Source organism: Aeromonas sp. s5, from assembly GCF_040907865.1.
GTDB classification, from domain to species: domain Bacteria; phylum Pseudomonadota; class Gammaproteobacteria; order Enterobacterales; family Aeromonadaceae; genus Aeromonas; species Aeromonas dhakensis.
This window is the reverse complement of the sequence record NZ_JBFOCO010000023.1, coordinates 170,905-228,377: the sequence shown is the minus strand read 5'-3', so window position 1 is coordinate 228,377 and position 57,473 is coordinate 170,905. Positions and strand designations below refer to the sequence as shown.

General features: G+C 64.5%; 48 protein-coding genes and 2 tRNA genes (1 of these 50 running past the window's edge). 30 read left to right on the top strand and 20 right to left on the bottom strand.

Annotated features, from left to right (window positions below; all coding sequences use genetic code 11):
• Positions 1-233: the 3' portion of a helix-turn-helix transcriptional regulator gene (locus tag AB5Y94_RS13840; protein WP_025201348.1), read on the top strand. Its footprint begins 634 nt before the window's first position; 233 of the gene's 867 nt are visible here — the last part of the coding sequence; its start codon lies off the left edge, out of view; it ends in the stop codon at positions 231-233.
• Positions 234-378: 145 nt separating this feature from the next.
• On the opposite strand, the gene AB5Y94_RS13835 is transcribed toward AB5Y94_RS13840, so the two are convergent.
• Both AB5Y94_RS13835 and AB5Y94_RS13830 read right to left on the bottom strand, forming a co-directional pair.
• Entirely contained in the window at positions 379-2,472 is a 2,094-nt protein-coding gene (locus AB5Y94_RS13835) for a cache domain-containing protein (protein ID WP_368205826.1), read from the bottom strand.
• Positions 2,473-2,503: 31 nt separating this feature from the next.
• Entirely contained in the window at positions 2,504-3,859 is a 1,356-nt protein-coding gene (locus AB5Y94_RS13830; RefSeq protein ID WP_113994745.1) for a sigma-54 dependent transcriptional regulator, read from the bottom strand.
• Positions 3,860-4,107: 248 nt separating this feature from the next.
• Here AB5Y94_RS13830 and AB5Y94_RS13825 point away from each other — a divergent pair, with 248 nt between their 5' ends.
• The 6 genes from AB5Y94_RS13825 (at position 4,108) to AB5Y94_RS13800 (ending at position 10,004) form a co-directional block, all read left to right on the top strand.
• Positions 4,108-4,950, top strand: coding sequence for a substrate-binding domain-containing protein (locus AB5Y94_RS13825; protein WP_171281360.1), 843 nt, complete (start codon positions 4,108-4,110; stop codon positions 4,948-4,950).
• 67 nt (positions 4,951-5,017) lie between these two features.
• Complete coding sequence (locus AB5Y94_RS13820) at positions 5,018-5,719, top strand: ABC transporter permease (RefSeq protein ID WP_005303218.1); 702 nt, start codon at positions 5,018-5,020, stop codon at positions 5,717-5,719.
• A 115-nt stretch (positions 5,720-5,834) separates the two neighbouring features.
• Positions 5,835-6,530, top strand: a complete 696-nt coding sequence (locus AB5Y94_RS13815) for an energy-coupling factor ABC transporter ATP-binding protein (protein ID WP_017765078.1) — start codon at positions 5,835-5,837, stop codon at positions 6,528-6,530.
• Positions 6,502-7,140 carry a molybdenum cofactor guanylyltransferase MobA gene (gene mobA, locus AB5Y94_RS13810; protein WP_368205823.1) on the top strand — a complete coding sequence of 213 codons (639 nt, stop codon included), beginning with the start codon at positions 6,502-6,504 and terminating at the stop codon, positions 7,138-7,140. The genes AB5Y94_RS13815 and mobA overlap by 29 nt, the downstream gene beginning before the upstream one ends.
• Positions 7,137-8,882, top strand: a complete 1,746-nt coding sequence (locus tag AB5Y94_RS13805) for a bifunctional molybdopterin-guanine dinucleotide biosynthesis adaptor protein MobB/molybdopterin molybdotransferase MoeA (RefSeq protein WP_368205821.1) — start codon at positions 7,137-7,139, stop codon at positions 8,880-8,882. The genes mobA and AB5Y94_RS13805 overlap by 4 nt, the downstream gene beginning before the upstream one ends.
• A 63-nt stretch (positions 8,883-8,945) precedes the next feature.
• Positions 8,946-10,004 carry an FUSC family protein gene (locus AB5Y94_RS13800; RefSeq protein WP_010633280.1) on the top strand — a complete coding sequence of 353 codons (1,059 nt, stop codon included), beginning with the start codon at positions 8,946-8,948 and terminating at the stop codon, positions 10,002-10,004.
• 45 nt (positions 10,005-10,049) lie between these two features.
• Here AB5Y94_RS13800 and AB5Y94_RS13795 read toward each other — a convergent pair whose 3' ends face one another.
• The 10 genes from AB5Y94_RS13795 to AB5Y94_RS13750 form a co-directional block, all read right to left on the bottom strand.
• Positions 10,050-10,670, bottom strand: a complete 621-nt coding sequence (locus AB5Y94_RS13795; RefSeq protein ID WP_017778428.1) for a DUF3332 domain-containing protein — start codon at positions 10,668-10,670, stop codon at positions 10,050-10,052.
• A 120-nt stretch (positions 10,671-10,790) separates the two neighbouring features.
• On the bottom strand, positions 10,791-12,086 hold the full coding sequence (locus AB5Y94_RS13790) for a methyl-accepting chemotaxis protein (RefSeq protein ID WP_368205819.1): 1,296 nt from the start codon (positions 12,084-12,086) through the stop codon (positions 10,791-10,793).
• A 209-nt stretch (positions 12,087-12,295) separates the two neighbouring features.
• A complete protein-coding gene (locus tag AB5Y94_RS13785; RefSeq protein WP_368205817.1) occupies positions 12,296-12,757 on the bottom strand; it encodes a GNAT family N-acetyltransferase in 462 nt (153 codons plus the stop codon).
• A gap of 72 nt (positions 12,758-12,829) precedes the next feature.
• Positions 12,830-13,273: a DoxX family protein gene (locus AB5Y94_RS13780; protein ID WP_017765071.1), complete on the bottom strand. Its 444-nt coding sequence runs from the start codon at positions 13,271-13,273 to the stop codon at positions 12,830-12,832.
• A gap of 5 nt (positions 13,274-13,278) precedes the next feature.
• A complete protein-coding gene (locus AB5Y94_RS13775) occupies positions 13,279-14,034 on the bottom strand; it encodes a putative DNA-binding domain-containing protein (protein WP_368205815.1) in 756 nt (251 codons plus the stop codon).
• Positions 14,027-14,875, bottom strand: a complete 849-nt coding sequence (locus AB5Y94_RS13770) for a DUF692 domain-containing protein (protein WP_368205813.1) — start codon at positions 14,873-14,875, stop codon at positions 14,027-14,029. The genes AB5Y94_RS13775 and AB5Y94_RS13770 overlap by 8 nt, the downstream gene beginning before the upstream one ends.
• Positions 14,876-14,938: 63 nt before the next feature.
• Positions 14,939-15,202: a DUF2282 domain-containing protein gene (locus AB5Y94_RS13765; protein WP_005303242.1), complete on the bottom strand. Its 264-nt coding sequence runs from the start codon at positions 15,200-15,202 to the stop codon at positions 14,939-14,941.
• A gap of 352 nt (positions 15,203-15,554) precedes the next feature.
• Positions 15,555-16,367: a helix-turn-helix domain-containing protein gene (locus AB5Y94_RS13760; protein ID WP_368205811.1), complete on the bottom strand. Its 813-nt coding sequence runs from the start codon at positions 16,365-16,367 to the stop codon at positions 15,555-15,557.
• 21 nt (positions 16,368-16,388) lie between these two features.
• On the bottom strand, positions 16,389-16,721 hold the full coding sequence (locus AB5Y94_RS13755; RefSeq protein ID WP_368205809.1) for a DUF6506 family protein: 333 nt from the start codon (positions 16,719-16,721) through the stop codon (positions 16,389-16,391).
• A gap of 219 nt (positions 16,722-16,940) precedes the next feature.
• On the bottom strand, positions 16,941-17,141 hold the full coding sequence (locus tag AB5Y94_RS13750) for a YbfA family protein (protein WP_005303249.1): 201 nt from the start codon (positions 17,139-17,141) through the stop codon (positions 16,941-16,943).
• 214 nt (positions 17,142-17,355) lie between these two features.
• On the opposite strand from AB5Y94_RS13750, the gene AB5Y94_RS13745 reads away from it, so the two are divergent.
• Entirely contained in the window at positions 17,356-17,649 is a 294-nt protein-coding gene (locus tag AB5Y94_RS13745) for a hypothetical protein (RefSeq protein ID WP_017765066.1), read from the top strand.
• Positions 17,650-17,705: 56 nt separating this feature from the next.
• Here AB5Y94_RS13745 and AB5Y94_RS13740 read toward each other — a convergent pair.
• Positions 17,706-17,779: transfer RNA gene (locus AB5Y94_RS13740), tRNA-Cys, on the bottom strand.
• A gap of 55 nt (positions 17,780-17,834) precedes the next feature.
• Positions 17,835-17,910 (bottom strand) — tRNA-Gly (locus tag AB5Y94_RS13735).
• A 249-nt stretch (positions 17,911-18,159) separates the two neighbouring features.
• Between AB5Y94_RS13735 and AB5Y94_RS13730 the strand changes: the two genes are divergently transcribed.
• The 11 genes from AB5Y94_RS13730 (at position 18,160) to AB5Y94_RS13680 (ending at position 34,606) form a co-directional block, all read left to right on the top strand.
• On the top strand, positions 18,160-21,597 hold the full coding sequence (locus AB5Y94_RS13730; RefSeq protein ID WP_010633269.1) for an ATP-binding protein: 3,438 nt from the start codon (positions 18,160-18,162) through the stop codon (positions 21,595-21,597).
• A gap of 416 nt (positions 21,598-22,013) precedes the next feature.
• Complete coding sequence (locus tag AB5Y94_RS13725; RefSeq protein WP_368205807.1) at positions 22,014-23,699, top strand: ABC transporter substrate-binding protein; 1,686 nt, start codon at positions 22,014-22,016, stop codon at positions 23,697-23,699.
• 119 nt (positions 23,700-23,818) lie between these two features.
• Complete coding sequence (locus AB5Y94_RS13720; RefSeq protein WP_005303257.1) at positions 23,819-24,802, top strand: ABC transporter permease; 984 nt, start codon at positions 23,819-23,821, stop codon at positions 24,800-24,802.
• A gap of 1 nt (position 24,803) precedes the next feature.
• Positions 24,804-25,724 (top strand): ABC transporter permease, encoded by a 921-nt coding sequence (locus tag AB5Y94_RS13715; protein ID WP_368205805.1) that lies wholly within the window; start codon positions 24,804-24,806, stop codon positions 25,722-25,724.
• Positions 25,721-26,743: an ABC transporter ATP-binding protein gene (locus AB5Y94_RS13710; protein ID WP_368205803.1), complete on the top strand. Its 1,023-nt coding sequence runs from the start codon at positions 25,721-25,723 to the stop codon at positions 26,741-26,743. The genes AB5Y94_RS13715 and AB5Y94_RS13710 overlap by 4 nt, the downstream gene beginning before the upstream one ends.
• 11 nt (positions 26,744-26,754) lie before the next feature.
• A complete protein-coding gene (locus tag AB5Y94_RS13705; protein WP_368205801.1) occupies positions 26,755-27,747 on the top strand; it encodes an ABC transporter ATP-binding protein in 993 nt (330 codons plus the stop codon).
• Positions 27,748-27,861: 114 nt separating this feature from the next.
• Positions 27,862-29,577, top strand: a complete 1,716-nt coding sequence (locus AB5Y94_RS13700; protein ID WP_368205800.1) for a glycoside hydrolase family 9 protein — start codon at positions 27,862-27,864, stop codon at positions 29,575-29,577.
• The gene (locus tag AB5Y94_RS13695) at positions 29,570-30,442 is read left to right on the top strand and encodes a BadF/BadG/BcrA/BcrD ATPase family protein (protein ID WP_368205798.1); all 873 of its coding nucleotides are present in this window, start codon (positions 29,570-29,572) and stop codon (positions 30,440-30,442) included. Before AB5Y94_RS13700 ends, AB5Y94_RS13695 begins: the two co-directional genes overlap by 8 nt.
• Positions 30,443-30,545: 103 nt before the next feature.
• Positions 30,546-32,414: a beta-N-acetylhexosaminidase gene (locus AB5Y94_RS13690; protein ID WP_368205797.1), complete on the top strand. Its 1,869-nt coding sequence runs from the start codon at positions 30,546-30,548 to the stop codon at positions 32,412-32,414.
• A 214-nt stretch (positions 32,415-32,628) separates the two neighbouring features.
• Complete coding sequence (locus AB5Y94_RS13685) at positions 32,629-34,182, top strand: methyl-accepting chemotaxis protein (RefSeq protein ID WP_368205795.1); 1,554 nt, start codon at positions 32,629-32,631, stop codon at positions 34,180-34,182.
• A 67-nt stretch (positions 34,183-34,249) separates the two neighbouring features.
• A complete protein-coding gene (locus AB5Y94_RS13680) occupies positions 34,250-34,606 on the top strand; it encodes an MGMT family protein (RefSeq protein ID WP_005303274.1) in 357 nt (118 codons plus the stop codon).
• 15 nt (positions 34,607-34,621) lie between these two features.
• Here AB5Y94_RS13680 and AB5Y94_RS13675 read toward each other — a convergent pair whose 3' ends face one another.
• Together AB5Y94_RS13675 and topA are read right to left on the bottom strand one after the other, a co-directional pair.
• The gene (locus AB5Y94_RS13675; RefSeq protein WP_005303277.1) at positions 34,622-34,789 is read right to left on the bottom strand and encodes a hypothetical protein; all 168 of its coding nucleotides are present in this window, start codon (positions 34,787-34,789) and stop codon (positions 34,622-34,624) included.
• Between the two features lie 114 nt (positions 34,790-34,903).
• Complete coding sequence (gene topA / locus AB5Y94_RS13670; protein WP_010633259.1) at positions 34,904-37,525, bottom strand: type I DNA topoisomerase; 2,622 nt, start codon at positions 37,523-37,525, stop codon at positions 34,904-34,906.
• Positions 37,526-37,886: 361 nt separating this feature from the next.
• Here topA and astB point away from each other — a divergent pair, with 361 nt between their 5' ends.
• Positions 37,887-39,224 (top strand): N-succinylarginine dihydrolase, encoded by a 1,338-nt coding sequence (gene astB, locus AB5Y94_RS13665; protein ID WP_005303281.1) that lies wholly within the window; start codon positions 37,887-37,889, stop codon positions 39,222-39,224.
• A gap of 226 nt (positions 39,225-39,450) precedes the next feature.
• Here astB and sohB read toward each other — a convergent pair whose 3' ends face one another.
• Complete coding sequence (gene sohB, locus AB5Y94_RS13660; RefSeq protein WP_368205793.1) at positions 39,451-40,458, bottom strand: protease SohB; 1,008 nt, start codon at positions 40,456-40,458, stop codon at positions 39,451-39,453.
• 233 nt (positions 40,459-40,691) lie between these two features.
• On the opposite strand from sohB, the gene AB5Y94_RS13655 reads away from it, so the two are divergent.
• Both AB5Y94_RS13655 and AB5Y94_RS13650 read left to right on the top strand, forming a co-directional pair.
• Entirely contained in the window at positions 40,692-41,447 is a 756-nt protein-coding gene (locus AB5Y94_RS13655; protein WP_042051058.1) for a YciK family oxidoreductase, read from the top strand.
• 117 nt (positions 41,448-41,564) lie between these two features.
• The gene (locus AB5Y94_RS13650; RefSeq protein WP_010633255.1) at positions 41,565-42,449 is read left to right on the top strand and encodes a LysR family transcriptional regulator; all 885 of its coding nucleotides are present in this window, start codon (positions 41,565-41,567) and stop codon (positions 42,447-42,449) included.
• Between the two features lie 47 nt (positions 42,450-42,496).
• On the opposite strand, the gene AB5Y94_RS13645 is transcribed toward AB5Y94_RS13650, so the two are convergent.
• Positions 42,497-43,669: an MFS transporter gene (locus AB5Y94_RS13645; protein WP_005303290.1), complete on the bottom strand. Its 1,173-nt coding sequence runs from the start codon at positions 43,667-43,669 to the stop codon at positions 42,497-42,499.
• Positions 43,670-43,830: 161 nt separating this feature from the next.
• Here AB5Y94_RS13645 and AB5Y94_RS13640 point away from each other — a divergent pair, with 161 nt between their 5' ends.
• Together AB5Y94_RS13640 and AB5Y94_RS13635 are read left to right on the top strand one after the other, a co-directional pair.
• On the top strand, positions 43,831-44,970 hold the full coding sequence (locus tag AB5Y94_RS13640; protein WP_368205791.1) for a MalY/PatB family protein: 1,140 nt from the start codon (positions 43,831-43,833) through the stop codon (positions 44,968-44,970).
• Positions 44,971-45,191: 221 nt separating this feature from the next.
• Positions 45,192-46,574 carry a TAXI family TRAP transporter solute-binding subunit gene (locus AB5Y94_RS13635; RefSeq protein ID WP_368205789.1) on the top strand — a complete coding sequence of 461 codons (1,383 nt, stop codon included), beginning with the start codon at positions 45,192-45,194 and terminating at the stop codon, positions 46,572-46,574.
• A 69-nt stretch (positions 46,575-46,643) separates the two neighbouring features.
• On the opposite strand, the gene AB5Y94_RS13630 is transcribed toward AB5Y94_RS13635, so the two are convergent.
• Positions 46,644-47,552 carry a LysR family transcriptional regulator gene (locus AB5Y94_RS13630; RefSeq protein ID WP_010633251.1) on the bottom strand — a complete coding sequence of 303 codons (909 nt, stop codon included), beginning with the start codon at positions 47,550-47,552 and terminating at the stop codon, positions 46,644-46,646.
• A gap of 191 nt (positions 47,553-47,743) precedes the next feature.
• On the opposite strand from AB5Y94_RS13630, the gene AB5Y94_RS13625 reads away from it, so the two are divergent.
• The 4 genes from AB5Y94_RS13625 (at position 47,744) to ygjK (ending at position 53,240) form a co-directional block, all read left to right on the top strand.
• Entirely contained in the window at positions 47,744-49,000 is a 1,257-nt protein-coding gene (locus AB5Y94_RS13625) for an adenylosuccinate synthetase (RefSeq protein WP_005303296.1), read from the top strand.
• 214 nt (positions 49,001-49,214) lie between these two features.
• Positions 49,215-49,751, top strand: coding sequence for a YbhB/YbcL family Raf kinase inhibitor-like protein (locus AB5Y94_RS13620; protein ID WP_368205787.1), 537 nt, complete (start codon positions 49,215-49,217; stop codon positions 49,749-49,751).
• A gap of 11 nt (positions 49,752-49,762) precedes the next feature.
• Entirely contained in the window at positions 49,763-50,560 is a 798-nt protein-coding gene (locus AB5Y94_RS13615) for a helix-turn-helix transcriptional regulator (RefSeq protein WP_368205785.1), read from the top strand.
• 199 nt (positions 50,561-50,759) lie between these two features.
• The gene (gene ygjK / locus AB5Y94_RS13610) at positions 50,760-53,240 is read left to right on the top strand and encodes an alpha-glucosidase (RefSeq protein WP_368205783.1); all 2,481 of its coding nucleotides are present in this window, start codon (positions 50,760-50,762) and stop codon (positions 53,238-53,240) included.
• Positions 53,241-53,319: 79 nt separating this feature from the next.
• Here the strand turns inward: ygjK and tyrS are convergent, their stop codons facing one another.
• Entirely contained in the window at positions 53,320-54,519 is a 1,200-nt protein-coding gene (tyrS, locus tag AB5Y94_RS13605) for a tyrosine--tRNA ligase (RefSeq protein ID WP_010633247.1), read from the bottom strand.
• A gap of 114 nt (positions 54,520-54,633) precedes the next feature.
• Here tyrS and AB5Y94_RS13600 point away from each other — a divergent pair, with 114 nt between their 5' ends.
• Positions 54,634-55,944: a peptidoglycan DD-metalloendopeptidase family protein gene (locus AB5Y94_RS13600; RefSeq protein ID WP_368205782.1), complete on the top strand. Its 1,311-nt coding sequence runs from the start codon at positions 54,634-54,636 to the stop codon at positions 55,942-55,944.
• A gap of 355 nt (positions 55,945-56,299) precedes the next feature.
• The gene (locus tag AB5Y94_RS13595; RefSeq protein ID WP_368205781.1) at positions 56,300-57,403 is read left to right on the top strand and encodes an anhydro-N-acetylmuramic acid kinase; all 1,104 of its coding nucleotides are present in this window, start codon (positions 56,300-56,302) and stop codon (positions 57,401-57,403) included.
• Positions 57,404-57,473: the final 70 nt, after the last annotated feature.

The window sequence follows — 57,473 nt, the reverse complement described above, 5'->3', positions numbered from 1 at the left end:
GCGATGCGGACGTCGGGCCCGGCGCCCAGAGCACCGCCACCGAGTTTGGCCTCGACTTCGTGCCGCTGTCGCAGGAGTGCTTCGATCTGGTGATGCCGCAGGGGGTCTTCTTTCGCACCCTGCTGCAGCAGCTGATCGGCTGGCTACAATCCCCCGAGGGGCGCGAGCTGGCGGCCCGCCTCGGCGGCTATGACCTGACCCAGAGCGGCAAGCTGGTGTGGAGTCCGCAGTAAGTATCCCCTCACTCGCCCGTAAAAAAGCCCGCCACTATTGGCGGGCTTTTTTGTGCCTCACTCTGAATTGCGACAGTCACATCCCTCCCCCTTGAGGACAATGCACGCCCTTCAAGTTCGGCGGGCTTTTTTGTGGCTGGCGTGGTTAAGACGGGTGGTCGCCACCGGCCTCACGCCCCTCGGCATTGAGGGCGATGCGCCACCCCTCCAGCTGGGCTGGCTCGCCACCGCTGGCCAGCCGGGCGTGGCTGCGCAAGCGGATGGTAAAGCAGCTGCCCTGCCCCGGAGTGGAGTCTACCAGCAGCTCCCCGCCCCAGCGGCTGATGATGCGGTGGCTCAGGGCCAGCCCCAGCCCGGTGCCGGTGGCGCGGGTGGTGAAGAAGGGGTCGAAGATCTTGTCGATGATGGCCGCCTCGATGCCGCTGCCGTTGTCAATGACCCGCACCTCGGCCCCCTGCAGGGCCCCGGCGTCATCCAGCCAGTCGCGGCTCTCGACCCGGATCTCCCCCTGCTCCCCCAGCGCATGGCTGGCGTTGACCAAGAGGTTGATCAGCACCTGCAGCAGCTGCTGGCGATCCGCCTCGATGGGCTGCTGTGCCTTGAGATCGGCCACCAGGTTCACCTGCTGCTGGCGCAGGGCGGAGCGCACCAGGGTCAGGCTCTCCTCGATGATGGGGGTGAGGTGCTGCCACACCGGCGCCGTCTCGTAGTCGCCGGGACGGGAATATTGCAGCAGGCTGCGGGTGATGGCGCGAATGCGCTCGATCTGGGCCAGCACCAGCGCCAGCTCCTCGCCCACCGGCGCGGCCGCCTCCCCCAGCTCCAGCTTCATCAGCTCCACGTTGCCGAGGATCACCGCGAGCGGGTTGTTGATCTCGTGGGCCACCCCGGCGCAGAGCTCGCCGAGGGCCGCCAGCTTCTCGCTGATGAGCAGCTGCTGACGGGCCTGGGTCAGCATATGGATGTGATGCTCGAGCTCGGCGGTCTTCTGCTCCAGGCTCTGGGTGCGCTCGGCCACCTTCTGCTCCAGCTCGTCGGCGCTGCGGGCCAGCTGCTGGCGGTGCGCCGCCTGCCTGTCCAGCATGGCGTCGAACTGGCGGCCGAGCTGGGCCAGCTCGTGATCGGGGTCGAGGTAGAGCTCGCCGATGCGGGCCGGCCTGCCCGCCTGCACCTGGCGCACCACCTTGTGCATCCGCTCGATGGGGGTGAACAAGTCCCGCGCGCCGCGATAGACCAGCAGGCCCGAGAGCAGTAACAGCAGCACCACGCCGGAGCCCAGCTCCAGCAGATTGGTGAGGTAGGTGCGAACGATGGGCCACTCGAGAAAGCCGACGTAGAGCATGCCGATGCGCTCGCCATTGGCGCCCAAGAGCGGCTCGTAACCCGACACATACCAGGCGTCGTGCACGAAGGCTCGATCAATCCATGGCTCACCGCGCCCCAGCACCTGTTCGTGCACCGGCGCCGAGGCCCGGGTGCCCACCGCCCGCCCCAGCTGCTGGCTGCTGCTGGCGGGCACGTTGGTGCTCACCCGCAGATCGCCGAGAAACAGGGTGACGCTGCCGATGCTGCCGGCCGGCAGGGTGTTCTTGGCGAACACCTGGCCCTTGAGCTCGTCCACCAGCCGGGTGCTGCCGTTGATAAGCTCGCCCCCCTCCAGCACGCCCCAGAGGCTGCCGTCCCGCCCCATCACCGGGGTCAGCGAGAGGCTGATCAGACCACGAGTCTCCTGCCCAGCGCCCGGCTCCAGCTCTTTGTCCAGCACGGCGCGGCTGGCTAGCGCTGGCGAGAGCGCCAGCAGCTGCTCCCGCGGCCAGACCATGAAGTGGCTGACGCTGCGCCCGGCGGCGAGGGCTGTGCGCTCCTGCGTCGTCAGCTGATCCAGCTCGCTGCCGCTGCGCAGGCGCAAAAAATCGAGGCCGTAGTTGGCGGCCAGCGGCATCACCCACTGGCGCAAGCGGGCGGGGGATTCGCGCAGTTGCAGCTGGAAGGCCCAGGCATCGCGCAGGTGCTCGAGGTGCTCGGCCTGGCGCTGCTGCTGCACGCTCACCGCGTGGTGGGCCACGCCAAGGTCGCTGCGCACCGTGGTGAGCAGGTTCTGCCAGCTGTAGGTGAGGGTCCAGTAGAGGGTGAGCCCTATCATGCCAGCAAGGGTCAGCATGATGGGCACCGAGGTGAGCAGCAGCAGACGCCAGCGTACCTTGGTTCTGAGCAACCCCGGGAGCTGCGCCAGCCTCATGACTCACTCCGGCGACAAGGGGCGAGCCGGCTCATTCGATGGCCCACTCCTTGAACTTGCGCTCCAGGGTCTTGCGCGCCACCCCGAGCACCCGGGAGGCGGCCGACTTGTTGCCATCATGGCTCGCCACCACCTGCAGGATGTGAGCCTTCTCCACCTCGGCCAGCGCCCACTCCAGCGGGTAGCCCTCCTCGCCCCGCGCCGACTCGGCCGGTTTGGCGCTCTGCCAGTACTCGGCGGGCGGCTTGCCCAGCAGCAGGCAGCGCTCGATGAGGTTGCGCAGCTCGCGCACGTTGCCAGGCCAGGGGTAGGCCTGCATGGCCACCACGTCCTCGTGGGTCCAGTGCAGGGCGCCCATGCCCATCTCGGCGGTGAGCTGGCGGGTGAAGTGGTGCACCAGGGCGGGGATGTCGTCGATCCGCTCGCGCAAGGGGGCCACCGGCAGCGCCACCACGTTGAGGCGATAAAAGAGGTCTTCACGAAACCGGCCCGCCTCCACCTCGGTTTTGAGGTTGCGGTTGGTGGCGGCGACGATGCGCACGTCCACCGAAAGCTCCCGCTCGGCGCCGACCGGACGGATGGCTTTCTGCTCCAGCGCCCGCAGCAGGGAAGCCTGCATGGCGAGCGGCATCTCGCCGATCTCGTCCAGAAACAGCGTGCCCTGGTGGGCGACCCGGAACAGGCCGTCGCGCCCCTTGCGGGCGCCGGTAAAGGCCCCCTGCACGTGGCCGAACAGCTCGCTTTCGAGCAGCTCGGGGGCGATGGAGGCGCAGTTGAGCGGCACGAAGGCCCCCATCCGGCCGGAGAGCTGGTGCAGGGCGCGGGCCACCAGCTCCTTGCCGGTGCCGGACTCCCCTTCCACCAACACGGCGGCGTTGGAGGGAGCGACCCGGGCGATCAGCGTCTTGAGCTCGCGGGTCTTGGCGCTGTCGCCGATCAGGGTGGGCGGGAACAGCTTGCTCACCTCCCGGCGCAGCAGCAGGTTTTCCCGCTCCATCTGGCGGCGCTCGATGACCCGGTCCACCGCCTGCACCATCTGATCCAGGTTGAAGGGTTTGAGAATGAAGTCGCTGGCACCGAGCCGCAGCGCCTTGAGGGCAGTCTCCATGTCGCCGAAACCGGTCATGAAGATGATGTCGCTGCGCCGGGTGGCGGGGTCGATGGCCTCGTGCCACTCGATACCGGAGCGCCCCGGCAGGCGGATGTCGGCGATGATGAGATCAAAATGCAGACGACAGCGCAGGGCTTCGGCCTCCTCCACGCTGGCGGCCGTCTCTATCTGGGCGAAGCGGCGGGCCAGCGCCTTGGCGAGGAAGCTGCGCATGCCGGGTTCGTCGTCGACGATGAGCAAAGAGAGGGCGGACCAGCGGCTGGCGGGTGCAGTCATGAAAAAAGTACCTCAGATTCGACAAGGTTCCGGGATTGTCCCACCGACCTTATAAACTGTGGGACATTTTGTCGCTAACCGGCCCCAAGTGCCAACTCCGTTTATTAAAAGCGACGCCGCCATCACGCAATTAGGGCGCTTAACCAACTGTTTTCACATTAAAAACCGTGCCGAACAAGGCATGTGGCCAGCTTGGCACCCTGCTTGCTTAGTCCTGCCCTCTCTCCATCACCGGGTACCCTGACATCATGATCACAGCCACAGTGCGCAAACGCCTCGCCCTTGCCCTCTCCTCCGCCCTGCTGCTGAGCCTGCCGCTCTGGAGCGCTGCCAGCCATGCCGAGACCAAGGCGCCCATCCGCCTCGCCACCACCACCAGCACCGAGCAGTCCGGCCTGCTGGGCTGGCTGCTGCCCCAGTTCACCAAGGAGACCGGCTACCCGGTGCAGGTGATGGCGGCCGGTACCGGCCAGAGCCTGAAGATGGGCGAGAACGGCGACGCGGATCTGGTGATGACCCACGCCCCCTCTGCCGAGAAGGCCTTCGTCGAGGCGGGCTTTGGCATCGAGCCTGAGCACCTGATGTACAACGACTTCGTCATCGTCGGCCCGGCGAAAGATCCGGCCGGTCTTGGCAAGCTGCACGATGCCGCCAAGGCGCTGGAGGCCATCAAAGACAAGGGGCAGACTTTTATTTCCCGCGGGGACGAGTCCGGCACCCACATCAAGGAGAAGACCCTGTGGCAGGCGGCCGACGTCAAGCCAGAGTTCGCTGGCTACAAGTCCATCGGCCAGGGCATGGGGCCGACCCTGACCATGGCTTCGGAGCTGGGGGCCTACACCCTGACCGACCGCGGCACCTGGCTCGCCTACCAGAGCAAGCTGGATCTCGCCGTGCTGCTGGAGGGGGACAAGCGGTTGTTCAACCCCTACCAGGTGATCCTGGTCAACCCCAAGCGCTACCCGGATCTCAACACCGAAGGGGCCCGCACCCTGAAGAACTGGCTGGTCTCCCAGCACGGCCAGCAGCTGATCGGTGACTTCAAGGTGGCCGGCCAGCCGCTGTTCGTGGCCGACGCCAAGCCGCAGTGATGCCACGGCCGACCCTGCTCGACCTGCCCCTGGTGCCCCTCGCCACCTTGAGTGACGGAGGCGCCCGGTGCCGACCCTGATCGAAACCACACTGGCGGCCCTTTCGCTGCTGTTCAGTGGTGACGCCGAGCTATGGCAGGTGGTGGGAGTCTCCTTCTCGGTATCGGGTCTCGCACTCGGGCTGGTGCTGCTGCCGGCCCTGCTGCTCGGCTTCGCGCTGGCCTATCTGCCGATCCCGGCCCGCTGGCTCTGGCTCTCCTGCATCAATACCCTGCAGTCGGTGCCGACCGTGGTGATTGGCCTCTTGCTCTACATGCTGCTGTCGCGAGCCGGCCCCTTCGGCGACTGGAAGATGCTGTTCACCCAGCAGGCCATGGTGGTGGGGCAGATGCTGATCGCCTTTCCGGTGATCGCCACCATGGCCCACGCCGCATTCGTGCAGAGCGACCGGCGCGCCTGGGAGACCGCCCGCACCCTGGGGCTCTCCTGGCCCAGGGCGCTGCTCGGGCTGATGCGCGAGTGCCGCTTCGGCCTGCTGGCGGCGGTGATCGGCGCCTTCAGCCGCATCGTCACCGAGGTGGGCTGCTCCATGATGGTGGGGGGCAACATTTTGCACTTCACCCGCAACATCCCCACCGCCATCGCGCTGGAGACCCAGAAAGGGGCCTTCACCCAGGGGGTGGCCCTTGGCATCGTCTTGCTGAGTCTGGCGCTGCTGCTCAACCTGTTGCTGACCGCGTGCCGTGGTCACAGCTATCTGAAGAACTAACCATGGAGCAACCCACTGTCATCCCTAGCCAAATACAGCTGACCCCACCGCTGTCGTGGTCACGGTTATGTGAAGAACCGACCATGCCCCCACCGTCCATCCACCGGAGTACGCCATGGCCCTGACCGCCCACCAGCTGATGATGCGCTTTGGCGAGCGCGACCTGTTCCAGATTGAGCAGCTCTCCATCGCGGCCGGCGACGCCGTCTGGCTGCGCGGCGCGAACGGGGTGGGCAAGACCACCTTGCTCAAGATCCTGGCCGGTCTGCTCACCCCGACCCGGGGCCACACCAACCTCCCCTCTGGCTGGCGCGGCAAGCTCGGCCAGTGGCTCAAGCGCGATCCGGGGCCGGGCCGGGTCACCTACCTGCACCAGACCCCCTACCTGTTTGATCGCAGCGTGCACGACAACGTGGCCTGGGCCCTCGGCCATCGCGCCGCCGACGAGGTGCGGGTGTTCGAGGCGCTGCGCCGGGTCGAACTGGAGAGCCTGGCGCGCGAGCACATCAGCATTTTGTCTGGCGGCGAACGCCAGCGGCTGGCCATGGCCCGCGCCTGGGCGCTGCAGCCCGCCTTTTTGCTGATGGACGAGCCCACCGCCAATCTGGATGCACATTCGGTTGCCCTGATGGCCGCCATGGCGCAAGATCTGCGGGAACAGGGCAGCGGCCTGGTCATCATCAGCCACCAGAGCAACGATCTGACCGACCTGTGCGAGCGGCAATGGACCCTCGCCCGAGGCCGGCTGCACGAACCCACTCCTTTGAAAATCATCGAGCGACATGACCTTAAACAGCGAACCTCGTACTAACCGCTTTCCCGTCTCCGCCGTGGTGCTGGCCGGCGGCCGTGCCACCCGCATGGGTGGCGCCGACAAGGGCTGGGTCGAGTTGGCGGGCCGCCCGCTCATCGACCACGTGCTTGACCGACTGAGGCCCCAGGTGAACGAGATCCTGATCAACGCCAACCGCAGCCAGGCCCGCTACCAGGCGCTGGCCCCGGTCATCGGCGACGACAACCCCGACTATCTCGGCCCGCTGGCGGGCATGCAGGCAGGCCTTGCCGCCGCCCGCCACGACTGGGTGCTGTTCGTGCCCTGCGACGGCCCCGCCCTGCCCCGCGATCTGATGGCGCGCTTTCGCGCCGCCCTCACCCCGGCGACCGAGCTGGTAGTGGCCCATGACGGCGACTGGCTGCAACCCGTGGTGGCCCTGCTGCACAAATCCCTGCTCCCTTCCCTCTGCGCCGCGCTGGCCGAGGGAGAGCGCAAAATCGATATCTGGTTTGCCCGCCACCAGATGGCGGTGGTGAGCTTTGCCGACCAGCCGGATGCCTTCATCAATCTCAACAGCCCGGACGAGCTGGCCGCCTACGAGGCGCGCCTGCCAGACGCCGCGACCGGACAAGGAGCCACCTCATGACCCCGGCCCCCACCCTGCCCCTGCTCGGCTTTGCCGCCTGGAGCGGCACCGGCAAGACCACCCTGCTCGAGCAGCTCATCCCCCTGCTGGTGAGCCGCGGCCTGCGCCTCGGGGTGCTCAAGCACGCCCACCACGACTTTGACATCGACCAGCCGGGCAAAGACAGCCACCGCCTGCGCCAGGCCGGCGCCAGCCAGATGATGGTTGCCTCCCGCCGCCGTCACGCCCGCATCATCGAGACCGATCTGGGTGAGGCCGATTTTCGCGAGCTGCTGGCCAGCTTCGATCAGCGCAGCCTCGACCTGCTGCTGGTGGAAGGGTTCAAGCACGAGCACTTCCCGAAAATCGAGCTGCACCGCGCCGCCATCGGCAAGCCGCTGCTATTCCCGATTGATCGCGACATCATCGCCCTGGCCAGCGATCAGCCCCAGCAGACCGCCCTGCCCCGGCTCGATATCAATGATCTGGAGGCCATCGCCGACTTCGTCTGCCACTGGCTCAAGGAGAGCCAGACGCGGGAGCAGGAGGCTGGCAACGGCTTTCTGTCGGTCGAGGCTGCCCGCAACGCCATTCTCGATGCCCTCACCCCAGCCACCGCCTGCCGTGACCTGCCGCTCGCCCGCTGCCACGGCGCCGTGCTGGCAAGCGACCTGGTGAGCCCCATCAATGTGCCGCCCCATGCCAACTCGGCGATGGACGGCATTGGCCTGCGCAGCGACGATCTCGCCGCCGGCCGCTGGCAGCTGGTAGGGGAGGTGCTGGCGGGTCAGCCGCGCAGCGAGCCGGTGCTGGCCGGGCAGGCGGTGCAGATCATGACCGGCGCCCCGCTGCCCCCCAGTGTCGATACCGTGGTGATGCGCGAAGAGACCCGGCTTGACGGTGAATGGGTCAGCGTCAGCGCCCCTGTCAAGGCGGGGCAGAACGTGCGTCAGGCTGGCGAAGATCTCGCCAAAGGTGCGGTCGCCATCCCGGCCGGCACCCGCCTCGGTGCCCCTCAGCTCGGGTTGGCGGCTTCTCTGGGGCAGGCAACCCTGACGGTACGCGCGCCGCTCAAGGTGGCGCTGTTCAGCACCGGCGACGAGGTGCAGGCACCGGGCGAGACGCTCGCCCCCGGCCACATCTTCGACAGCAACCGCTTCACCCTGATGGCGCTCATCGCCGGGGCCGGCTGCGAGGTGATGGACCTTGGCATCATCCCCGATGATCCCGCCATCCTGCGCCAGCAGCTGGCACAGGCCGCGGCCGACGCCGACCTGGTGCTGAGCTCGGGCGGGGTATCGGTGGGCAATGCCGACTTCATCAAGCAGGTGCTGGCCGAGCTTGGCCAGATCGCCTTCTGGCGCATCCAGATGCGGCCGGGTCGCCCGCTCGCCTTCGGCAAGCTGGGGCAGACCCCCTTCTTCGGCCTGCCCGGCAACCCGGTGGCCGCCATGATCTGCTTCCTGCAATTCGTCGAGCCCGCCATCGCCCGCCTGCAGGGCCGGGTGTGGCAGCCGCTGCGCCTATCGGCGCTGGCCGAGCAGCAGATGAAGAGCCGACCGGGACGCACCGAGTTCCTGCGCGGCATCTTCCATCAGGACGCCAGCGGCGTGCTGCGGGTACGCACCACAGGGCCGCAGGGCTCCGGCATTCTCAGCTCCATGAGTGATGCCAACTGCCTGATTGAAATCGTCCCCGCCCAGCCGGCCATCGCGGTCGGCGAGCGGGTTTGGATCCACCCACTCCAGGGACGAGTGGCCTGATACCGGTCTCCACCCTGCCGGGCGTGGCGGGGTGGCTGCCCCCATGAATCCGAGGCTTGTCCCTTGCGCCTGAATGCCCCCCTCTCCCGACTCGATCTGCTGATCTACGGTCACTACCGCATCGTCCACGGCCTGCGCATCGCGCTCGCCTTCATGCTCACCTTTCTGCTGACCCGCGAGCTCAAGCTGCCGGAAAGCACCTGGCCCCTCATCACCCTAGTGGTGGTGATGGGCCCCATCTCGTTCTGGGGCAATGTGCTGTCGCGTGCCCTGCAGCGGGTGGTCGGCACCATCTTCGGCGCCAGCTGCGGGGTGGTGGCACTCTATCTCGAGCTCTACTCCCTGCCGCTGATGCTGCTGTGGTGCGGCTGCATCATGTTTCTGTGCGGCTATCTGGCGCTCGGCAAGCGCCCCTACGTGGGGCTGCTCATCGGCATCACCCTCGGCGTCACCATGGGGGCCATGCCCGGTGACATCGAGACCGCCCTGTGGCGCAGCGCCGACGTGATCCTGGGCTCATTGCTGGCGCTGCTGTTTTGCAGCATCTATCCCCAGCGCGCCTACAGCCACTGGCGACTGCAGATGCACGACACCCTGCAGCAGGCCCAGCGGCTCTATCACACCCACCTCTCCCCCAACGTGCTGGAGCGACCGCGGCTCGCCCACAGCCACGCCAGACTGCTCTCCAAGATGGTGAGTCTGCGTCCCCTGCTGACCCCGGCGGTCAAGGAGACCCGCCTTGGCAGCGCCCTGTTCGAGGCGATCCAGACCACCATGCGCAACACCCTCTGCACCCTGGAGATGCTGGCCAACACCTACTGGCGCGATCGCCAGAGCCACTTTCTGATGCAGAGCACCCCGGAACTGCGCGCCTGCCAGCAGGCGACCGAGGCGCTGATGAGCGAGCTGGCGCTGATGCTCAAGAGCGGCGAGCTGCAGGGCTCGGAGCTGGCCATCAGCCGTCTGCAGGAGGCGGCCGGCAGGGTGCGGATCGACGCCGGCGGCGAGGCCGCCATCAGCGGCTATCTGTGGCTCAACCTGCAGCTCACCGAACAGCTCACCCATCTGCGCCGGCTGCTGGGCCTGGTGATGCACCCGCCCCGCAGCCAGAGCCGCCCATAGCAAAACGCCCCGCAAAGCGGGGCGTTGTCGTCTCAGGCCACGGCCTCAGGCCATGGCGGGGTGGCGGCTTGCCAGCTCCTCCAGCTGGGCCGGCGTCAGGGTCGACACCAGCCGGCCGTCGAAGTAGATGTCCAGCAGCTCGCCGCGCTTCTCGCCGCGCATCAGGCTGCTGCGCCCGTCCAGGTAGTGCACCTCCATCTGGGCGGTGCGCTCGTCCGGGTAGCTCACCTCCACCTCGCGTACCCCTTGCGGCAGCAGGGCCAGCGGCACCTTGTTGAGGGAGGGGTCAAGGTGCTGGTTGACCTTGATCAGGGCGTCGAGCTTCTGATCCACCAGCGCCGGCGACTTGCCGGTGATGGGGTTCTTGCCCGACCAGAATTCGATGGTATTGAACACGAAGAGATCCGCGGTGGCCGCCAGACCGTAGACCGGCGAGAGCAGGATGAAGACCCCGGCCCGGCCGTAACGGTTGTCCACCACGCTGAGGTTGCCCTTGGTCACCATGGAGGAGAGCCCCATCTGCCCCATGCAGCCGCTCAGTCCCACGCTTGCCACCACACCTGCCAGCAGCGCCAGCGCCCTACCCTCTCTTCTCGTTGCCATCGTCTTTATCTGCTCCAGAAATAATGAGGCGGCAAGCCTAAACAGGCTGCCGCCGACGGGCAATTCACAAGCAGGGAGCGATACAGCAGGGGTTCAGATTGGGATTTCGACTGCTCATATTGCGTGCAGGTCGCTGAAATAGTGGTCAAGGCGGCCCGCATCCTAAGAGGGGCCGCCAGCAGACTAGATGGAGAGGCTGGAGACGGTTGCCGAGACGTTGTTGGCCTCCTGCCGGATCTCCACCATCACCTCGTTGACCTTGTCGATCTGCTGCTTGCCGAGCTCGGCACTGCCGGCCACCCTGGCCATGTCGTCGGTCACCCTGGCGGTCAGCTCGCGGTTCTTCTGCACCACCTTGGCTATCTCGTCGGTGGAGAGCGACGTGCGAGCCGCCAGCTGGCGCACCTCGTCGGCCACCACCGCAAAACCGCGCCCCTGATCGCCGGCGCGGGCCGCCTCGATGGCCGCATTGAGGGCCAGCAGATTGGTCTGATCGGCGATGCTGCTGATGGTGGAGACGATGGCCTCTATGCTTCTGGACTGCTCGTTGAGCTGGTTGATGAGCAGGATGGTCTTGTCCACCTGCTCGCTGATGAGCGACGAGGTCTCCACCACGGAGCGCAGCAATTCTGCCCCCTGTTCGGCACAGCGCAGGGTCTCCTGCGCCGTGGCGTGAGCCACCTGGGTGGCATCGCGCACCGCATGGCTCTTGGTGACACGATCAGTAATGTCGCTGGCAAACTTGATGACCCGGCTCACCTTGCCGCTCTCGTCGCGAATGGGGTTGTAGGTGGCCTCCAGCCAGATCGCCTCGCCATGGCTGTTGCGCCGCAGGAAGAGCCCGGACTTGAATTGCCCCTGGCCCAGCTCTTCCCAGAAGCGGGGGTTCTCCTCATAGAAGGCGTCATCGCACAGGATGCGGTGATTGCGCCCCTTGAGCTCGTTCAGGGTGTAGCCGACGCAACTCAGGAAGTTGGCGTTGGCCGAGAGGATATCGCCGCTCGGGGTGAACTCGATCATCGCAAGCGACCGTTCGAGCGCCTTGGAGACCGCCTCTTGGTTAAGCAGCTGCTGATGCTCGGCGGTGACGTCGCTGGCAATCTTGATCACCTGGGTCACCCTGCCCTGCGACTTTACCGGGAAGTAGCTGGCCTCCAGCCAGACCACCTCGCCCCGCTTGTTGCGGCGCGAGAAGATGCCGGACTTGACCCGGCCCTGCTTGAGCTGGGCCCAGAACTGCTGGTACTCGGCGGAGCGGGCCAGCTCCTGGCTGCAAAACATCCGGTGGTGCTGACCCTGCAGCTCGATGGCGCTGTAACCCATCAGGCTCAAAAATGGCTGATTGGCCTCTAGGATCTCGCCATCCGGGGTGAAGATGATGGTCGCGATCCCGGCCTTGACCGCCTCCACGAACCCCTGTGATTCGGCGAGCTGTGCCTGGCAGGCCTGCAGTTGCGCCTTCAGCTTGTTGTTGAACATGGGTGTCATACCTCTGTAATGACCTGACAAGGTGGGAACGGGCACAAGACTCGGCGTCAAGGTGAACCGGCACGAGCCTGTTGAGGCTGATCATAGTTGAGCATGGTGACTCGATCAGAATTTGGCCGAGATTTTGCCACAGCCAGGGAGAGGTTCGCAGCGCCCGTATCCCGTTGGCAGGCGTGATACGGGCAGAGCGGCAGGCGGGATCACCCGGGTTGCCACTCCAGATAGGCGGGGTTGCTCACAAACCCCATCCGTTCGTAGAGGGGACGCCCCTCTTCACTGGCATGGAGCCAGACCAGACCCAGCTGCTGCACCCTCGCATAGTCCGCCATCTGGTCCAGCAGGGCACCGGCCAGTCCCTGCCGGCGATAGTCAGGCAGGGTATACATGTTGAGCAGATAGCCCTCCCTCCCCGTCAGATTGCCGGGATAGGGCGGGCGCACGAAGAGCGCCAGGGTTGCGCTCGCCACCACCTCGCCATCCACCTCCGCCACCCAGGAGCGGGCACTCTCCTCGGCCTGCGCCGTGCTGAAATAGGTGGTGGTGGCCTGCCACAGCGGCAGATCGGCCAACGGCTCGCTCAGCTCCCCCTCCTCGCAAAACAGCGCCATGCGCAGGGTCACCAGCGCGGGAATGTCTGCCTGTGTTGCCTGCCGGATGATCATCGCCTCTCCTCCTTGTGATGAAATGAACAGGCACCCCGCAGGGTGCCTGATGAGAGTGCCAGTGTGGCGGCTTCATGCCCGTCTGACAAGGCGCCACTGATCCAGGGCCAGCGGCCCCGCCCCCCACACCGCCAGGGTCAGCAACATCCAGCCCCACAACTGGTGATCGTAAAAGCCGCCGGCCCAGAGGGCGGGATAGGAGAGCACCGCCATGATGTTGAAGGCAAACAACAGGGCGGCGACCGGCCGGGTGAAGAGCCCAAGCAGCAGCAGCACCGGCAGCAGCAACTCGGTGGCCGTCCCCAGCCAGGCTGCCCACTGCCAGGGCAGCAGGGGCACCCGATACTCGAACTCGAACAGGTAGAGGGTGCTGTCCCAGGCGCTCAGCTTGAGCCAGCCGGAGCGCAGGAAGACCGCCGCCACCCAGCATCTGGCCAGCAGCAACAGGGCGCCGCTCAGCCACCAGGGGGCGGCTGGCCCCAGTTGCTGCATCAGGGGGAACTTGTGGTTTGTCATCGAATTTACTCCAGCGTTGAGGTCACATCGACCAGCAGGCCCAGGGTGACGAGGCGGGTCAGATACTCTGCAGCCTGCGGATCCCGCGCCAGCAGGGTCGACAGGGCGATGCCCTGGCGGCAGCCATCCAGCAGGCACCACTCCCCCTCGCTCAGGCGCAGCGGCAATACCCGGCAATCGGGCTGCTTCTTGAGGGCAAGCCAGGCGGGGGTCGCCAGATCGTGCACCACCTCCCCCTGGTGCAGAGCCATCTGCCAGAGGGCATCCACCGGGCGAAGGCTGTCAAACAGAAGCAGATCACAGGCCGGGATCAGCACCAGCGTCTGCCAGGCCGCTGGCGGCAGGGCCGCCACCCGCTCGGCCGGCCAGTGGCGCACCTCGGGGGCCAGCAGGCTGGTACGTTCCAGTGCCCACTCGAAACGGGCAAGCTCCCCCAGCCAGGGCAGTTCGGATGTGGTGGGCAGCCCGGCGAGCCAGTCGCCAAAGCCGGCGCCGTAGTGCATCACGCTCCCTTCGCAGAGGGGCTCCGCCAGCACGAAGCCGCGCGCCGCGGCGTCGAAAAACGCCTCCCCCACCATGGCCTTGACCGCCGGGTAGCTGCCCGCCAGCACCTCGCCAAGGCTCAGGATGAAGTGGTTGCGATAGACCTGCAGCACGGCATCGGCCGGGAAGAGGCGGGAGTGGACGTGGGGCAGAATGGCCTCGCTCTGGCCAAGCAGCCCCTCGGCAAACTGCTGCTGCCGGTGGGCCAGCTCAGACATGGGCGGCCTCCGACTCTGGATGGGCAGCCATGGCGGCATCCAGCAGGGTGCTCGCACGCTCAGCCTCCGCCAACAGCACGGGGAGCGGCGCTATCTCGAGATCCCACTCGATCAGGGTGGGGATGGCGCGCTGGCGGCAGATCTCGGCATAGAGGGCCCAGACCGGCTCGCTCACCGGCGCGCTGTGGGTATCGATATAGAGGTGCCCCTGCGGCAGGGACTTGTCAGTAAAACCGGCCAGGTGGATTTCACCCACGGTGGCGATGTCGATGGCAGCCAGATAGTCACGGCACGCAAAGCCGTGGTTGAAGGCACTGACGTAGAGGTTGTTGAGATCGAGCAGGATGCCGCACTCGCTGCACCGTTGCAGCTCGGCCAGAAACTCCCACTCCGGCATCTCTCCCGCCAGTTGCAGGTAAGAAGAGGGGTTCTCGATCAGCAGCTGGCAGCCGAGTGCATCCTGCACCTGCATGATCTTGTCGCTCATGGTGAGCAGGGCCTCCCGGGTATAGGGCACCGGCAGCAGATCGTTGAAGTGACGCCCCCCGATGCTGCCCCAGCTGAGGTGCTCCGAGATGCGCACCGGCTTGATGGCGCCGGCCAGGGCCGAGAGGCTGGCAAGGTGAACAAGGTCGAGTCCATCGGCCGACCCCAGGGACATGCCGACCCCGTGCAGGCTGACCGGATAGTGCCGGGCCAGCTCGCTCAATACCTGAAAACCCCGGCTGTGCCGTTCGAAGTAATTCTCGCTGTGCACCTCCAGCCAGCCGACGGCCGGCAGGGTACGCAGCATCTCGTCGTAATGGGGGGTTCGCAATCCAATACCAATCAAGGGGTTCATCGCAAAGACTCGCGGTTGGCCATCAAAAGAGGGCCACGGTGCACAACACCGTGGCGCCCAGCCTTACTTGGGTTGCAGCGAACCGCCGGCCAGCTTCTCGCACAGCCCCTTGGGCACCACCACGAAGGCGTCGCCCTGGGCATCCATCTTGGCGGTGCCGGCGCAGGAGTTAGTCTTGGTCGCACAGTCGTTCTTGCTCGCCTTCACCACGCCGTAGCACTTCTCCTTCTCGTCGGCAGCCATGGCCGGGGCGGCAATGAACTGGGCGCCGAGGGCCAGCAGACCGGTCATGGCGGAGGCGATGGCAGTGCTCTTTTTAACGTTCATTCTCTGTTCCTTCTGATTGTGTGTGGTGTGCCCGATCATTCGCGACCGGATGCCTTCCATAGAACCGGCGCTGCGACGAAATGATTTCAAAAAAAATGCAAAATCGGCACAGCTATAAAAAACACAATTAGTAGAATGTTGTTTTAAAAGGAGTTTTCAGGATGTTCTCGGCCCCTTGGCATTGACATCAAGTCGGCGACAGAGACGATGGCATGGCGGTGACGGGGTAACCGGTTCGCCTCCCCGACCATCCCGACGCGGGTTTGCCGGCATATTTTCACCAGCGCGCGGCGGCGAGAGGCGAGCTGGTCGCAAGACAAGATGAATGGAAAGCGCCGAGCGGGCTGGGTCGTCAAAGCGATCCGGCCAGCCGGTTTATCTGCGGGCTGTAGTGGTTGAGGCGCTGGTGCTCAGGGGTAAGCAGTTGCCCGGGCGAGCGCCCGGTAAAGAAGTGGCAGCTCTTGATGAAGTGGGGCTGATCGCAATAGCCCTGTTCCAGCAGGGCATCGAGCGACGGGGCGCCCGACAGCAGCTGGCGCAGCGCCCTTTGAAAGCGGGCGGTACGCAGAAAATAGCGGGCATCTACCCCGAGATGGCTGCGCAATCGCCGCTGAAAGGTGCGCGGGCTCATCCCCAGTTGCAGCTGCAACTCAGTCGCCGGCGTGCCGTAATAGAGCCGCTCTATCCCCCGCACCAGCGCAAGATCCCGCGGCGGACGACTCGCCACCTGCCGGCGCAACCAGGCGCCCAGCGCCCCTGCCCCCTCCTGCATCAACCACTGCGGGTCGGGGCAGACAATCCCCAGCTCATCGAGGGACAGCACCCGATCGCTCAACTGCTCGAGCGGCACGCCAAACAGATCGAAACAGGCCGAAGAGCGCAGCCGCAGCCCCAGCAGATGAGTCTGGCCATGGGCGGCAAAGCGCAGGCGAGCATGGCGCGGGCAGAGCAACACGGCCGCCCCCGTGGCCACGGTGACGCTGCGGGGCGCGTCTGCTGACGAGAGGATCGTGATGGTGAGGGAAGCCCCCAGATTGAACAGGATCTCGGCCCCGGTGCCGGGGAAGATCTCAGGCATCGGCAGGGAGTGACAAAGGCGCCACTCCCAACCTTGCGCCAGCCAGGGCGCCAGATCGGGAGCGGGCTGAAATTTACGGCACTGCATCATGATGGGAGGCGATATTGCTCACTGGCTCGGTTCGGAGGCGGGCAGGAAGAGGGTATCACCGCTGACATGGTCGAGACAGGGATGGCGATCGAAGCGCACCACGCCTATCTCCATGCGCCCCAAAGCCGCCTCCACCATGGCGGCGACCCCCAGGTGACCAAATCCGGCACACAGCTCCACCGCCCTGATCCCCTCCCGATATAGCTCGTCGAGCAGTTCACGGCCTCCCTGGTAGTCGGGCACGGCGATCGTCTTCACATGAACTTTCTCCGTCTTGACCCAGCTAGCGTGGCGGGCGGGATCCGCCCCCGGTGCGACGAAGATGAAGGCGGCCTTGAAAATATCGGACATATAAAAAGCTCCTCGGTTCAATGAGTCGCCACTCTACCCGGGATCCCGCGGGCCGGATTGTACCGCGGCGCCACCCGCCCTCATCATACAGGACAAAACCTGGCGCAAAGGGCGCCATACAGGCCTCATTTCTCCCTGTTGAATGCAATTTGCGCGGCCAGGAGCCATAAATGCAAAAGAGACAGCCGAAGCTGTCTCTTTTGTCATCAAGCCGGGACCTCAGTAGAAGATCCGCTCGCCGCGCTCGCTCATCTTGAGCCATACCGGTTTGGTGCTGGTTTTGCTCCAGATCCGGTGCAGATAGCTGTAGAAACGGGCCCGGTCGCTGCGAAACAGCATCACGGGGAAGGCCAGCATACCCACCAGCAGCACATAGAGGCGACGAAGAATTATCTGAGTAAGGGAATAGGGATGAAACATGATAGCACTCCTCACTGGTAAGACCACTGAGCAAAGATTACTCCACAATTTGTAGGATTACTACACCAGGAATCCCATTTTTTCGCAAAAAACGCCCTAAAAAGCCACAAAGTGAAATTGGGTTACATCCATTAACTTACAGGCAACAAAAGCTGGCAAAGCGGCCACGTTTGACCAGATTTAATGAGTTGGTAGTCAACATGGAGTCAAGGCGATGAAACCCGCAGAAATGGCGATCATTGGGATCCTGGGCCTGCTGATCTGGTCGGAATGGCAGGACTGGCAGCTCAACCGGGCCGACAGCATCACCCTGGCCTACAAGGGGGCCCCCACCGTCAGCCTGTGGCAGTGCGGTCAGTTGAAACAGAAGATGATGGATGTGACCGAACACTCGGCCGAAGTGCAGTTTCAGTACCGGGGACAGGACCTGACACAGGTAAACCGCTATCTGGAGCGGGAGTGGCAACAGCAGGGTTGTGAACAGCTGTTGCTGCAGCAGGGATACTGATACGACAAAACGCCGCACGAAACGGTCGATATCGGAAAATTCAGACAGGGAGAAGATGGAGGCACGTTCCGGAGTCGAACCGGACTAAACGGATTTGCAATCCGCTGCATAACCGCTTTGCTAACGCGCCATGCTGACAAGGCATTGCCTTGAAAGTGATATCCATGATTGGTGCCATGGAAAATTGGAGCGGGAAACGAGACTCGAACTCGCGACCCCGACCTTGGCAAGGTCGTGCTCTACCAACTGAGCTATTCCCGCATTACTGCTTGTGTGCCAGTTGCCTGACAACGAGGCGCATTATACGTACCCCGAGCAGAGGCACAACCCTTTTTTCTCACTTTTAGCCCTTTCTCGTGCTGTTTGCTCAGGGTTTAGACTGCTTGCCCAAAAAAAACGCGCCAGGCTGTGACCCAGCAGGCGAATTCAAGATAAAGTCATTGAAATGATTAGCCTTTAATCAGAGACTTGCGGCGGTTAGTAACCGGATTCTCAATTGAAAATCTCCCGATGAAATGGATCTTCAAGCCTCGTGGACTCAGGCCGCAGCTGATGCTGGCATTTTTTATGCTGGCCATGGTGCCCTTCCTGGTTGTCACCCTGTTTTTCCTCTATAGCCACGGCAAGGATCTCACCACCCAGACCTCCAACCATCTGGTTTCCGTTCGCAACATCAAGAAGAGCCAGCTGGAAGATTACTTCGGCAACCTCAAACAGCAGATCATCAACTTTTCCCAGCAGGATTTTGCCGGCAACAGTATCGGTCGCTTCTACGGCTTCACCGGCGCCTTCGAGAAACTCGGCACCACACCGCAGGAGGCCCGCGCCCGCGCCCAGGCCCGCTATGTGCCGGGCTCCTGGGATCAGTTGCAAAAGCCCGACAACACCCCCGACATCGAGCCCTCCATCAGTGCCCTGATCCTGGCGGACGAGATGTATGGCCGGGTGCATCAGCGCTTTCATCGCGGCTACGCCGACATGGTGCGCAAGTCCAACTACAGCGACATCTTCCTGATCGACCTCAACGGCGACGTGGTCTATTCGGTCACCAAGCGCGCCAACTTCGCCACCAATCTGCTCTCCGGCCCCTACCAATCGAGTGGTCTGGGCCAGACCTTCGCCAAGATCAAACGGCGCCTCGACGGCGGCCAGAAGCCGCAACAGATCTTCGAGTTCACCGATTTTGGCCGCAACGAACTGACCGGCCAGGTGGTCGCCTACATGGCCGCCCCCGTGATGCAGTACGACTATGTGCGCGGCGTGGTGATCTTCGAGCTGCTGCCGGACAAGCTCAACCAGATCATGGCGGAGCGGGAGGGGCTTGGTGCAACCGGCGAGACCATCCTCATCGGCCCGGACAAGCGGATGCGCGCCAACGCCTGGCTGGCGCCCGAGTTCAGCGTGGAGAACAGCTTCAGCCCCAACTTCCGGCCGCTGCAGACGCCGCTGGTGGTCAAGGCGCTCTCCGGCGAGCAGGGGGTCGGGCTGTTTCGCTCCTACCACGAGGACGAGGTGCTGGCCGCCTACACCCAGGTGAAGGTGTTCGACACCGAGTGGGCCTTCATCGCCGAGATCTCCACCAGCGAGGCCTATCGCCCCATCCGCCAGCTGGAAACCCTGGTGATCCTGCTGGGGGCCGGCTCATTGCTGCTGCTGATCCTCTTCTCCCGCTGGCTCTCCCACTCCATCACGGCGCCGCTGCGCTCTCTCACCGCCGCCGCCGAGCAGGTGGCCGACGGCGCCCTGGATCACCCCATCGCCATCGCCCGCACCGATGACGACATCGACCGGCTTGCCCAGGCGTTTCGCCACATGCAGCGCTCGGTGAAGGACAAGATCGAACTCATCGAGCGCCAGACCCAGGAGCTGCAGCAGCAGGTCAAGCTGACCCACAAGCAGAACCTCAGCCTGCAGCAGGCGGACAAGCTCAAGGATGAACTGCTGGCCAACACCTCCCACGAGCTGCGCACCCCCATCCACGGCATCAAGGGGATGGCCGAGTCCATGCTCGCCAGCCAGCAGGACTTGACCGAAGGGCAGCAGAAACAGCTGGGGCTCATCATCAAGAGTGCCGACGGCCTGGCGCGGCTGGTGGACGATCTGCTCGACTACCACCAGATGCGCTACGGCCAGCTGGAGATCCACCCCCAGCCGGTCTCCTCCAAGGGGGTCATCCGGCTGGTGCTGGATCTCTGCCAGCACCTGGTGCAGGCCAAACCCCTCACCCTGGTGGACAAAACCCCGGCCGAGCTGCCGCCTGTGCTGGCGGACGAGCAGCGGCTCGAACAGGTGCTCTACAACCTGGTGGGCAACGCCATCAAGTACACGCCACAGGGCAAGGTGGTGCTAAGCGCCCTGGTGGAGGGCAACTTCCTGCACATCCGGGTGACCGACACCGGCATCGGCATCGCCAGGGATCACCTGGAGCACATCTTCGAGCCGCTGGTTCAGATGAGCCCGGAGGTGAGCAAGCAGGGGGCCGGCCTCGGCCTCTCCATCACCCGCCAGCTGGTGCACCTGATGGGGGGCGAGCTGTTCGTGGAGAGCGAGCCGAGCGTCGGCTCCACCTTCGCCTTCACCCTGCCGCTCGCCAGCGGCAAGGCCGGCAGTCTGACCCTAGACAGCCGCCAGATAGAGCATCAGCTGGTGCGCCAGCAGCCGCTCGCCCTGCCGGAGTGGGAGAGCGATGACCTCCCCCCACCGCCCGAGGATGCGCCCCTCATCCTGGTGGTGGACGACGAGCCCATCAATTTGCACATACTGCGCCACCTGCTTCAGCCCTGCGGTTATCGCATCCTGCCCAGCAGCGACGGCCACGACGCGCTGGCCAAGCTGGCCCAGGAGCCGGTCGACCTCATCCTGCTGGACGTCATGATGCCGACCCTCTCCGGCTTCGACGTCTGCCGCCGGCTGCGGGAGCAGCATCCCAAGGAGAAGCTGCCGGTGCTGCTGCTCACCGCCCTCAACCAGCCCAAGGATATCGAGGAGGGTTTCAACGCCGGCGCCAACGACTATCTGGTGAAACCCTTCTGCAAGGAGGAGCTGTTCGCCCGGGTCAGGGCCCTGCTGGAGGCGAGCGCCGGGCGCGCCTCTCTGGTGGAGAACCGCTTGCTCAAGCAGGAGATAGAGCACCGGCTGGTGCTGCAGGAGCAGTTGCATCAGGATCAGCAGCGGCTGCTGGCCCTGCTCGGCGAGGGGGCCGACCCCATGGTGTTCATCGATGATCAGGGCACGGTGCTGTTCGCCTCCCGGGTGCTGGCCCGCCTGCTGGGTCAGGAGCCGGAAGCCATGGAGGGGCAGCCGCTGGACGACTGGCTGGCCAGCCCGCTGGCCAGCCAGTGGCCCGGGCTGCAGGCCGGCCAAGAGCAGTCGCTGGCGTTTCTGGTGGCGGGCCAGAGAGACGAGCTCAACGCCCGCGCCCTACCCATCAGTCTGGGGGGCCAGGCCGCCTATGCACTGGCCCTCAGCACAGAGTCGCGGCCCGACGAAAACCGGGTGATGGCGCTGGAGAATGCCCTCAAGAGCCTGTCGCGCCAGGCCATCATCGAGGATGGCCAGCTGCTGGGCGAGCTGAGCCGGCTGGGCGGGGAGTTCCGTTCGCTCGCCGACGACCTCATCCGCCAGCAGGATGACGAGCCATTGCGCCGCGCCCTGGTGGACACCATGCGGCTCACCCTGGATGCCTGGCAGCAGAGCACCGGCAAGGGCAAGATAGTGCTGGCCGAGAAAAGCAAGCTGTGGCGGGTCTACATGGACCGCTCCAGCCCGCAGACCCGCACCCTCGACAAGTACCTGAGCCTGGACACCCTGCCCAAGGCGCCGCGCTGGAAAACGGTGGTCGCCACCGCCGAATACGTGCTCAGCCACGGCCCGCTCAACGACACCCAGCGCCAGCAGCTGCACCACAGCGCCCAGACCCTGCGTCAGCTCGCCACCCGCAAGAGCTAGCGCATCCCCGCCCCGCCCTCATGTCCAATCTGAGCCCTGGCTCACACTTGGCGGGGCGGTTTTTTTTTGTGCAGAATTAAGCCCGCTCACCACGTCAAAACGAGAGCCGATCCAATTCACACAATTGTCATGAGGGGCAGATTGACGGGGACTTATTACGTCAGAGCAATTAACATAACTTCATGATTTAAATCGAGTTAAAAGCCATTTTGACGAAATTGACGTGATAGCGCCGATTTTTACGATATCGACGATCTGAGCAGTTGTTGTTTTCCTGTTAACTCTGCTTTGCTAGGGACGTTGGATGACACAACTACAAGGGTGAAAAACCTGACCAACATTGAGGGCCGACCTCCCCAGCATGCGAAGTCGGTGCTCAAATCCAAACAAGGAATATAAATAAGAAAGGAAATAATATGCTTGCCAAAGTATCCAAAATCTCTACTGCTGTAATGCTGGGCACCATGATGCTTGCCGGCGCAGCCGGCAACGCCATGGCGGCGGACAACAAGACGGTGCTGACCCTGGTCGCACAACAGGAAACCGCGTGGGTCAAGAACTTCAACCCCTTCCTGCAGGCGGGCCTGCTGCACACCACCCGTCACTTCATCTATGAACCCCTGGTGATCTTCAACGATATGCAGGGCGGCAAGCCCGTCTATCGTCTGGCCACCCACTTCGAGTTCAGCAAGGACCTCAAGTCCGTCACCTTCGATCTGCGTGACGGGGTGAAGTGGTCGGACGGTCAGCCCTTTACCGCCGATGACGTCCTCTTCTCCTTCAACCTGGTCAAGGCCAACAAGGCGCTGGACGAGCGCTCAATCTGGACCCAGATCAAGAGCGTCGAGAAGCTGGCTCCCAACAAGATCAAGTTCGACCTGACCGACGTCAACACCAACGTGGTGAACGATCTGGTACTGGTACCCATCGTGCCCGAGCACCAGTGGAAATCGGTGAAAGACCCAGTCGCCTTCACCAACGACAAGCCGGTCGGCACCGGTCCCTTCACCGAAGTGGACAACTTCTCCGCCCAGCTCTACACCCAGTGCCGCAACCCGCACTACTGGGACAACGCCAACCTCTCCATCGACTGCCTGCGCATGCCGCAGATGGCCACCAACGACCAGGTACTGGCCGCTGTGATGAAGGGTGACGTGGACTGGTTCGGCTCCTTCGTGCCGGACATCGAGCGTCTCTACGTCGGCAATGATCCGAAGAACAACAAGTACTGGTTCCCGGCCTCCGGCACGGTGGCGTTCAACGTCAACTTCCAGGCCAAGAAACCGGGCAACCACGAAGCCTTCAACGACATCAACTTCCGTCGCGCCTTCTCCATGGCGATGGATCGCCAGTCCATGGTGGATATCGCGGGCTACGGCTACCCGACCGTCAACGAGTACCCGTCAGGTCTGGGCAAAGCCTTTGACTCCTGGAACAACCCGGAAGTGGACAAGAAGTACGGCAAGTACAACAAGTTCGATCTGGAAGGCGCCAAGGCCCTGCTGAAACAGGCCGGCTACAAGGATTGTGACGGCGACAAGTTCCTCGACACCCCCACCTGCCAGAAGATCGAGTTCAAGGTGCTGGTACCGAACGGCTGGACCGACTGGGTCAACACCGCCCAGATCGGCGTGGAAGGGCTGCAGGCACTGGGCCTGAACGCCAAGACCGCCACCCCGGAAGCCACCGTCTGGACCGAAAACCTGATCACCGGTGACTTCGACGTCGCCCTGCAGGGTTACTTTGCCGGTGCCAACCCGCACAAGTACTTCGAGACGGCTTTCCACTCCCGCAACATGGGTGAGCGCGGCAACCGCTTTGCGGCGCCCCGCTACAAGGATCCGGCGCTGGACAAGCTGATCGACGACTTTACCCAGACCGCCGATGCCGCCAAGCAGAAGGAGATCATGTTCGAGATCCAGGACAGGGTCGGTGCCAACCAGACCATCATCCCGGTATTCAACAACCCGACCTGGTACGAATACAGCACCAAGCGTTTCCACGGCTGGTTCAGTGCCGACAACCCGGTCGCCAAGCCGCAGGTTCACCCGGATACCCCGGAGCGTCTGCTGCACGTGTTGTCACTCAAGCCGAACAGCTAATCAATCCCGGCCCCCTGCGGGGGGCCCTCTTCCCCGCCCATTCCCCTTATCTCCCGGCTCTGCCGGGGTTGGGGTAACTATGCCCGGTGCGGGGCGGACCAGCAGTAAAAGGTATCATCATGGGATTCATACTGAGACGCTTTTCCTTCTATCTGGTCGCCTTTCTGGTGGCCGCCACCATCAATTTCCTGCTGCCCAGAGCCATGCCGGGGGACCCCGTCTCCGTCATGTTTGCCCGGGCCGGCGCCATGATGGAACCCGCCGCGCTGGAGGCCCTCAAGGCCACCTTCGGTTTCGTGGACGGCCCCATCGGCACCCAGTTTCTCACCTATGTGAAGAGCGTCTTCACCTGGGATCTCGGCACCTCGGTGCGCTACTACCCCCAACCGGTCGCCGACGTGCTCGGCCGCGCCATCGGCTGGACCCTGTTTCTGGTGGGCACTTCCACCATTCTGAGCTTCTCCATCGGTTCCATCGTCGGCATCTTCGCCGCCTGGCACCGGGGCGGTCGCCTCGACAGCATCCTCTCCCCGCTCACCCTGGTGATGCAGGCCATTCCGCCTGTGGTCATCTCGCTGCTGGCGCTCTTCCTGTTCGGGGTGAGCCTGGAGTGGCTGCCCATCGGCTACGCCTACAGCCCGGAGATCACCCCCGACTGGGGCTGGGAGCACATCAAGAGCATCCTGACCCACGCCATCATGCCGGTGGGCACCCTGGCCATGGTGCAGGTGGGGGGCTTTCTCATCACCATGCGCAACAACATGATCAACCTGCTGGGCGAGGACTACATCACCATGGCCAAGGCCAAGGGGCTCTCCAGCAACCGGGTGATCTTCAACTACGGCGCCCGCAACGCCATCCTGCCGAGCGTCACCGCCCTCTCCATGGCGCTCGGTTTCGTCATCGGCGGATCCCTCATCACCGAGGTGATCTTCAACTATCCCGGTCTGGGCCTGACCCTCTATCAGGGCATTCTGGCCCGCGACTACCCGCTCATTCAGGGGCAGCTGCTCATCATGACCATCACCATGCTCAGCTTCAACTTCCTGGCCGACGTGCTCTACGTCTTCCTGGATCCCCGTCTGCGTACCGGAGGCAAATAAGATGCGCATGCCGACTATTCTGAAAATCCTGCTGGGCAACAAGAAGGCCGCCTGCGGCCTCTTCATCGTGGTCAGCTTCGTGCTGATGGCCCTGTTCGCCCCCATTCTGGCCGGCAACGAACCGACCAAGCGGGTGGCCCGCCCCCACCAGCCCCCCAGCACCGAGTTCGTGATGGGCACCACCCGCATGGGCCACGACATCTGGGCCCAGTTCACCAACGGCGCCCGCATCTCCCTGATGGTGGGCTTCAGCGCGGGCCTGCTGGTGTGCGCCCTCGCCGTCGCCATCGGCATCACCGCCGGCTACTTCGGCGGCCTGGTGGACGAGTGCCTCACCTTCCTGATGAACGTGGTGCTGGTGATCCCCAACCTCCCTCTACTGCTGGTGCTGGCCAGCTTCATCGGGGAGGCGTCACCGGCGGTGATCGCCCTCATCATAGGCTTTACCTCCTGGGCCTATGGCGCGCGGGTCATCCGCGCCCAGACCCTGGCCCTGCGCGAGAAAGAGTTCGTCATCGCCGCCGAGGTGCTGGGGGAGCCGGCCTGGCGCATCATCCTGGTGGAGATATTGCCGAACCTCATCTCCATCATAGGGGTGAGCTTCATCGGCTCCATCATCTACGCCATCGTCACCGAGGCGACCCTGGAGTTCCTGGGCCTTGGCGACCCCACAGTCGTGAGCTGGGGCATCATGCTCTACAACGCCCAGACCTCGAGCGCCATCCTGGTCGGCGCCTGGTGGGAGATCCTGGCCCCCTGCTTCGCCATCGCAACGCTCGGTGCCGGTCTGGCCCTGCTCAACTTTGCCATCGACGAAATCGCCAACCCGCAGCTGCGCTCCCACAAGAGGCTCAATCGCTGGAAGAAACTCGCCGCCCCCGTCACCACGCCGGTACCGGCCGTACAGGAGAAGACAGCATGAGATCGCAACAACCCCTGCTGTCGGTACGCAACCTCTGCGTCGACTACATCACCGAGAACGGCGACGTGCGCGCCGTCAACTCGGTCAGCTTCGACATCGCCCCCGGTGAAGTGTTCGGCCTGGCCGGCGAGTCGGGCTGCGGCAAATCCACCGTCGCCTTCTCGGTGGCGCGGCTGCACAAGCCGCCCGCCTACATCAGCGGCGGCGAGATCCTGTTCAAGGGGGAGAACATCCTCCACTACGGCGATGAGCGGCTGCGCAGCTACCGCTGGCAGCAGGTGTCGGTGGTGTTCCAGTCCGCCATGAATGCGCTCAACCCGGTGCTGCGCATGGAGGAGCAGTTCTGCGACGTGCTGCTGGCCCACAACCCGGGGCTGACCCGCTATGAGGCGATCAAGCGCGCCCAGGAGCTGCTCACCATCGTCGACATCCACCCGAGCCGGCTCAAGGACTACCCGCACCAGTTCTCCGGCGGCATGCGCCAACGGCTGGTGATCGCCATCGCCATGGCGCTCAATCCCGAGCTGCTCATCATGGACGAGCCGACCACGGCGCTCGACGTGGTGGTGCAAAGGGAGATCCTGCAGAAGGTCTATGCGCTGAAAGAGAAGTTCAACTTCTCCATCCTCTTCATCACCCACGACCTCTCCTTGATGGTCGAGTTCTGCGATCGCATCGGCATCATGTACGCCGGTGAACTGGTGGAGGTGGCGCCGGCCAAGGCGATCCTGACCGCGCCGCTGCACCCCTATACCAGGGGGCTCGGCAACTCCTTCCCGCCCCTGCACGGGCCGAAGAAGGTGCTGGAGGGGATCCCGGGCACCCCGCTCAACCTGCTGGAGGTGCCGGTGGGCTGCCGCTTTCAGGCCCGCTGCGCCAGGGTGCACGAGCGCTGCCGCCAGCAGTACACCCGGCTGGCCGAGATCCGCCCCGGCCAACAAACTGCCTGTCACCTCTATGAGGCGCAGGATGAGCAACAAGATCCCCTGATCTATCTGGACAAGGCCGCTGGCTGTTAAGGATGTCTGTCATGCAAATCGCCCAAACCGACGCCCCCATCATCGAAGTCCAGCACCTCTACAAGGACTTCCCCGTCAACTCCAACGCCATCAAGAGCGGAAAGATGCGGGCCCTCTCGGACATCACCTTCAACCTGCACCGGGGCCGCGCCCTGGCGGTGGTGGGAGAGTCCGGCTCAGGCAAGAGCACCATCGCCAAGATCATCGCCAAGATGTACAAGCTCTCTGGCGGCCGCATCCTCTATCGCGGCCGCGACCTGGAGGAGTTCAACAAGGGCACCGCCCTGCTCGACTACCGTCAGAGCGTGCAGATGGTGTGGCAAGATCCGTTCGGTTCGCTGAACCCGACCCACACCATCTACCACCACATCGCCCGCCCCCTGCTGCTGCACAGCAAGGTGATCGACAAGCGTGACCTGCCCGACATGGTCTATGGCCTGCTGGAGAAGGTGGGGCTCACCCCCGCCAAGGCGACCGCGGCCAAGTACCCGCACCAGCTCTCCGGCGGCCAGCGCCAGCGGGTCAACATCGCCCGCAACCTGGCGGTGGAGGCCGAAGTGGTGCTGGCGGACGAGCCCACCTCCATGCTCGACGTCTCCATTCGTATCGGCATCCTCAACCTGATGGAGCAGATGAAGGATGAGCTCGGCGTCTCCATGCTCTACATCACCCACGACATCGCCACCGCCCGCTACGTGGCCGAGGATCTGGCGGTGATGTACGTCGGGCACATGGTGGAGTGGGGCAAGGTGGACGAGATCCTGCACCACCCCCAGCACCCCTACACCCAGTTGCTCATCTCGGCGGTACCCGACCCCGAGAAGAGCATCCACGCCGAGCTGGAGGGGGGGCGCAAGGGGGAGATCCCGCTCTGGACGCCGGAATCCTGCGGTTGCCCCTTCGCCGGGCGCTGCAATCAGGTGATGCCGCGCTGCAAGGAGACCCTGCCCCCCGTCAGCAAGCTTGCCGACAACCACTTTGTGCGCTGCTACCTCTACGAGTGAGGGTGAGCCTTGAACCGGCCGGACAGCACTGTCCGGCCATGCCTCGATACGGGGCGGCCATGGCCCCGTGATGTGCCTCACCGCCTGTCGGTGAACCACAGGAGTAATACCTCGATGGAACTCTTGATCAATCAGGTGGGTTACCCGTGCGACGGGGAGAAGATCGCCCTGCTGCAAGCCACCCCCGCCCATGATCTCGGCGGCTATGTCAGGCTGCAACGCCAGGGTGATGGCCAGATCCTGTTTGAAACCCCGCTGCAAGCGGCCGGCAGCGTCCCCGGCTGGCAGGGCCGTGCTTACTGGCGCGCCGACTTCTCGGCATTCCAAGAGCCCGGCCACTATCGGCTGGAGGCGATCACCGCCCAAGGCATTGTCCGCTCTACCCGCTTTGCCATCGGCCCCGATCTGCTGGCGAGCCGCTGCCTCTCCGACGTCATCCACTACTTCAAGGGACAGCGCGCCAGCGGCGCCTTCGATCGGGCCGACCGCAGCGCCCGTCTGTTTGGCAGCGACCGGCGCCGGGACGTGCACGGCGGCTGGTTCGATGCCAGCGGCGACATGAGCAAATACCTGAGCCACCTCTCTTACGCCAACTACCTCAACCCCCAGCAGACCCCCATGGTGGTCTGGGCCCTGCTCAAGTGCCGGGAGCTCTTGGCCCCGCGCCGCGACATCGACGGGGTCAACCTCTGCAAGCGGCTCAACGACGAGGCGCTGCACGGCGCGGATTTTCTCTGCCGGATGCAGGATGAGTCGGGCTTCTTCTATATGACCCTGTTCGACAAGTGGAGCAAGGATCCCGAGCAGCGCGAGCTGTGCGCCTACGCCACCCAGCAGGGGCTCAAGTCCGCCAACTGGCAGGCGGGTTTTCGGCAAGGGGGCGGCATGGCCATCGCCGCCCTGGCCCGCGCCGCCCGCGAGAGCGTCAGCGGCGACTTCGATGCAAGCGGCTATACCGAGGCGGCCAGACGCGGCTACCTGCACCTGCGTGAGCACAACCTGACCTATCTGGACGATGGGGTCGAGAACATCATCGACGACTACTGCGCCCTGCTGGCGGCGGTCGAGCTGACCCGCACCCTGGGCCCAGAGTGGCTGACAGAGGCCAGAGTGCGGGCCGACAAGCTCTGCGCCCGCCAGCACCCTCACCCTGAGCTCGGCCACTATTGGGCCGCCAACGAGGATGGCGCGCGCCCCTACTACCACGCCGCCGAGGCGGGCCTGCCGGTGCTGGCCCTGCTGGAATACGTGGGGATCGAGCCGGACTGGGAGCGCAAGAGCGCGGTGCAGCGGGTGATCGAGCAGGCGCTGGCCGCCGAGCTGGCGCTCTGTGCCCGCCCCGGCAACCCGTTTGCCCTCGCCCGCCAGTATGTGAAAGGGGTTGGCGAAGCCCCCCGCGTCAGCTTCTTTATGCCCCACCACAACGAGTCGGGCTACTGGTGGCAGGGGGAGAACGCTCGCCTCGCCTCGCTGGCGGCCATGGCGTTTGCCGCCGCGGCCCAGCTGCCGCACCAGAGCCGCTTGCTGCGCACCTTCGGCCAGCACCAGCTCGACTGGATCCTGGGGCAAAATCCCTTCAACGCCTGCATGCTGGCGGGTCATGGCAGCAACAACCCCGCCTACACCGCCGGCTATCCCAATGCGCTGGGGGGGATCTGCAACGGCATTACCTCAGGGTTTGATGACGAAAACGAGGTGGCCTTTATCCCCGAGGCCTACAAGGATCGGCTGGATCAGAACTGGCGCTGGGGTGAGCAGTGGATCCCGCACGCCGCCTGGTTTGCCCTGGCCATCACCTGGCAAAGCGCGCAGGGAGGCCACCATGATTGAGTACTGGGTCGGGGTGGATGGCGGCGGCACCCATACTCGCGCCCGCATTCGGGATCGGGCCGGCAAGCTGCTCGGCGAGGGGCGCGCCGCCGGCTCCAATCTGGAGCTCGGCATCGCACTCGCCCACAGCAACGTGCTGGCCGCCATCGAGCAGGCCCGTCTCGAGGCCGAGCTGGCTGAGGATGCCCAGCAACGGATGGGGGTCGGGCTGGCGCTCGCCTCCGCCGAGCTGGCCGACTGCTATCACGCCATGTTGACCATGCCCTTCCCCTTTGCGAGCGTGCGGCTCACCTCCGACGCCTTCGGGGCCTGCCTGGGCGCCTTTGGCGGCGAAGAGGGGGCCATCCTCATCGCCGGCACCGGCTCGGCCGGGCTCATCTATCGCCACGGCCAGCTGCACACCTGCTCCGGTCGCGGTTTTCCGATCTCGGATCTGGGCAGCGGCGCCTGGCTGGGGCTGCGCGCCATCCAGCAATCCCTGCTCTGCCACGACGGCATCCTGCCCCCCAGCACCCTGGCCATCCGCTTGCTCGATCACTTCAAGCGGGATCAGGCCGAGGTGGTACGCTGGGCCGCCCGCGCCATCCCCGCTGACTACGGCCGCTTCGCCCCCTGGGTGTTCGATGCCGCCAGCGACGGCGACGAGCTCGCCTGCCAGCTGCTGGAGGAGACCTGCCAGCAGCTGGCCATCCTGCTGGAGGGAATGCGCCAGCTGGGCGCCGACCGGATTGCCCTGCTCGGCGGCATCGGCATGCGCCTCGCCCCCCGTCTGGCGCACCTGCCGCTGGTCAGCCCCGCTGCCGACGCGCTGGAGGGGGCCATCCTGTTTGCCAAGACGGAGGCGCTGCCATGCCTGCACTCCTGAACCGGGTGTACCGGGCCAGCACCGGCACGCCCTCCCCTCAACCATCGCCAGCCGCCTTCACCAGGGCGGCCGGCCCCCTGCTCGTGCAACCGAAGGAGTTTTCATGTCCGCACCCCTGATCCACACCGAGGTCGACCGACGCGATGGTGACGACGTCTGGTTTCGTTTCAGCCTGAGCCAGCTGCCAGATGCCCCCTGGAAGCTCCACTTCTGCCTGGCCCGTCACATCGACCCAGGCTCGGTAGAGGGAGGGGAGCTGGAGCGCCAGAGCGGCAGCTACAAGGTCTTGATCCCGCAAACGGGGGCCAGTGAGCTGCGCTTCTGCTGTCGCAGCACCCCCATCAAGCGCCTCTCCGACATGCCGCGCGGCTTCTTCCTGAGCCTGCCCCGGGCCAGCAGCGGCCCCCAGCTGATGCCGGTGGAGCTGACCGGCGAGGAGCTGGGCCTGCCACAATCCGCCACTGCGGCGCCGGATCTGCCCGAGGTGGAGCCCCTCGCCGGCATAGTGCCCCAGCCGGATCGGCTGTTGCTGCTGGAGGGCAACTTCCGGCTGGCGGAGCGCGCCCACGTCAGCGGCCCGAGCCCCCTGCTCGGCCCGCTGCTGGCCCACTTCAACGAGCTGACCGGGCTCGCGCTGGCGCAGGATCACGACGCCGAGATCCGGCTGGTTGAAAGCGGCCTGGGCCCGGAGGCTTACCGGCTCACCATCACCCCGGAGGAGATAGTGATTGCCGCCGGCGGCGAGGCAGGTTGGCGCCATGGCCTCGTCAGCCTGGCCCAGTGGTATCTGCAGCACGGCGAGAGCCTACCCTGCATCGAGCTCAGCGACGCGCCGCGCTTTGGCTTTCGCGGCATCTTTCTGGACTGTGCCCGCCACTTTCACTCCCTCGCCACCCTCAAGCGCCTGCTCAAGCTGATGAGCCTCTACAAGTTCAATCGCTTCCACTGGCACCTGACCGATGACGAGGGGTGGCGCCTCGAGATCAAGGCCTTCCCCCAGCTGACCGAGCTGGCCGCCTGGCGCGGCCACGGCCTGGCCGTCGGGCCCCAGCTGAGCGGCGGCCCGGAGCCCTATGGCGGCTACTACACCCAGAGCGAGGTGCGCGAGCTGGTGGCCTATGCTGCCGGGCTTGGCATCACCATCATCCCGGAAATAGACATTCCCGGTCACTGCCACGCCGCCATCAAGGCGCTGCCCGAACTGCTGGTGGAGGAGGCCGACCGCTCCCGCTACCTGTCGGTGCAATATTTTGACGACAACGTGCTCAACCCGGCCCTGCCCGGCACCTATCAATTCCTGGAAGCCGTGATGGACGAGGTGTGCGAGCTGTTCCCGGGGCCACTGGTACACATGGGGGGGGATGAGGTGCCCAGCGGGGTCTGGACCGACAGCCCCGCCTGCCAGCAACTGATGAAGCAGCAGGGCTATCAGGATTGTCGCGAGCTGCAGGGCCACCTGCTGCGCCACTGCCAGCAGTACCTGGCCGGCAAGAGCAAGCGGATGCTGGGTTGGGAGGAGATCCTGCACGGCGACAAGGTGAGCCGGGACGCCACCATCTTCGCCTGGACCAGCTTCCAGGCCGGGCTCGACGCGGCCGCTGCGGGTTATCCGGTGGTGATGGCGCCGGCCCAGCACCTCTATCTGGACCTTGCCTGGAGTCAGGACATCCATGAACCTGGCCTCTACTGGGCGGGCACCCTCAATCTGGCGCAGGTCTACGCGTGCGACCCGGCCCCAGCCGATTTCCATGCCAACGATAACATCCTGGGGGTGCTGAGCCCCTTATGGTCGGAACTGATCACCTCTCGCGATCGTCTCGACTATATGTTGTTCCCGCGCATGCTGGCGACCGCCGAGGTGGCCTGGAGTGCTCCCGCCCGCAAGGGGTGGGAGCACTTCGCCGCCCGTCTGCCGGGCCAGCTGCAGATCCTCGACCAGCTCCAGGTGCGTTACCGGGTACCACAGAGGTAGTGTTATCTTTTTTCCTTGGCGGCCCGATGGCCGCCTTTTTTACGATTAACCAACAAAACATCAACTTGCCCCTACCATTCATCCGCCATTGTTGGCAAAATTCAGCCCCCTATGAAGCCGATCTGCCGCCCGCTGGCGCGAGCCTGCGGCCATCTCCAGATCTGCCACAATAACAACGACAAAGTTATCAACTAGAACATCGGAGCGTATTCCTATGGCCCGCAGAGACGTCCATACCCTGGACAGCGAAGTGGAGTTTCCTGCCGACGAACAACTGGTCTCCACCACGGATCTGCGCGGGGTGATCACCTACGCCAACCCCGCCTTCTGCCGCATCGCCGGCTACTCGGTCGACGAGCTGGTCGGCCACAACCACAACCTGGTGCGCCATCCCGACATGCCCAAGGCCGCCTTCGCCGATCTCTGGGCCCGCCTCAAGGAGGGCAAGCCCTGGCGCGGCATGGTGAAGAACCGCTGCAAGGATGGCCGCTACTACTGGGTCGATGCCTATGTGACCCCCATCTACGAGGGCAACCGGATCAGCGGCTACCAGTCGGTGCGCTGCAAGCCCGATCCCCAGCTCAAGCGCATCGCCGGCCAGGCCTACCAGGCCCTGCTCAAGGCCGAGCGCGGCACCGGCAGCCGCCTCCCCTCCCTTGCCCGGGTGCGCGCACCGTCCATCGCCCTGCTGCTGCTCGGCCTGGTAGGCTGGGCCTTCGCCAGCCAGGGGGCCATGACCGCCCTGCTGATGCTGCTGCCCCTGCTGCTCATCGGCGGCGCCTACTGGCGCGAGCTCTTCGCCCTGCCGCTCTATCTGCAGCAGCTCGGCCGCGAATACGACAGCCTGACCCGGCTGGTCTACTCAGGTGACGGCCCCGGCGCCATCGCCGATTTTCACATCAAGATGCTGCAGGCCCGCATCCGCACCGTGCTGGGCCGGGTCAACGATGCGACCAACCCGCTGCAGACCCTGGCCACCAACCTGAAACAGGCCTCCCATCAGGCCTGCCTCGACATCAACGAGCAGGATGCCCAGACCCAGCAGATGGCCGCCGCCATGACCCAGATGGCCAGCACGGCCCACGAGATTGCCCGCAACATCCAGGACTCCAACGGTCAGGTGAGCGAGGCACGCAGCCGCTGCCAGCACACGGACAAGCAGTTGGCCCAGACCGAGCAGCGCATCGAGCAGCTCGCCAGACAGGCGGAGCTCGCCTTCAACTCGGCGGTGGAGCTCGCCAGCGAGTCGGAGCGGATCGGCAGCGTGATGGGAGAGATCCAGGGCATCGCCGACCAGACCAACCTGCTGGCGCTGAACGCCGCCATCGAGGCGGCCCGGGCTGGTGAACAGGGGCGCGGCTTTGCGGTGGTGGCCGACGAGGTGCGCACCCTGTCGACCCGCACCCACAAGGCGACCGAGCAGATCCAGGGCAGCATCCAGCAGATCCAGCACACCCTGGGCCGCTGGAAGGGGATGATGCAGGAGAACCTGCAGCAGACCCGCGAGTGCGCCGAGATGACCCGTCAGGGCTCCAGCAGCCTGCATACCGTGCTGCAGGAGATCGAGCTGGTGACCGAGTTCTCCACCCAGATCGCCGCCGCCGCCGAGCAGCAGCAGACGGTGGTGGAGGACATCAGCCGCAGCATCCACCAGATCTCCGAGTACTCCCATGCCAACAGCCAGAAGATGCAGGAGGTCGACGACTCCAGTCAGGAGCTGCTGGAGCGGGCCAGGCAGCTCAAGGGGCTCAGCCAGACCTTCGGCTGACACATTTGCCAGTCACCCGACAGAAGCGCCACAATGGCGCTTCTGTTGTTTTTGACGAGTCAACTTCATGAGAACGGAATCGACCCCAGCCCCGCTGAACAAGGTGGCCCGCATCGAGGCGATCCTGGCCCTGATCCCGGCCGGTCGCGTGGTGAGCTATGGCCAGGTGGCGGATCTGGCGGGGCTGCCAGGCCGGGCCAGGCTGGTAGGCAAGGTGCTGAGGGAGACCGACAAGGTGCTGCCCTGGCACAGGGTGCTGGGCGCGGCGGGCACCATATCGCTGCCCAAGGGGTCGGCCGGCTTTGACAGACAGGCGGGATTGCTGCAGGAAGAGGGGGTGCCCGTGATTGGCGGGCGGGTCAGGATGAAGGAGTGGCAGTGGCAGCCCGACCTCGCCGAGCTGCTGTTTCTCCTGCCCTTCTGACGATGGCGGCCCGCCTCACCGGGTGATGGGGGCCAGGATCTCGTCGCTGCGCACCTGCACCGGGATGGTTTCGTACTCCCGTTGCAGCAGCACCAGCAGACTCTGCTTGTCCACTTCCAGCACATAGGCGGTTCCTTCCCGGGTCAGACAGGTCATTCCCGGCCGGATCTCGTTAATCTCCATCACAACCTCCGTGTCCAGCGCTGCCATCCTTGCAGCGGTTTCAGTATACCGCCATCTGAAAACAAAAAGGCCCCTGCAAGGGGCCTCTTTCATCAGAGTGTGCGCGCTGCGCAATCACGCCTTCTTCGACTTGGCCAGGCTCTCCTGCCACTTGCCGTTGTCGTAGTGCGCCGTCCAGCCGGTCGCCTTGCCGTTGACCTCGGTCATCACGTACTGCTCCTTGGTCTTGCGACTGAAGCGCACGATGGAGGCGTTACCGTCAGGATCTGACGCCGGGGCATCGGCCAGGTACTGGTGCTTGGGCGACAGGCGCTCCTTGAAGCGTTTGAGCTCTTCCACCAGCGGCGCACGAGTCTCGCGGGATTTCGGGAAGTTGCTGGCAGCCAGGAACAGACCGGCGGCACCGTCACGCAGCACGAAGTGGGCGTCGGACTGGGTGCATTTCAGCTCCGGCAGCGGTACCGGATCCTCCTTCGGCGGCGCGATATCACCGTTTTTCAAGATCTTGCGGGTGTTCTTGCAGGTGTCGTTGGTGCAACCCATGTACTTGCCGAAGCGGCCGTTCTTGAGCTGCATCTCGCTGCCACAGCGGTCACACTCGATGCTCGGCCCTTCGTAGCCCTTGAGCTTGAACTGGCCTTTCTCGATCTCGTAGCCGTCGCAATCCGGGTTGCGACCGCAGACGTGCAGCTTGCGGCTGTCGTCGATGATGTAGGCATCCATGGCGGTGCCGCATACGCCGCAGCGGTGCTTGGCGCGCAGCGCCTCGGTCTCGGCCTCGTCACCGTCGGTGGCGGAGACGAACTCGTCGGCGGAGACCAGGTTGATGGTCTTCTTGCAGCGCTCTTTGGGCGGCAATGCGTAACCGGAACAGCCGAGGAAGACCCCGGTGGTGGCGGTACGAATGCCCATCTTGCGGCCGCAATCCGGGCAGTCGATGTCGGTCAGCACCATCTGGTTGGCACGCATGCCCCCCTCTTCCACCGGCAGATCCGCTTTTTCCAGCTCCTGGGTGAACTCGGCGTAGAAGGCATCCAGCACCTTCTTCCACTCCAGGCTCCCCTCGGCGATGCCGTCGAGCTTGTCTTCCATCTTGGCGGTGAACTCGTAGTTCATCAGCTCGACGAAGTTCTCCACCAGCCGGTCGGTGACGATCTCACCCATCTTCTCGGCGAAGAAACGGCGGCTCTCGACCCGCACATAACCACGGTCGACGATGGTGGAGATGATGGAGGCGTAGGTGGATGGGCGGCCGATGCCGCGCTTTTCCAGCTCGCGCACCAGCGCCGCTTCGGTGAAACGGGCGGGCGGCTTGGTGAAGTGCTGGCGCGGATCCAGCTTGACCAGTTTGAGCACCTCGCCGACGGTCACCGCCGGCAGCTGGCTGTCTTCACCCTTGCGGCCCATCGGCGGCAGCGCCTTGGTCCAACCGGCGAAGCGCAGGGTGCGGCCGCGCGCCTTGAGCTCGAACTCGCCCGCCTTGACGGTCAGAGTGGAGGAGTCGTACTGGGCCGGGGTCATCTGGCAGGCGACAAACTGACGCCAGATGAGGTCATAGAGCCGCATGGCGTCCGGCTCCATCCCTTCCAGCATCTCGGCCGTCACCAGCACGCTGGAGGGGCGGATCGCCTCGTGGGCCTCTTGGGCATTGGCCTTGGCACCGTACAGGTTCGGATCGCTCGGCAGATAGGCCGCGCCATACTGCTCGCCGATGTATTCCCGCACCGCCTCGACCGCCTCTTTGCTGAGGTTGGTGGAGTCGGTACGCATATAGGTGATGTAACCCGCTTCATAGAGGCGCTGGGCCATCATCATGGTCTTCTTGACCCCGAAGCTCAGCCGGGTGGAGGCCGCCTGCTGCAGGGTGGAGGTGATGAAGGGGGCGGACGGTTTGGAGCCGGTCGGCTTGTCTTCCCGGTTCACCACCTTGTAGTCGACCCCTTCCAGGGCAGCCACGGCGGCGAAGGTCTCGGCCTGGGTCACCGGCTTGAAGTCGGCACCGTTGCGACTGACCACTTCCATCCGCAGATCGGCGTTATCACCGGTCAGCAGGTCGGCGTTGAGATCCCAGAACTCCACCGGTACGAAGGCCTTGATTTCGCGCTCTTTGTCGACGATGAGACGCACCGCGACGGACTGCACCCGGCCGGCGGAGAGGCCGCGGGCCAGCTTCTTCCACAAGAGCGGGGAGACCATGTAACCCACCACCCGGTCGAGGAAACGACGGGCCTGCTGGGCGTTGACGCGGTGAATGTTCAGCTCGGACGGCTGGGCGAACGCCTCCTGGATGGCGGTCTTGGTGATCTCGTTGAACACCACGCGCTTGTAGCGGCTGTCGTCGCCGCCGATGATCTCGCGCAGGTGCCAGGCGATCGCTTCCCCCTCTCTATCCAAGTCGGTTGCGAGATAGATGGTGTCGGCCTTCTCGGCCAGACTCTGCAACTCGCTGACCACTTTTTCCTTGCCGGGCAAAATCTGGTAGTTGGCCTGCCAGCCTGCTGTCGGATTGATCCCCATCCGTGAGAACAGGGCATTGCGCTCCTTGGCAGCCTTTTCTGATTCGCTCAGCTTGATGCCGCGAATGACAGGTTTTTTGGGCTCGTTGCTGGCGCTGCCGCTGGTCGGCAGATCGCGCACGTGACCAACGCTGGATTTCACCACGTAGTCCTTGCCCAAATATTTGTTGATGGTCTTGGCCTTGGCCGGAGACTCCACTATGACCAGTGATTTGCCCATGCTGTAACTATTATCCTCATTGCACCCGACGGGGTTGGTGTGCGGTTTTGTGGGGCTGTATAAGAGATTTGACGGGAAAAAGCAATCTTGTGAGCAAATTTGCCCAGCAGCCCGAACCACCTTGCTTCTTTATTTATTAATGCGAAGCCGAGCCGCGGGAAGCAACCGCTTTTTTATTTTTATGCTATATCCACCCTCTTTTTATATTGGAAACGACATAACCAACCGCTCTTGTAACATAACAAACCAGTTTCGTTATCAGCTTGTTACAAAAGACAAAATCTCCTTATAATGGCTGCATCCCGCAGCATTGTGCGCGGAAGGAACCGCTACCCATATAAAAATCGAAAGGATGTACTCAATGAAGCACTTCGAGGTCAACTTCGACGGCCTGGTCGGCCCGACCCACAACTATGCCGGCTTGTCCTATGGCAACGTCGCCTCCCAGAACAATGCCAAGGAAGCGTCCAATCCAAAGGAGGCCGCCAAGCAGGGGCTGCGCAAGATGAAGGCCTTGACCGACCTCGGCATGGTGCAGGGGGTACTGGCCCCGCAGGAACGACCGGATCTCGCCACCCTGCGTCGCCTCGGCTTCACCGGCAACGATGCAAGCGTCTTGGCCCAGGCCGCCAAACAGGCGCCCGCCGTGCTGGCCGCCTGCTACTCGGCCTCCAGCATGTGGACCGCCAACGCCGCCACCGTCTCCCCCAGTGCCGATACCCAGGATGGCCGCATCCACTTTACCCCCGCCAACCTGACCAACAAGTTTCACCGCTCCCTCGAGCCCGAGGTGACCGGTCGCATCCTGCGCGCCGTGTTCAACAACGACCGCCACTTCTACCACCATCAGCACCTGCCGGAGAACGACCACTTCGGTGACGAAGGTGCCGCCAACCACACCCGGCTGTGCCGCGCCTATGGCGAGTCCGGGGTCGAACTGTTCGTCTACGGCCGCAGCGCCTTCGATGTCTCCCAGCCCGCCCCCAAACGCTACCCGGCCCGCCAGACCCTGGAAGCAAGCCAGGCCATCGCCCGCCTGCACGGCCTGGGGGACGAGAGCGCGGTCTTCATCCAGCAGAACCCGGACGTGATCGATCAGGGGGTCTTCCACAACGACGTGATCGCGGTGGGCAACCAGAACGTGCTGTTCTTCCACCAGCAGGCGTTTCTCAACACCGCATCGGCGCTGGCCGAGGTGCGCACCAAGTTCGGTGACGGCGAGCTGCACTTTATCGAGGTGCCCACTGCCGAGGTGTCGGTGCAGGATGCGGTGAAATCCTATCTGTTCAACACCCAGATCCTGACCCTGCCGTCCGGCGAGATGGCGATCATCGCCCCCACCGAGTGCCGCGACAACCCGGCGGTGTCAGCCTATCTGGCCAAGCTGGTGACCCTGGGGACCCCGATCAAGGGGGTGCACTACATGGACGTGAAGCAGAGCATGAAGAACGGCGGCGGCCCCGCCTGTCTGCGGCTGCGGGTCGCCATGAACGACACCGAGCTGGCCGCAGTCAACCCGGCCTGCCTCATCAACGACGGCCAGTTTGCCCGCCTGGACGCCTGGGTGGAGAAACACTACCGCGACAGCCTGGCGCTGGACGACCTGCGCGACCCGGCGCTGGTCATGGAGTCCCGCACCGCGCTGGACGAGCTGACCCAGATCCTGAAACTGGGCTCCGTCTACCCGTTCCAGCGCTAAGGCGCACCAACCCTATAAAAAAGAGAGCCGGGCAAGTGCCCGGCTTTTTGTTGCTCTTTGAACGGCTTCCTAGAACCTGTTTTCGAACTGTCGCGAGAGGTCGTCAGCAAGGTGAAGAGCAGCGCAGGAACCGGAGCGTATAGACATACGTGAGCCTCCTGATTACAAACAAGCGAGCAGCACATGAGCCTTGATCACGACCTCGCAGTAAGGTCGGAACAGGTTCTTAGCGCCACGGTCCCTGCTGCCACAGCCGACCAAGACCCGACTCCAGCGCCACGGCAGCCTGCTGGCCGAGCTTCTGGGTCAGGCTCTTGGGCTTGCTGTAGCGAATGCCGACCACCTTGTGCTGGCTGGCCTGGGCCAGCAGATAGTCATCGCTGGTGCAGAGGCTGTCCACCAGCCCGAGCTGCTTGGCCTGGCTCGCCAGCCAGTGCTCGCCTGTGGTGACCTTGTCGATGTCGAGGTTGGGTCTGTGCTCGGCCACGAATGCCTTGAAGCGCTCGTGGATGGCGCCCAGCTCCTCGCGAAACTTCTCGCGCCCCAGGTCGTCGTTCTCGCCGAACATGGTGATGGTGCGCTTGTACTGGCCGGCGGTGTGCATCTCGAACTCGATGTCGTGCTTTTTCAGCAGCTTGTTGAAGTTCGGCAACTGGGCGATCACCCCGATGGAGCCGACGATGGCGAACGGCGCCGCCAGGATCTGATCCGCCACGCAGGCCATCATGTAGCCACCGCTTGCCGCCACCTTGTCGATGGCCACGGTCAGCTTGATGTCACGATCCCGCAGCCGCTGCAGCTGGGAGGCCGCCAGACCGTAGCCGTGCACCACGCCGCCGCCGGATTCGAGCCGCAGCAGCACTTCGTCCCCCGGCTGGGCTACGCCTATCACGGCGCTCACCTCTTCGCGCAGGGAGGCTACCTCCCTGGCATCCATGCTGCCGTGAAAATCGATGACGAACAGCCGGCTGCGCGCATCTTCGCTCTTGGCCCGGACCTTGTGCTCGGCCTTGCGCGCCTTCTCCAGCTGCTTGCGCTCCGCCTTGCCGGCCAATGCAGCCTGCAACTGGTGACGCCCCTGCTCCAGCTCGCTGGAGAGATCGGTCACCACCAGCTCCCCCTTGCGTGATTTGGGCTGACGGCTGCTTACCACCATCAGGATGACGGCGCCGATGGCGAGCAGTAGGGTAATGGTCTTGGCCAGGAACAGGCCGTATTCGGTCAAAAATGCCACTTGATGCTCCACTGGTGTGCCCCCGGGGGGACGATTTTTTCACATTCTAGGGAGTTTGCCCGGTGCGCGCAAAAACTCTGCGTCAACCCGTCAGAAATGCCAATCGACAATCACAACCCCTCTGATTTATTCACATTTTTGCCATCTCATACTGGTCAAACGCCGTGCGGGATCAGTACACTTGCCCCTCTATTGCCGGGCGCATCAGCCACGAATTGTTAACAGGAGTTGTCATGTTCGATTATCAGGCCCCCCAGGATCTGCTCAAGGACAAGGTCATTCTGGTCACGGGTGCCGGTGACGGCATCGGCCGCGAAGCGGCGCTCACCTATGCGGCCCACGGCGCCACCGTGATCCTGCTCGGACGCACCAGCGCCAAGCTGGAGGCGGTCTACGACCAGATCGAAGCGGCCGGCCACCCGCTGCCCGCCATCGTGCCGGTGGATCTGAAGGGGGCGACCGCCGCCCACTATCGCGGCATGGCCGAGACCTTCGCCCAGCAGTTCGGCCGTCTCGACGGCGTGCTGTTCAACGCCGGCCTGCTCGGCACCCTGTCACCGTTCGAACACATCCAGGAGCAGGAGTGGGACGAGGTGATGCAGGTCAACGTCAAATCCGAATTCCTGCTGACCCAGGCGCTGCTGCCGCTCATTCGCCAGACTGCCAAGGAGCAGGGCGATGCCTCCATCGTCTACACCTCCTCCAGCGTGGGCCGCAAGGGCCGCGCCTACTGGGGCACCTATGCCATCTCCAAGTTCGCCATCGAAGGCATGATGGAAGTGCTGGCGGACGAACTGGAGAACACCTCGGTGCGGGTCAACACCCTCAACCCGGGCGGCACCCGCACCAAAATGCGGGCCAGCGCCTTCCCGGCCGAAGATCCGCAGACCCTCAAGACTCCGGCCGACCTGATGCCGCTCTATCTCTATCTGATGGGAGTGGACAGCAAGGGCAAAACCGGCCAGACCTTTGTGGCCCAGCCCAAATAAATCAACAAAATAACCCCAACCCTGCGCGGCATGGGGTTAAATTCAATAGGGTGCCGTCGGCACCCTGTTGCGAATATGGCAAGGCCCGTTCCATCCAGTCCCTTATCAGGTTGAGATATGTTTCGTCCCAAGAGCACGTTTGAGCAATGGCGGATCTTTCAGGCCGTGGTGGATTGTGGCGGCTACGCCCAGGCCGCCGAGGCACTGAACAAGAGCCAGTCCTCCCTCAATCATGCGGTAGCCAAACTGCAGCAGAGTCTGGGGGTGGCCCTGCTGGAGGTGAGAGGGCGCAAGGCGGTGCTGACGCCGGCGGGGGAGATCTTCCTCAAGCGTGCCCGTCAGCTCAGTCAGCAGGTGGAAGAGCTGGAGAACTTGGCCAACAACCTGGAGCGGCAGTGGGAACCGCAGATCAACCTCTATGTGTCAGTGATGCAGCCGCGCGAGCGGCTCTATCGGGCGCTGGCCCACTTCTACCCCCGCAGCCGGGGCTGCCGGGTCAATCTGCACGAGCGAATCCACTGCCACTTCAACGCCCTGCAGGTGGGGGATCTGATGCTCTCGGAGCACCTGCCCCATGATCGCACCGGTCTGCCGCTGGACGAGGTGTGTCTGCTGCCGCTCTGCGCGGCCGATCACCCGCTCGCCACTCAGGGCGGCGCCATCGCCGCCGAGGCGCTGGCCGGCCACAACCAGATCAGCCTGCACCCCCCCATTCACCGCTCGGTGGACTGGAACGATGCGGACGACACCGGCTGGAAGGCGACCCACTACCACGAGGTGATCGCCATGCTCAAGCTCGGCCTCGGCTATGCCTGGCTGCCCCGCCACCTGGTGCAGGAGGAGCTGGCGAGCGGCGAGCTGGTGGCGCTGGATCTGGCCGGTGGCAACGAGCGCCACCTCTATACCTATCTGCTGACCCCGTCGGCCGACGCCCTGGGCCCGGCCACCGAGCTGCTGCTGCGCTGCCTGCGCAACGAATATCAGGACGACAGCGACCGCTAACCCGCCGCCATCAGGCAGTGAGGCGGGGCAAGCCCACCCCTTTGGCTTCAGACGTTCGGCACCCGCCAGCAGGCAGCCAGTGCCAGCAGCGCCAGCCCCATGGCCACCATGAAGACCCCGTGAAAGCTCCAGATCTCCGCCACAGTCCCCGCTATCGCCCCCGCCATGATGGAGCCGGTGCGGATGCTGTTGGCGAACAGGGTGGTCGCCACCCCGGCGCGGCCCGGCATCAGATCCTGGAAGTAGGACATGCCGATACCGGCGACGATGCCGATGAAGATGGCGTTGAGCAGTTGCAGCGCAATGAGGGCATGCTGGCTTGACAGGGTCACCAGCCCCACGTAGAAGCCCACCCCGGCCAACACCGCCAGCAGCATCATGGGGCGCTTGCCAAAACGCTGGGTGTAGTGACCCGCCAGCAGCATGAAGGGGATCTCGAGAGCCGCCGCCGTGCCCATCAGTACCCCGGCCAGCTTCTCCTCCAGCCCCAGCTCGCGAGTGATGTAGAGCGGCATGTTGATGAGGTACATGCTGTTGCAGGTCCACATCAGGGTGGAGGCGATAAAGAGCGCGCGCACCGACGGATCCCGCCAGCTGCTGACCCGTTCCACCTCGCTGTCCATCACCGGCAGCGGCAGCGAGGGCAGCCAGCGCCACACCACGAAGGCGCAGAGCAGATAGGCCACTGCGGAGGCGAGGTACATCACCTCGAAGCCGTAGCCGATGGCCAGCGCGAAGGCGATGGGGGGCCCTATCACCCAGGCCAGCGAGAACTGGGCCCGCAGCACCGAGCTGAACATGTCGGCCCGCTTGTTGCGGCTGTCGGCGTATTCACGCGCCAGCGCGAACAGCTGGGGGCTGGCGGTAGCGGCCAGGCTCGCCAGCAGCACCCCCAGACTCACCAGCAGCCAGTATTGCCGGTTCCAGGCAAACAGCAGGGAGAGCACCACGCCGGCGAAGCAGCAGCGCAGGATCAGCCGCTTGCGATCCCCCTTGTTGTCGGAGCGGTGGCCGAGCCACTGGCTGATAAGGATGCCGATCACCGCGTTGACGGTATAGAAGAGCCCCACCAGGAAGGGGCGCACCTGCACCTCCTCGGCCAGGAACAGGCTCAGGGTGGGCACCTGCAGCGCCACCGCCACCCCGGTCATGAAGGTCACGGCCAGAAAAGAGAGAGAGACGGGATCCGTCCTGTTGCGGGCAGCAGTCAACAAGCGCATAGAATTACCACTGATTGGAGGGAAGAAAACTGGCCAAAATTCGGCAAGTGCATGAAATGGCGCCGCTTATTTTATGTCATTATCAAGAGCCACCTCAAGGCTTGCGACCCCGTCCCCGACCCCGTACAGTGAAAGCCCACTGGCCAGCATAAGGATTTCACATGTTTGATTTTGACCGGGAAATAGATCGCAGCGGCACCATGAGCCTGAAATGGGACAAGTACAAGGGACAGGACGTGCTGCCCATGTGGGTCGCCGACACCGACTTCGTCTCCCCCCCTGCCGTCGTCGAGGCCCTCACGGCACGGGTCGCCCACGGCATCTTCGGCTACTCCCGCCCCTCTCCCCGGCTGATCGAACTCATCATCACGCGGCTGGCCAGCCGCTATGGCTGGACCATCCAGCCCGAGTGGCTCGTCTTCCTGCCCGGGGTGGTACCCGGTCTCAACCTGGCCTGCAAGGCCTGGAGCCAGCACGGGCGTGGCATCATCACCCCCAAGCCGGTCTACTACCCCTTCCTGCAGGCGCCGGGCTTCAACGACCGGCCGCTGCTCACCGTGCCCATGGTGGAAGAGGCCGGCCGCTGGGTGCTGGATATCGAGGAGCTGGAACGCCAGGCGCCGGCGGCGGATCTGCTGCTGCTGTGCAACCCGCAAAACCCGGGCGGCACCGTCTTCACCCGCGAGGAGCTGCTGGCCATCGACGCCATCGCCGAGCGCCACAACCTGGTGATCTGCTCCGATGAAATTCACTGCGACCTGCTGCTGGACAAGGACGCCCGTCACATCCCCTACGGCGCCATCAGCCCGGCGGCGGCCGAGCGTTCGGCGGTGATGATGGCCCCGAGCAAGACCTTCAACATCGCCGGGCTCTGCTGCGCCTTCGCGGTGGTGCCCAATGCCCGTCTGCGCCTCAAGCTGCAGCAGGCGATGCGCGGCATCAGTGCCGACGTCAACCTGCTGGGCTTCGTGGCCGCCGAGGCGGCCTATGAAGGGGGCGAACAGTGGCTCAGCGAACAGCTCGACTACCTGGCCGCCAACCTGGCGCTGATCGAGCAGGCGGTCGCCCGCTGGCCCGGCATCAAGCTGGCGCGCCATCAGGCCACCTACCTCGCCTGGATCGACGTGAGCACGTTGGGGCTGGACGATCCCATCGCCTTCTTCGAGCAGGCCGGGGTGGGGCTCTCCCCCGGTGCCCAGTTTGGCGATGGCCAGTTCGTGCGGCTCAACTTCGGCTGCACCCGGGCCCGCCTCGTCGAGGCACTGGCCCGCATGGAGAAGGCCATCCTGGCTCGCCGCTGAGCCCCTGCGGGGCGGCGCCGGCCGACCCCGCAATATAATCTGTCCGACCCGATCCGTATCCGCACGCAATAGGGTATATTTTGGCGACGCCCCACCCCGGCCATCCCGGGGCGCCAGGGGCCACCCAACACGGCACCGGCCGCCCTCTTGCGGGCAACGGCCCGATGCCAACCGGGATGGGGCTGACCCATCCTTTTTATCAGCCAATGATCCGGTTCACTATGTTCCAACGCGTCTTGCACCTTCTGCCCATCCGGCTTCGCCGAGCCCTGCCCTGGCTGGCAGCGACCCTGGCCCTGCCCCTGCAGGCCGCCACCTATCTCACCATCGGTACGGGGCCGCTGAACGGCGTCTACTACCCGACCGGCGGCGCCATCTGCCGGCTGCTCAATGAAGAGAGCGGCAGCCACGGCCTGCACTGCTCGGTGCAGAGTACCTCGGGTTCCCTCGCCAACCTGAAAGCGCTGGCGCAGGGCAACATCCAGCTGGCGCTGGTGCAGTCGGACGTGCTGCATCACGCCGCTCACGGCACGGGCCCCTTTCAGGGTCAACCCCCCGCCGATCAGCTGCGCAGCCTATACCGCCTCCATCCGGAGTCGCTGACCCTGCTTGCCAGCGCCACCAGCAACATCAACACCCTGGCCGACATCGAAGGCAAGCGGGTCGATCTCGGCAACCCGGGCTCCGGGGAACGGGTCACCAGCCAGGCGCTGCTCGACGCCATGGGCTGGCAGGCCAAGAGCTTTGCCCCCCTCATCCCCGCCGCGGCCAACAACCGGCTGGAGGGGCTCTGTGACGGTACCCTGGACGCCGCCTTCGTGGTGGCGGGCCACCCCAACCAGGCCATCGGCGATCTCACCGGCCGCTGCAAGGCGCGCCTCATCCCCATCGAGGGGGAACAGATAGACAGGCTGCTCAAGCAGCACCCCTACTATCAGCGCGGCCGCATCGGCGCCAACCTCTATCCGGGCCAGACCAGCGGGATCAACACCTTCGCCGTCACCGCCGAGCTGGTGGCACTGGCCAGCCTGCCGGATAGCGAGGTGCGCACCGTGCGCGACGTGCTGAGCGGCCGGCTCAAGCAGTTCACCCGCCTCCACCCGGCACTGACCCAGCTCACCCTGGAGGGGATGCTGGGTGAGGCGGAAGTGCCGCGCCACGCCGGCATGGCGGATGCCCCGCCCACCCTGCTGCCCGAGAGCCTGAGCCCGGCTCCGGCCACCTCGGAGGCCCAGGCGACTTCAGCGGCGCAGCCCACCGAAGTGGCGCACCCCGCCGGTGAGGACGCGAAGCAAGCTGCCGGCACGACGGGCGCCCCCTCCCCGGAAGGTACGCCCGCCACCTCCTCCAGGCAGACTCCTGGCGCCCTGCTGCCGACCCCCTCGGCAGCCGCAGCCACCGAGCAGGGCGCGAGTACCGTGCTCGAAGGGGCCGCCGTGGAGCAGGGCGGCAAGCTGACGGGCACGGCTGCGCCAAGCCCCTCTGCCGTGGTGAGTGGGGAACAACCCACCTCACCGGCGCCCGCCGAACCGGCATCGACAGCACCGGCAACGGCCGCACCAAGCGGCGCCTCACCGACCGCAGAGGGCACGCCTGCCCAGTAAGGCCGCCAAACAGCCACAACGACAGAGGCCACCCAAGGGTGGCCTCTTTTATTTCGATATTGGGTGGGCTCAAGCCCTGGCGTCCGGCAACGGTGCCGGGCGCTGGATCTCCTGCTCCACCCAGTGCAGCAGTTGCTTGATGGCGCGCGACAGCACCTGGTTCTGGCGCACCACATACCCTAAGCTGGTGCCGGGGAAATCGGTGAGCCGGGTCACCGGGGCAGTCAGCTTGAGCCGCGGGTGAATGGAGAAGTCCGGCACTATGGCCACCCCGAACCCCGCCTCGGCCCAGTCGAGCTGGGCGTCCACACTGCCCACTTCCATGATGCGACAGCTGGGTAGACCGAGCAGCGGCAAAGAGGGGTCGATAAGCGCCCGGGTACGGGTGTCGTGCCCCAGCAGGATCAGGGTCGGCTCGTCGAGGGGATCGCTCTCCCCCGCCTGCGCCCGCGCCTGCCAGCGGGCGAGACCGTGCCCCAGCGCGCACCAGGTCACCTGCTGCAACTCGGTGTAGAACAGCGGCTCGCTGCGCTTTTGCGCCATCACGAAGCCAAGATCCGCCTTGCCCGCCTTGACCAGCTCAGCCGCCTGATCCGAAGTGGTGTTGAACAGGGTGAGGTCGATGCCGGGGAACTCCTGCTTGAAGCGCTGAAAGGGCTGAATGAGCAGCAGGCGCGAGATGATGTCGCTGGCGGCGATGGCCAGCGTCCCCTGGCTCAGCTGGTTGAGGGCGTTGAGATCGGACTGGCAGAGCTGCAGCTCGGCGATGGCGCGCTCGGCACTTTGCAGCAGCCGCTCGCCGGCCTGGGTCAGCCGAAACGGGCTGCGCTCGATGAGCTTGACCCGGGTGGCCTGCTCCAGATTCTTGAGGTGCAGGCTCACATTGGGCTGGGTCATGTGCAGTTCGGTGGCGGTCTGGCCGAAGTGCTGCAGCCGGGCCAGGGTGACGAAGGTGTGCAGCCAGTGGATGTCCAGCATGAGGGTCCTCCTGTGCCGCCCGGCAACGGCCACCCAGCTCGACAACGGCAAGGCGGCGCGACCAGGGGGCAGTTTGCCGATAAATTCGCCGCAATTATATGACTCTCTTATCGGAATTATAAAGATAATTAATTTTTCTAATCCGCCCCGGCCTCCTAGGATGATCGCCTAACGTCTTAGGAGAAAGAGTCATGTCGTCTATCGTAGTCGTAGGTGCCAACTGGGGTGATGAAGGCAAAGGCCGCATCGTGGATTATCTGGCAGGCCAAGCAGGCGCCAGCATTCGCTTCCAGGGCGGCAACAACGCCGGCCATACCGTCGTCAACGACCTTGGCACCTTCAAGCTGCACCAGGTTCCGAGCGGTGTGTTCAACCCGGATTGCCTGGTCGTGCTGGGCCCGGGCATGGTGATCAGCCCCGAGAAACTGACCGTCGAGCTGGACGAAGTGAAAGCCTCCGGCGTCACTCCCAAGCTGGCCATCTCTGATCGCGCCACCCTCTGCCTGCCGCTGCACGCCATGGAAGATACCCTGGAAGAGCAGCGTCTGGGCGACGGCGCCTACGGTTCCACCCGTCAGGGCATCGCCCCTGCCTACGGCGATCGCGTCATGAAGAAAGCGATCCTGGTGGGCTGGCTGAAGCAGCCGGAAGTGCTGGTCGAGCGCATTCAATTCTTCCTCGACTGGAAACTGCCGCAGCTCAAAGCGCTCTACCCGACCTTCGAATTCAACCAGACCGCCCAGGAGATGGCCGACTGGCTGCTGGAAGTGTCCGCCCCCTGGATCGACTCCGTCTGCAACGTCAGCATGCCGCTCAAAGCGCTGCAGGCCGAAGGCAAGACCCTGCTGTTCGAAGCCCAGCTGGGCGCCGGCCGTGACCTGATCTACGGCGAATACCCCTGGGTGACCTCCTCCCACGTTTCCGGCGCCTATGCCGGCATCGGTGGCGGCCTGCCGGGTCTGCGTCCCGAGCGCGTCATCGCCGTCGCCAAGGCGTTCAGCACCTCCGTCGGTACCGGCACCCTGCTGACCGCCATGGAGAACCAGGACGAGTTCCGCAAGATCGCCAACGAGTTCGGCGCCACCACCGGTCGTCCCCGTGACGTCGGCTACTTCGACGCCGTTGCCACCAAGAATGGTGTCGAGCTGCAGGCTGCCAACGAAGTGGCGCTGACCAAGCTGGACTGCCTGACCGGTCTGCCGGATCTGAAGATCTGCGTCGCCTACGAAGGTGCCCACACCGAGAACCCGATCTGGCCGCAAACTGCCGGTCTGAAGCCGGTTTACGAAGTGATGGAAAGCTGGAGCGAAGACATCACCGGCTGCCGCACCTTCGCCGAGCTGCCCAAAGCGGCTCAGCAGTACGTACTGCGCATCGAAGAGCTGCTGGGCGTACCGGTGCCGATGGTCTCCGTCGGCCCGGGCCGTGACGAGATGATCCTGCGCTAAGCCGCGCGATCAGCTGTCAGCACAGTAAAAAACCGGCATCCATGATGCCGGTTTTTTTATGCCAGGACGTGCCACCACTCTTTCGCAGCGCTCACCAAAAATCAACACAACGACTCATATCATGGCAGCAAGCAGGTCACTTTGAGCAGTTGGGTCACTCACCTCCTCCCCCTCTTCGCTAGACTGATCCCATCATCCACCGAGGAGCCTCACCATGAAGATTGCCAAGCGTACCACCCTGCTCTCCCTGCTGTGCGTGGCGGCCCTGCCCGCCAGTGCCATGACCCTGAAGAGCAGCGACATCCACGAAGGCCAGCTGATGGACAAGGCCTTCAGCTTCAACGGCTTTGGCTGCAGCGGCGACAACCGCTCGCCCCAGCTGAACTGGCAGGATCTGCCAGCCGGCACCAAGAGCATCGCCATCACCGCCTATGACCCGGACGCGCCCACCGGCAGCGGCTGGTGGCACTGGCTGGTGGTGAACCTGCCGGCCAGTCAGAGCGAGCTGCCGAGCAACGCTTCCGGCAAGCTCAAGCAGGGGCTGGAGCTTAAGACCGACTTCGGCAGCCAGGGCTACGGCGGCCCCTGCCCGCCCGCCGGCCACGGCATGCACCGCTACCAGTTTACCGCCTGGGCCCTGCCCCAGCCCCTGGAGGTGAAGGCAGACACCCCGCCCGCCATGTTAGGCTACATGCTCAACAGCATGGCCCTTGGCAAGGCCACCCTGACCGCCACCTTCGTCACCCCCTAGGAGTCCGCCGGATGAGCACGCCGCTGCTGCAACTGCACCACTATCTCGGGATCCGCCAGCAGCCGCTGCACCGGGTGCTCATCTACGCCCCCACCATCATCTGGGTGGAGCAGGGTCACAAGCAGTTGTGGTGGCAGGAGAAGCGCCTGGCGTTCGATCAGGCGAGCTGGCTGCTGATCCCGGCCGGTCACCAGCTCACCTTCGTCAACCAGCCGGAGCAGGGCAAGTTTCGCTCCCGCGCGCTGACCCTGCTGACCCCGCCCCCCATCGACTGGCTCAGCACCGCCCAGGCCGGCCCGCTCAGGGAGCCGCGCCTGACGGTCAGCCCGGCACTGGCCTTCTGTTTCGAGCTGGTCTGCTCCATGGCGGATCGGCGGCTCAATGAGGCCACCCAGGCCCAGCTGCTGCAGGGCTTCTATGCCGAGCTGCAGGCCGCCGGCGGGCTCGACCTGCTGTTTCCCGCCCACACCATGACCCTCGGCGAGCGGCTGGCCCGCTACCTCGGGGTGGAGCCGGGCGCCGACCACACCCTGGAGGGGGTGGCACCGCACTTCGCCATGAGCCGCGCCTCCATGGCGCGCAAGCTGGCCGCCGAGGGGCGCAGCTTTCGCCAGCTGCTGACCCAGGTGCGCATGAGCCACGCCCTCACCCTGTTGCAGCAGGGGCTGGCACCGCTGGAGACGGCCCTCGCCTGTGGCTACGACTCCCCCAGCCGCTTCGCAGCCCGCTTCAAGCAGGAGTTCGGCCTGACCCCCTATCAATACCTGCGCACCTGCCCCTCCTCTCTCTCGCTGGCTGCCGCCAGATAAGTAAATAGTTACTAAAATATCAAGCTATGTAACCTCGTGTAACCGGGTGATCCGGCTCACACCAGCCCCTCCGGCACTGTGACGCAGCGCCAATAATCCCCTCAAAATCGCCCTATAATGGCTCTCGCAAACGCTTTCACTAAAACAAGCACTAAAAAACACCTTCCTTAACCTACAAAAACTGTCATTGGAGCGAGAGATGTTTCGTAAAAGTTTACTATCCGTCACCCTGAGCGTCGCCCTGTTCGGCCTCACTGCCTGCAACGGCAATGACTCCAGCAGCCCGGCCGCCCCCAGCGCCACCCTGGCGAACCAGTATCAGAACGTGATCGACCGCAGCGGTACCCCGCTCCAGTTCCGTGACTTTGACAGCTACTCCAACCTCAAATACAACCCGCTGCTCGATCTCGGCGCCTGGCACGGCTTCCTGCTGCCCGCCAGCGACAGCGAATGGGGCGGCTTTACCGGCCCCATGGTCATCGCCGAGGAGTACAGCCTGTTCTTCGCAAGCGAATTGGACAAGTTGACCCTGAGCGACGAGAGCGGCCGCGCCTTCCCGCTCACCAGCGCCAGCAAGCAGGCGCTGTACGCCATCCCAGGGGCCCTGGTGCAGCGCTTCGAATTTGACCCCTTCACCCTGGAGCTAGAGCTGCGCTACGGCGACGCCCGCACTGCGCTGGTTCGTACCCGCCTCATCAACCACACCGATGCCCCCCTCACCCTCAAGCTCAACTGGCAGGGGGAGCTGCTCAACCAGTGGGATGCCAACAAGACGGTCGCCGAGCAGTACCCCGCCTGGACCCGCTCCATCAGCCAGACCGAGCGCGGCGTGGCATTCCAGTTCGGCAAACTGCGCAGCACCTGGAACATCATGCAAAGCGGCAGCGCCAGCTACCGCATCGATCGCACCCTGCCCAGCCGCACCACCCTCGATGAGCAGGGGCTCGGCTACGTGAGCGAGGCCAGCCTCACCCTGGCCGCCAAGGGCCAGCAGGATATCTACACCCTGCAGAGCTATGTCCACAGCAGTGCTGACGCGAGTCGCTTCGAGCAGAGCCGCCAGGCGCTGCTGGCCGACCCCGCCAGCCATTTCGACGACTCCATCCGCCGCTGGGAGGATTACCTGGCGCGCGGCCTCTCCAATCAGGGGATCCCGGAATCGGAGCGACGCATCGCGGTCAAGGCGATGGAGACCCTCAACGGCAACTGGCGTTCCCCAGCCGGCGCCATCCTGCACGACGGGGTGACCCCCTCCAATACCGCCCGCTGGTTCGACGGGGTCTGGGCCTGGGACAGCTGGAAGCACGCCTACGCTATGGCCCATTTCAACCCGGAAGTAGCCAAGAACAACGTGCGCGCCATGTATGACTACCAGATCCAGGCCGATGACCCGGTCCGGCCGCAGGATGCCGGCATGGTGATCGACGCCGTCTTCTACAACAAGCTCGCCGATCGCGGTGGCGACGGCGGCAACTGGAACGAGCGGGACACCAAGCCGCCCCTCTCCGCCTGGGCCATCTGGGAGATCTACAGCGCCACCCAGGACAAGGCCTTCATCGCCGAGATGTATCCGAAGATCCAGGCCTATCACGACTGGTGGTATCGGGCGCGGGACAACAACCGCAACGGCATCATCGAATATGGCGCCACCCGCCACGTCGAGCACAACGACGAGTTCGGCAATATCACCTTCAAGGTGCAGTACCCGACGGGGGTACCGGCCGGGCTGGATCTGTCGAGCTGCACCAATGAGGGTGATGGCTGGTATGGCTGCGCCGGCATGGCGCTCTATCAGCAGGTATTGAGCGTTGGCGGCTACGCCGACATGGATATCGGCGCCCAGCACGGGGCCGGCTGGGAGTCCGGCATGGACAACGCCGCCCGCTTTGGCTTTATCGAGCCGGATCAGCTCAAGCGCTACGCCGACAAGACCTATGGCGGCGACCTGGCCAGGGCGCGCCAGGACTGGAACGTCTTCTTCTTCGAGAACCATCAGGACGACGGCAGCCTCATCGGCTTCTCCATCGATCAGGAATCGGTGGAGCTCAACGCCTTCCTCGCCAAGGAGAAGCGCATCCTGGCGGACATGGCCGAGCTGCTCGGCAAGCCGGACGAGGCGAGCCGCTACCGCGAGGGGGCGACCCAGCTGGCTGGCTACATCAACAGCTGCCTGTTCGATGAGGCCTCCGGCTTCTATTACGACCGCCAGATAGCCCAGGGGGATCTGCCCGACGCCAACGGCTGCGTCGGCAAGCTGTTGACCGCCCGCGGCCGCGGCCCGGAAGGGTGGAGCCCGCTCTGGGCCGAGGTGGCGGACCAGGAGAAGGCGGCGCGGGTGCGCGAGGTGATGCTCAATGCCCAGGAGTTCAACACCAGGGTGCCGCTCGGCACGGCGGCGCTGACCAACCCGGCCTACGACCCCGACATCTACTGGCGCGGCCGAGTCTGGCTGGATCAGTTCTACTTCGGGGTAAAGGGGCTGGAGAACTACGGCTATCGCAGCGATGCCCAGCAGCTCGTCAACAAGCTGTTTGCCAACGCCGAGGGGCTGGCGGGCAGCGGCCCCATCCGCGAGAACTACAACCCGGAGACCGGCGCCATGCAGGGAGCCAGCAACTTCAGCTGGAGCTCGGCCCACCTCTACATGCTCTATCGCAACTTCCTGAAAACAGAGGGCTGATCCCTCTTTACAGCAATGAGCCAACAAAAAGGCCTCCGCAAGGGAGGCCTTTCTTATGGCGGCGCCAGGGGCTGGCGACTTACTTGACGGTCACCCGGGCAAACTTGCGCTTGCCGACCTGGTAGACGGCGGTACCGGCACCGATGAGTGCCTTGCCATCTTCCAGTTTCTCGCCGTCAACCTTGACCGCGCCCTGCTTGATCATCCGCAACGCTTCGGAGGTGGTGGCCACCAGATCGGCGTCTTTGAGCAGGTTGGCAATGGCCAGCCCTTCGCCTTCCAGTGCCAGTTCGACTTCCGGCATTTCGTCCGGAATGGCGTTCTTGGAGAAGCGCTGGGTGAAGTCTTCGTGGGCCGCTTCGGCTGCCGCTTCGTCGTGATAACGGGCGATGATCTCTTTGGCCAGCCAGATCTTCACGTCGCGCGGGTTGAGGGTGCCGGCAGCGATGCCTGCCTTGAACTCTTCAATTTCAGCCAGCGGACGGAAGGAGAGCAGCTCGTAGTAGTTCCACATCAGATCGTCGGTGATGGACATGATCTTGCCGAACATCTCGCCCGGGGCGTCGTGCACGCCGATGTAGTTGGCAGCGGACTTGGACATCTTCTTGACGCCGTCCAGGCCCACCAAGAGCGGCATCATCAGCACGCACTGGGTCGCCATGCCGGCATCTTTTTGCAGCTCGCGGCCCATCAGCAGGTTGAACTTCTGATCGGTACCGCCCAGCTCGACGTCCGCCTTCAGCGCGACCGAGTCGTAGCCTTGCAGCAGCGGATAGAGGAATTCGTGAATGGCGATGGACTGGCCGTTGCTGTAGCGCTTCTTGAAGTCGTCGCGCTCCATCATGCGGGCCACGGTCTGCTTGGCCGCCAGCTTGATCATGCCGGTCGCGCCCAGCTCGCTCAGCCAGGTGGAGTTGTACTCGATGCGGGTCTTGGCCGGGTCGAGGATCTTGAACGCCTGCTCGGCATAGGTGAGGGCGTTGTGCTTGATGGCCTCTTCGGAGAGCGGCGGACGGGTGGCGTTCTTGCCGGAGGGGTCACCCACCATGGCGGTGAAGTCACCGATCAGCAGGATCACTTCATGGCCCAGATCCTGGAAGGTCTTCAGCTTGTTGAGGATCACGGTATGACCCAGGTGAATGTCGGGAGCCGTCGGGTCCATCCCCAACTTGATGCGCAGCGGGCGCCCTTCCTTCAACTTGGCGACCAGTTCTTCTTCCACCAGAATTTCTTCCGCTCCGCGCTTGATCTCGGCTAGCGCCACCTCGAGCTGGGACATTTTTTGACTCTCCAATCACGATTCCACAGGGCCAGACATATTACTGGAATGGCGGGCCAATTGGAAAGGCGGTAAACTCCGACATTCTTCCCGGCTCAACTTCGTCTGCTTCTCATGGTCATTTGGCACGCCTTCAACTCTCTCCCCCACTGGCACCGCAAGATGGTGCTGATCCTGAGCATCATGGTGATGATGCTGGCGGCCTGGCCCAGCGAACAGGCGGTCGCCACCCGGGTCGATGACAACGGCAACGAGCTGGCCATCGAGCAGCAGGTCGACGAGGAGGCGCTGCTGGCCGAAGCCAAGCCCGTCACCCCGCCCAAACCGAGCTACATCACCAAGCTGGTGAAGGTACGCAGCGGCGACAACATGGGGGTCATCTTCCAGCGCCTTGGCCTCAGCACCACGGATCTGCACCTCATCGATCAGCTGAACGGCACCGACACCCTGCGCCTGCTCAAGCCAGGCCAGGAGCTCACCTTCAAGCTCACCAAGGGTGGCGAGCTGCACAGCCTCTACTATCCCTACAGCCTGGAGCAGGCGCTCAAGGTGATCCGCAAGGATGAGGGGTTCGTCGCCCGGGCGGTCAAGCTCGAGCTCGACACCCGCGAACAGGTGGCCAAGGGCGAGATCCGCTCCAGCTTCTGGGGCGCCGCCGTCGATGCCGGCATGACCGAGGATCAGGTCATGGATCTCGCCGCCATCTTCGGCTGGGACATCGACTTTGCCCAGGACTTGCAGCCGGGGGACAGCTTCCGGGTGGTCTACGAGGAGAAATTCCAGGATGACGAGCGGGTTGCCTCCGGCGACATCCTGGCCGCCGAGTTCGTCAACCAGGGCGCCATCTACCGCGCCGTGCTGAACGAGGATGGCAACTACTACACCCCGGATGGCAAGGCGATGCGCAAGAGCTTCCTGCGCGCGCCGGTCAACTTCAAATACATCAGCTCCAACTTCAACCCGCGCCGGCTGCACCCGGTCACCGGCAAGGTACGCCCCCACAACGGCATCGACTACGTGGCGCCGGTGGGCACCCCCATCATGGCGGCCGGTGGCGGCAGCGTGGTGGCCGCCGGCTACAACCAGTTCAACGGCAACTACGTCTTCATCAAGCACGCCGGCAACTACGTGACCAAGTACCTGCACCTCTCCAAGCGCACCGTCAACAAGGGGCAGCGGGTGAAGCAGGGCCAGACCATCGGCCTGCTCGGTGGCACCGGCCGGGTCACCGGGCCGCACCTGCACTATGAATTTGTGGTGGGCGGCGTGCACAAGAACCCGCGCACCCTCAACCTGCCGCAGGCGGAGTCTCTGAGCGGGCGGGCGCTGGCCAGCTTCAAGGCGCAGGCCATGCCCCAGCTGGCCAAGCTGGACAGCCCCGAACTGCAGCTGGCCCAGAACAAGCGGGCCAACGGCGGCAACTGAGCCACCATGCCAGAGAGCCACAAGGAGCAGTCATGAGCGAGCGTTATATAGGCTTGATGCCGGGTACCAAAATATGGCATGGGATCGAGGCCGCTCCCTCTCTCACGTACTTTTTCCCGACCTGCAAGTAAGGAAGCCTGATGACTGAACGCTATATAGGCTTGATGTCCGGTACCAGAATACGGCATGGGATCGAGGCCGCTCCCTCTCTCACGTACTTTTTCCTGCCTGCAAGTAAGGAAGCCTGATGACTGAACGCTATATAGGCTTGATGTCCGGTACCAGAATACGGCATGAGATCGAGGCCGCTCCCTCTCTCACGTACGTTTTCCCGCGCTGCAAGTAAGGAAGCCCCATGACTGAACGCTATATAGGCTTGATGTCCGGTACCAGCATGGATGGTATCGACGCCGTGCTGGTACTGATCGAGGGGGATCAACTGCGGGTCGAGGCGGCCGTCAGCCACCCCTGGCCCACCGCCCACGAGCTGCACGCACTCAGCACCCCGGGCGACAACGAGATCGATCGCATGGGGGTGGCCGACAATCTGGTCGCCCGCGAGTTTGCCGCCGCCACCCAGGCCCTGCTCGCCAAGGCCGGCCTCATGCCTGCCGATATTCGTGCCATCGGCAGCCACGGCCAGACCATCCGCCACCGCCCCCACCTCGGCTTTACCCTGCAGATCGGCAACGCGGCCCTGCTGGCGGCCTTGACCGGCATCGACGTGGTGGCCGATTTTCGCACCATGGACATGGCCCTCGGCGGTCAGGGGGCGCCGCTGGTGCCCGCCTTCCATCAGGCCTTCTTCGCCCGCCCCGGTGCCCTGCGGGTGGTACTCAACCTCGGCGGTATCGCCAATATCTCTGTACTGCCGGGCCAGGCCGATGGCGTCTATGGCTTTGATACCGGCCCGGCCAATACCCTGCTCGACGGCTGGTATCGCCGCCATCACCCCCAGGGGGCAGGCTACGATGCCGGCGGCCAGTGGGCGGCCAGCGGCCAACTTCTCCCTGCACTGCTGGAGCAGCTGCTGGCTCACCCCTACTTTGCCGCCCCCCACCCCAAGAGCACCGGGCGGGAGATGTTTACCCTCGACTGGCTCGATGGCGAGCTGGCCGGCCAGGCCCATGCCCCGGCGGATGTGCAACGCACCCTGCAGGCGCTCACCTGCCACAGCGTCGCCCGCCAGCTGCCCGCACTGGCTGATGCGCAGAGCCAACCCGAGCTCTATGTCTGCGGCGGCGGCGCCCATAACGCCCCTCTGCTGGCGGAGCTGGCCAGCCTGCTGCCCCGCTGGCGCATCGCCAACACGGCCGAGCTGGGGATTGCCCCCGACTGGATGGAAGGCGCGGCGTTTGCCTGGCTGGCACAGCGCTTTATCCACCGCCAACCCGGCAACCTGCCCGCCGTCACCGGCGCCAGCCGCCCGGCGATATTGGGTGCCCTTTATCCTGCCTGAGTCATGCCTGCCCCAAGGCGCTCCCTGAACAAGGAGGGCAACCTGCCCTCCCATACGCCGGCGCCAGCCG

Coding starts and splice junctions, on each gene's coding strand:
- AB5Y94_RS13835 (WP_368205826.1), bottom strand. CDS start 2,472: ATGAGGCTGGCGCAGCTCCCGGGGTTGCTCAGAACCAAGGTACGCTGG.
- AB5Y94_RS13830 (WP_113994745.1), bottom strand. CDS start 3,859: ATGACTGCACCCGCCAGCCGCTGGTCCGCCCTCTCTTTGCTCATCGTC.
- AB5Y94_RS13825 (WP_171281360.1), top strand. CDS start 4,108: ATGATCACAGCCACAGTGCGCAAACGCCTCGCCCTTGCCCTCTCCTCC.
- AB5Y94_RS13815 (WP_017765078.1), top strand. CDS start 5,835: ATGGCCCTGACCGCCCACCAGCTGATGATGCGCTTTGGCGAGCGCGAC.
- mobA (WP_368205823.1), top strand. CDS start 6,502: ATGACCTTAAACAGCGAACCTCGTACTAACCGCTTTCCCGTCTCCGCC.
- AB5Y94_RS13805 (WP_368205821.1), top strand. CDS start 7,137: ATGACCCCGGCCCCCACCCTGCCCCTGCTCGGCTTTGCCGCCTGGAGC.
- AB5Y94_RS13790 (WP_368205819.1), bottom strand. CDS start 12,086: ATGTTCAACAACAAGCTGAAGGCGCAACTGCAGGCCTGCCAGGCACAG.
- AB5Y94_RS13785 (WP_368205817.1), bottom strand. CDS start 12,757: ATGATCATCCGGCAGGCAACACAGGCAGACATTCCCGCGCTGGTGACC.
- AB5Y94_RS13780 (WP_017765071.1), bottom strand. CDS start 13,273: ATGACAAACCACAAGTTCCCCCTGATGCAGCAACTGGGGCCAGCCGCC.
- AB5Y94_RS13775 (WP_368205815.1), bottom strand. CDS start 14,034: ATGTCTGAGCTGGCCCACCGGCAGCAGCAGTTTGCCGAGGGGCTGCTT.
- AB5Y94_RS13770 (WP_368205813.1), bottom strand. CDS start 14,875: ATGAACCCCTTGATTGGTATTGGATTGCGAACCCCCCATTACGACGAG.
- AB5Y94_RS13765 (WP_005303242.1), bottom strand. CDS start 15,202: ATGAACGTTAAAAAGAGCACTGCCATCGCCTCCGCCATGACCGGTCTG.
- AB5Y94_RS13760 (WP_368205811.1), bottom strand. CDS start 16,367: ATGCAGTGCCGTAAATTTCAGCCCGCTCCCGATCTGGCGCCCTGGCTG.
- AB5Y94_RS13755 (WP_368205809.1), bottom strand. CDS start 16,721: ATGTCCGATATTTTCAAGGCCGCCTTCATCTTCGTCGCACCGGGGGCG.
- AB5Y94_RS13750 (WP_005303249.1), bottom strand. CDS start 17,141: ATGTTTCATCCCTATTCCCTTACTCAGATAATTCTTCGTCGCCTCTAT.
- AB5Y94_RS13745 (WP_017765066.1), top strand. CDS start 17,356: ATGAAACCCGCAGAAATGGCGATCATTGGGATCCTGGGCCTGCTGATC.
- AB5Y94_RS13730 (WP_010633269.1), top strand. CDS start 18,160: ATGAAATGGATCTTCAAGCCTCGTGGACTCAGGCCGCAGCTGATGCTG.
- AB5Y94_RS13725 (WP_368205807.1), top strand. CDS start 22,014: ATGCTTGCCAAAGTATCCAAAATCTCTACTGCTGTAATGCTGGGCACC.
- AB5Y94_RS13720 (WP_005303257.1), top strand. CDS start 23,819: ATGGGATTCATACTGAGACGCTTTTCCTTCTATCTGGTCGCCTTTCTG.
- AB5Y94_RS13715 (WP_368205805.1), top strand. CDS start 24,804: ATGCGCATGCCGACTATTCTGAAAATCCTGCTGGGCAACAAGAAGGCC.
- AB5Y94_RS13710 (WP_368205803.1), top strand. CDS start 25,721: ATGAGATCGCAACAACCCCTGCTGTCGGTACGCAACCTCTGCGTCGAC.
- AB5Y94_RS13705 (WP_368205801.1), top strand. CDS start 26,755: ATGCAAATCGCCCAAACCGACGCCCCCATCATCGAAGTCCAGCACCTC.
- AB5Y94_RS13700 (WP_368205800.1), top strand. CDS start 27,862: ATGGAACTCTTGATCAATCAGGTGGGTTACCCGTGCGACGGGGAGAAG.
- AB5Y94_RS13695 (WP_368205798.1), top strand. CDS start 29,570: ATGATTGAGTACTGGGTCGGGGTGGATGGCGGCGGCACCCATACTCGC.
- AB5Y94_RS13690 (WP_368205797.1), top strand. CDS start 30,546: ATGTCCGCACCCCTGATCCACACCGAGGTCGACCGACGCGATGGTGAC.
- AB5Y94_RS13685 (WP_368205795.1), top strand. CDS start 32,629: ATGGCCCGCAGAGACGTCCATACCCTGGACAGCGAAGTGGAGTTTCCT.
- AB5Y94_RS13680 (WP_005303274.1), top strand. CDS start 34,250: ATGAGAACGGAATCGACCCCAGCCCCGCTGAACAAGGTGGCCCGCATC.
- AB5Y94_RS13675 (WP_005303277.1), bottom strand. CDS start 34,789: ATGGAGATTAACGAGATCCGGCCGGGAATGACCTGTCTGACCCGGGAA.
- topA (WP_010633259.1), bottom strand. CDS start 37,525: ATGGGCAAATCACTGGTCATAGTGGAGTCTCCGGCCAAGGCCAAGACC.
- astB (WP_005303281.1), top strand. CDS start 37,887: ATGAAGCACTTCGAGGTCAACTTCGACGGCCTGGTCGGCCCGACCCAC.
- AB5Y94_RS13655 (WP_042051058.1), top strand. CDS start 40,692: ATGTTCGATTATCAGGCCCCCCAGGATCTGCTCAAGGACAAGGTCATT.
- AB5Y94_RS13650 (WP_010633255.1), top strand. CDS start 41,565: ATGTTTCGTCCCAAGAGCACGTTTGAGCAATGGCGGATCTTTCAGGCC.
- AB5Y94_RS13645 (WP_005303290.1), bottom strand. CDS start 43,669: ATGCGCTTGTTGACTGCTGCCCGCAACAGGACGGATCCCGTCTCTCTC.
- AB5Y94_RS13640 (WP_368205791.1), top strand. CDS start 43,831: ATGTTTGATTTTGACCGGGAAATAGATCGCAGCGGCACCATGAGCCTG.
- AB5Y94_RS13635 (WP_368205789.1), top strand. CDS start 45,192: ATGTTCCAACGCGTCTTGCACCTTCTGCCCATCCGGCTTCGCCGAGCC.
- AB5Y94_RS13630 (WP_010633251.1), bottom strand. CDS start 47,552: ATGCTGGACATCCACTGGCTGCACACCTTCGTCACCCTGGCCCGGCTG.
- AB5Y94_RS13625 (WP_005303296.1), top strand. CDS start 47,744: ATGTCGTCTATCGTAGTCGTAGGTGCCAACTGGGGTGATGAAGGCAAA.
- AB5Y94_RS13620 (WP_368205787.1), top strand. CDS start 49,215: ATGAAGATTGCCAAGCGTACCACCCTGCTCTCCCTGCTGTGCGTGGCG.
- AB5Y94_RS13615 (WP_368205785.1), top strand. CDS start 49,763: ATGAGCACGCCGCTGCTGCAACTGCACCACTATCTCGGGATCCGCCAG.
- ygjK (WP_368205783.1), top strand. CDS start 50,760: ATGTTTCGTAAAAGTTTACTATCCGTCACCCTGAGCGTCGCCCTGTTC.
- tyrS (WP_010633247.1), bottom strand. CDS start 54,519: ATGTCCCAGCTCGAGGTGGCGCTAGCCGAGATCAAGCGCGGAGCGGAA.
- AB5Y94_RS13600 (WP_368205782.1), top strand. CDS start 54,634: ATGGTCATTTGGCACGCCTTCAACTCTCTCCCCCACTGGCACCGCAAG.
- AB5Y94_RS13595 (WP_368205781.1), top strand. CDS start 56,300: ATGACTGAACGCTATATAGGCTTGATGTCCGGTACCAGCATGGATGGT.